Origin of the sequence: Mycobacterium sp. DBP42 (assembly GCF_005924235.1) — a bacterium.
Taxonomy (GTDB): domain Bacteria; phylum Actinomycetota; class Actinomycetes; order Mycobacteriales; family Mycobacteriaceae; genus Mycobacterium; species Mycobacterium syngnathidarum.
Map to the genome: position 1 here is coordinate 170,893 of NZ_VCMY01000004.1, position 57,671 is coordinate 228,563.

Here is a 57,671-nt window from a genome sequence, read left to right on the forward strand (position 1 = left end):
ACAAGCGAGAACTGGTCGCCCAGAAGCGCTACATGCGCGACGTGTACTGAGCTCCCGGTGGACTCACCGAGCCAGGTCGTTCCACACGATCTTGGCCAGCTCATCTCGGTCAGCCACGCCGAGCTTGATGCAGGCACGGTAGATGTGGCCCTCCACCGTGCGGACCGAGACCGTCAGCCGTTCGGCGATGTCGCGGTTCGACAATCCCTGGGCAACCAGGCCGGCTACTTCGCGTTCGCGTCCGGTCACCGGTAGCGGGCGAGCGGCCGACCGGATGGCCGGGGTGGCCGCACCGCCACACTTGGATGCCAATTGCAGTGCGTGCGCGGCGGATTCGGTGCTGTTGCGGCGGTGTCCGGCTTTGTCGTGCAGGGGCACGGCCTGGGCGGCGGAGTCGGCAGCCGACAACAGCAACCCGGCTTCCTCGAACGCGGCGGACACTTTGTCCAGCTCGGCCGCGTCGGCCGCGGCCACCGCGGCGGCATGCCGCGCGTACAGAGCGGGCAGCGGCCCGCCCACACGGTCGACCAGATCCTGCAGCCGGCGGGTCACACTGCGGTCACCGAAGCGGGCCGCGCTGTGCAGCGCCTCGGCCTCGACCGCATATTGGCCCGAAGAGTGTGCCGCATCGGCGGCGGCGCGGGCCAAATCGATCGCCGAGCGATGCCCGCCCTTGGCTGCGGCCAGCCAGGCCTTGGCGACCATTCGCAGCGGTTCGTGGAGCGCCATGAACTCGCCCGAGTGTTCCTTGGCGTCCTCCAGTACCCGTTCGGCGTCGGTGGGATTGCCCACCGCCGCGTAGGCGCGCGCCAGCAGCAGCCGGCCGGGCAGTTGCCAGGGCAGGGAGCTTTCCGCGTTGAGCGCGGCCAGGGCCTGCTCGATCGACCGGATGGCGTCCTGGAACCGGCCGCTGTGGGTGGCGGCCACGCCGTCCATGATCCTGGCGATGGCCCAGCCGGCGAACTGGCCGGCCGACGAGAACTCGGCGTATTCGGCGGCGCGCTGCCGAGCCAGTTCGAGCTGACCGGTGTAGGCCAGAGCCAGCACCTCGCCGTAGAACACCATGATCCGGATCATTCCGTCGGTGGTCTTGCGCTCGGCCCGGCACCGGGACGCGATCGACAGGAAGTCGTCGCCGCGGCCCACGAGCGGCATCGACAGTCCGGCGGCGAACGCCGCGAAATCCACCGCCTGCCGCGGAGCCTCGGGGTTGGCCAGCACCCGCTCGGCGATCTCCAGGCCTTCGGCAATCTTGTTCTGGTGCACCGCCATGCCGGCACCGGTCGCATCGACGACCAGCCTGAGGATGGGATGGGTGACCCGCTCCTGCAGGAGGGCGAGCACCTGACTGGCGCGCGTCACATCGCCCTGGGACCAGAACAGGTTGGACACCCGGGGAATGCCCCACTGCACGAGCTCCATCTCGTTGAGGTCGGCGGGTGCGAACTGCTCCAGGATGCTGTCAGCCTGGGCCGGATGCCCCTGCCACAACAACGCGCGTGACAGTAGCGCGGCCGCGCTGAGTCCGCCGCCGTGATCGAACGCCGCACGGGCCAGCTTCTCTCCGAGCGGCAGGTTGGACAGGAACACTGCGTCCTTTGCGGCGGTGATCAGCAGTTCGATGTCGGTGCCCTGGTCGCTCTCGATGGCCAACTCGGCCAACTTGATTCGGCTGGCGGGCGAGTCGAGGTTGCGCTCGTGCAGAATCTTGGCGATGCGGCCGCGCAGCTTGCGGGCCGACGCGGTGCCGACCCGACGGCGCACCGCCTCGCCGAACAGCGGGTGGCTGAAGCGGACGTTGACCTGACCGTCGTCGGCGACGATGCGGATCAGGCCGCGCATCTCGGCGCCGTCCACGGCCTCCTCGCCGGCCAGTTCGGCCAGCGCATCGATATCGAGTGGCTCGCACAGCGACAGGAGCTTCAGCGCGTGCAAGACGTCCTCGCCGGCGTGCGCCAGTCGTTCGTCGAGCAGTTCGATCAGCCCGGAGGGTATGACGGTGGGGCCGCGAAACTGCCAGACCCCGTTGACCTTCGTCAGCGTGCCGGCGTCGACGGCGCCCTCGACCATGTTGCGCAGGAACAGGGGGTTGCCACCGGAGGTCTGCCACATCACGTCGGCGCTGAGGCCCTCCAGCGTTCCACCCAGAACGGTTTCGATGAGCGCGATGCTCTGTTGTTTGGTGAACGGGTTGAGCTCGAAGCGCTCTAGATAGCCGTCTTTCCACAGCGAGGTGACGGCATCGGGAACCGGCTCGCCGCTGCGCACGGTGGCCACCACGTGGCCCGAGCGCTCGACGGCGATTTGGTGCAGCAGTGTCGCCGAGAGTTGGTCCAGCAAATGGGCGTCGTCGATCCCGACGATGGTGTCGCCGTCGGCCACAAGTGATTCGCGGGCCGACCCGATGAGGGCGATGGGATCGCGTGATCCCGACGACGACACCCAGTGGGCGAACGCGCCGAGGGGGATGCTGCGCGACGACTCGGTGCACGCGGTCCAGTGCACCTTGCGGCTCAACGATGCGGTCACGGTGCGCGCCAGGGTGGTCTTGCCGACTCCGGCCGCTCCGACGAGGACCACTCCGCAGCTGTCCGTCCCGCTGAGGGCGGCCCGTATGGCCTCGTGCTCGGCGGGCCGGTCCAAGAGCTGCCACTGACCAGGCATGAACCCTGAGTCTAGGGGCATGGGGCCGCCAACGCTGCCGAACAGGGGGTCAACGGAGCGGTGTTTGTCGGCGGTGGCAGCGAATGTTCTTCCCATTGCAAGCATTTCCTGTTCGCCGGCGTCAATCCGGAAGCTCGGAGATGTCGGCAGGCTCGTGCCGCTCGATGTGGTTCATCTGATGCCGGAAGTCGCTCGACGCTTCGTACACCTTGAGCTTCAGCCGGTTGATGGATCCCAGCGGCCGGTGGGCCTCCAGGCCGCGCCATGAGTTGAACGACAACACGTCGTCGCCGTACGCGCGGCGCAGTGCGCTGTACGGATTCTGGCGGGGAAAAACGACTTTGGCGACCGGCAGGTACGGGGATTTCCAGGGTTTCGTGGCATCCTCGATGGGCATCTCCTCCTCATCCAGGCACAGCTGCACGCTGAATGTGTATTCCGCGGAGTGCTTTTCGAAGAACTCCATGATCAGATCGCGGTGCTCGTCCTGTCCAGGGTTTCGCGGAAGGGTCTGCTCGGCAAGCGCTTTCGCCTCGGGTGAGGTGGGTTCGTATTTGAATCGGGCCACATGGTCGCCATAGCGAATCGGGGCGGAGGAGAAGAACGTCTCGCCCAGGATCGGGCGGTTGGGGGCGACGAACACGGCCAGATTCGGCGGTATCGGCAGGCCGATCTTCTTGAGCGCGCCGAGCAGCTCGCTGCCTGCCCACAGCGCGCCGTCGGACAACCGGGCCAGCAGGGTGGCGCTCAGCATGCCCAGGGTGCGGTAGGCGCGGGCGTCGGCGAACAGGAATTCCTCGTGGGTGACCAGGACGAAGTCCTGCGTCACGTTGGATTCGTCGCCAGGGTCCTTCATGGCCCGCGCCCCGTGCACGCCGATGGCCTTGATGCCGAGCCCGCGCACGCCGCGGTTCCGGTCGCTGCGCAGTACCCCCGAGGTGGTCGAGATGCGGGCGATCACCGGGTAGCTGCGCGCTTGCGCGAACATCCCTTGGGAGAGCGCTTCGGGCAGGTCCGGGTTGACGATGAGGTCGCCGCGCAGGATGGCATGGCTCTTGGCGTGGGCGTCACGTAGGCCGTGCTTGAACTTCTTGTAGGCGCGTTCGTTGTTCTTGCGAAGTGCCTTGACGATCTTTTCGATGTCTTTGGCTTCGCCTGCCTTCGGTCGCTCGAGGTCGTCGCGGTAGCGGACCGGGTTGAGGGTTTCGGCGATGCGACGGACGTCGGCGGAGGTCATGGCTGCGGTCATACGGATGCCTTTCTGGTGGCGGACACGGGGTTCCACGGGGCGAAGGGGTTGGCCACGCCGGTCAGGGCCGGGGACAGTTCGGGGAAGTGGCGCAACAACACCGAGCGCATGTCGTTGTCCCGCACCCAGGCCATTCCGGCCACGGTGTACGTCTCTTCACGGAAATCGGTGGTGAAAAAACGGTCGCTTTCCAGCCGGCGGGTGGCCATCAGGATGAAGACGCGGAATGCGGTGTCACTGAAGCCGAAACCGGGAGGTTTGGGTTCGGCGTACAGGCCGATCATCAGGTCGACGAGGTCCACGTCGTCGTAGACCTCGCGAAGCTCGGCCGCCAGCGCCGTCTCACCGGTCAGCTCTTCGAACGTCTTGACCGGCTTGAGCCGGAACAGCTCCCGGAACTGGTTGTAGCGCGGCACACCTCGCTCCCGGGCTCGGATCAGATCGATCGTCGCGAGGTCCAGCACAGTGCCGTCGACCCGGTGCATGTGCTGCAGATGCCGCGGGAAGTTGTGTAGCGACAACGCTCCGGGGTGGGCCCGACCGAAGGAGTAGAAGAGGTCGGCCATCGGGCTCTCCGCCAGCCGGGCGCGCACATTGGTCACCGACAGCTCGGGCAGCTCGTGCTGTGCGGTGACGCGGTCGTCGGCCAGCGAGCGGAAGGTGAACTCGTCGGGGATCAGCGGGTGCATCCGGTACACCGCGACGAACTCCTCGGTCAACGAATACGGCACGCCGTGGTGTGTGGTCGGGGAGCCGGGAATACCGTGGAGCAGGGGGCTGGTGCTGATCCGGCCGAAGCGCTGCCGAAACCGGGGACCCAACCGCTCACCGAGGAGCCCGAACCAGTTGACGCGCATGGCGGTCACCGTCGTCGGGTGCGCGATGATCGCCGGCGTCCAGTCCACGGTGTGGATCTTGGCCATCAGCGCGGAATTGACGAGGCGGGCCTTGTCATACAGCTGCTGGCCGGTCAGGTAGGGATATTTCCGGGCCAGGTGGTCGCAGATGGCGTTGTGCTCGCGCATGAACAGCGAGTGCAGCAGGGCCAGGCCCACCCAGAAGTTCCCCGCGGTACCGGTGAGGTCGGCGGTGGCCTCGACCTCGGGTGGTGGTAGGCCGGACACGTCGATGCGCAGCTTGCCGCCGTCGGGCGCGCGCAGGGCGCAGGCGAATGCCGGTGTGGTCCCGTAGATCTGGGAGGCGTCCCACCAGTGCGACTCCTGGGTGACGAAGGCGGGAGGCCCGACTGGGCTGGGGTGTGGATCGGGTGGGGTGCGCTCGACCCGCATGGGCCGCTCGGGCCACGGATCGTCGTCGAGCAGTGGCACCACCCAGGGCTGGGTGGGAACCGAACCGTGGGCGAACCAGTCGTGCACCTCGAACTGAATCCACGCCGCGGCCAGCAGATTCAGCGTGGTCGCCGGCTGGAAGTTGTCGCGGGTCAACAGCGCGCGGCTGATCAACCGCGGATTGGGATCGAGCAGCTGCTGGGCGGATTCGGGATACGAATGTTCGGGTGGCACGTTACGGCCGAACCGGCAACCCACCGCACCCATCCTCGGGTCGCTCAGGTCGTTGTAGGAACCGTCACGCGTGCGGGCGCCCAGATAGTTGCCGATACCGACCGGCCCGGTCGGGGGGACCGGGGCAGGTTCGGCGGCATACAGATTCGACGTCCGTAGCTGGTGTCGGAGTCCGACGAGCACGGCCAGGCCGATGACCTTGGGTAGACGTGGCCAGCCCACCGACTGGTCGACGTACTGAGCGACCCGGACCGCAACGTCGACCGTCACCGACCGGGCCCGGGACCAGACTGCGGCGATGAACGCTGGAGCCTGTCTCGCCGTGGTCACCATTCGTTGTTTCCCTCCGGGGAGAATGCGGTGCCGCCTATGGAGTTGATTGTTGTGCACCGGGGCGCAAATGACATGAGTAGTGCGCTACTCGATCGGAAATGTGCGGGCCCGGTGAGCTTCGAGTAGTCGAATACGCGTGTACGCCGGGCTCGGCTGAGCGACGATCAATCGACGCAGGAAAACCTGTGGTGGCGGAGTGTGCCGAGGAGCGCGGTGAGTTCAACTGGGGATGTCTGGGCAGATCGGGTGCTGGCGGCGCTGGGGGATCTGAAGGGCGGCACGACCGCTGACATGACGTCGTTGGCCGAGGCCGTCGCTGCCAGGTTCGCCTCGACATTCACCGAGCGCGACCGGCAGTACGAGAACGCCAATCCTTACTGGCACAACCGGGTTCACGATGCCGTCACGTTGCTGCGCAGACGCAAGCTGATCGCGCCGAAGGCGGCCAATAGCGACGCGGTGCGGTTGAGCGCGGCGGGCCGCGACGCCGTGGCGGGTGCCCGGGACCGAACCGAGGTGGCGGCTGCGCCGCGGGTGCGGGCCGTCGCTCCCTCGCCCGAGGGGGTACCGGCCACGGAGGTCGGGACTACCGAACCGCCCAAACGCGATCCGGTTCTCGCCAGCGTCGTGACACCGCCGTTGCGCACGACGATGGCACGGGAGAGCACCGACACCCCGATACCGATCATGATCGAACTCAACCTGACCTTTCAGCCGTCGGTTGCCGCCGCGATCGAGCGGGTCGTGCGGTTGTGGGAGCTGGTCGGAGGGGCGGGGACACCCGTGCCACTGGCCGACCAGTTCATGGCCGGTGAGCTCACGTCCGACCAGATCAAGTCGCTGGTTTCCGCGGACGCCGTCCCGCAGTCCTGGCCCGAGCGGGCGGTCTACCGGATCTGGCCGGACTTCGAGGTGCACCCGCAGATCGATGCCTCCTCCGCCACCATCAAGGCCGTCGCCGCACAGCGGTCATTCGCCAGCTTCGGCGAGGGAATCGTGTGGGCTGTAGTCGATTCCGGTATCGACGAGAAGCACGCGCACTTCGCGGCGCATCAGAACCTGAGTGATCCGGCGGTGGTCGATCTGCATCACGACTTCACCGGAGGCAATGCCCCGCTGACCGACACCGACGGGCACGGCACGCACGTGGCCGCGATCATCGCCGGCGGGTTGGTGGACCGCAAACCCGAAGATGTCGTGGTGGTCGAGAAGCGGCTCAATGACCCTGAGCACGGCGGCGATCCGATCACTGCGCCGCGCACCGTGGCCGACCCGTCGCGGCTGGCGGGCATGGCGCCGAAAGCCAAGTTGGTGAGCCTCAAGGTGCTCGGCCGCGGTGATGAGGCCTCCAGGGTGAGTCGGGTGATGCAGGCGTTGGCCTACGTTCGGAAACTCAACGCCGGCAGTGAGCGGGTGCCCCGGATTCACGGGGTGAACCTCAGCCTCGGCTACGAATTCGACGCCGAGTGGTACGCCTGCGGTCAGAGCCCGATGTGCATCGAGGTCGACAAGACGGTGCGCTCAGGCGTGGTGGTGGTCGTGGCCGCGGGAAATTCCGGTTACGTGTCACTGAATACCGCATTCAGCAAGGACTCGGTCAAGTTCACCGCCGACATGACGATCAACGACCCGGGCAACACGGAGAGCGCGATCACCGTCGGCTCCACCCACCGGAGTTCGCCGCACACCTTCGGTGTCTCGTATTTTTCGTCGCGCGGCCCCACCGGGGACGGTCGGCGGAAACCGGACCTGGTGGCACCCGGCGAACGCATCACCTCGGCAGCAGCCGGGAGCCGCCGGGAGAAGGTCACCAATCAGATCACTGTGGCCGATGACGTGCCGGTCTACGTCGAGGAAAGCGGAACCAGCATGGCGGCACCGCACGTATCTGGCGCGATCGCCGCGTTTCTCTCGGTTCAGCGCGAGTTCGTCAGCGAGCCGCAGGCGATCAAGCGCATCTTCGTCGAGTCGGCGACCTCGCTGAACCGGGACCCGGCATTCCAGGGCAGCGGCCTGCTGGATCTGATGCGTGCCCTGCAATCGGTGTGACCTGAAAGGGGATTCGATGACCGACAATGTGGCAGAACGGATCTGGCGCCTGGTGTTCGATGCCGACGGCGATCCCGACCCCGCCGTGCTGGCGGACCTCAAGCAGCGCATCGGTGCGGCGGGGTTGACCGATCTGATCATCTTTTCCCATGGCTGGAACAACGACGAGGCAGCCGCGGCGAGTTTGTACGACCGGTGGTTCGGGCTGCTGGCACCGCAACTCGACCCGGCCCGCAGGGTCGGCTTCGTCGGAGTGCGGTGGCCATCGCAGCTCTGGCGCGACGAGCCGATCCCGGATTTCTCCGCGCCGGCACACGACGGCGGCGGTGCGGCCGCACTGGGCGACGAGGCGGCCCCGGTGCCTGCCGGGCCGGCGACCATCGACCCGGCCCAACTCGCTGAGCTCAAGGACATGTTCCCGCACGGCAAGCAGCAGTTGGACAAGCTCGCCGCCCTGCTGGCTGCCCCGCCGGACACCGATCGCCTGCCGGAACTGCTCGACGCGATGCGGGAGTTCAGCGCGGCCACCCAGACCGGATTCGACGACGGCGAGGCCGACGAGCCGGACGCCGGGCCGGGGATGCTCGCACCCGACCAGGACCCGGAAAAGCTGTTCACCACCTTCGCCGATGAATTGGCCTCCGCTGGTGTGGAATTCGGCGATGACGGCGGGGGAGCGGCTGGACTGGGTGACATCGCGGGGCGGTTGTGGCACGGCGCCAAGGAGGCGTTGCGCCAACTGAGTTACTGGAAGATGAAGAACCGCGCCGGTGTGGTGGGACGGCAGGGGCTCGGACCGGTCATCGATCAGCTTCACGCGGAATTCCCCGAGCTGCGGATACACCTGGTCGGCCACAGCTTCGGCGCCCGGGTGGTGTCCTATGCCCTCGCGGGGATGAGTGATGTCCGACCCTCACCGGTGAAGGCGGTGACCCTGTTGCAGGGGGCGTACTCCCGGTTCACCTTCACCGAGCGGCTGCCGTTCCGGAGGGGCTCAGGTGAGCTGACGGGGCTGCTCAACCGCATCGACGGGCCCCTGACGGTCTGCTTCTCCAGCCATGACCGGGCCCTGGGGACGTTCTACCCACTGGCCTCGGCCGCGGCGGGCGAAGATGCGGCAGCGGTCGAAGATCCGTTGTTCCGCTGGCGGGCCATGGGTTCGCACGGGGCATACCAGTCACCAACCCAGAGCCTGGGTGCCGAGGGTGCGAGCTACCCGTTTCAGACGGGACAGATCCTGAACCTGAACTCGTCGGATGTGGTGGCCAAGGACGAGGGACCATCCGGCGCGCACAGCGACATCTTCCACGAAGAATTGACCTGGGTTGCCGCGGCTGCCGGGAAATTGAACCCGGTTTGAGTGTGTCCGAGGGGGGACTTGTCCGTCTACGACACGGGTCGTGGTCTGGCGATTGGGGCGCTGACCGCTTCGGTCAAGCACCGGTCCACGTTTTTGCTCAATCGCGACGCTGAGGAGCTCGCCCATCGGGCGGCCAGCCGTCGGTACCGGACTCAAGCGGAATATTCAGAGATCGAAGCAGGATCGAAAAGAGCCGCCAATTGGCGATTGCTCCGACAAGTTCGACCAAAACCGCGTGATCGCTATTGAATGCCTTCTGGCACCCAGCCCAGTTTTCCTCGGAGATGACCCCGTCGCGTACCACATCATCGGTCGCTGCGAGGACCGCACGCTCGACTGGCCCGAGGCTTTCGGAATTCTGCCAGTCGCGCACCGCGAGGAGATCAGGCTCAGGCACGCCGAGCAGTGTGGCGATTCGCCAATGTTGAGTCCATTCGTATTCGGAGCCAGTGATCCAGCCGATGCGCAAGATGACCAGCTCGCGTAGCCGCGCGTCAAGGGAACCGCGGAAGAGTAACGCGTCCAGCAGCCCATACAGCGCAACCGCCACACGCGGCTGATGAAGTGCCACGCGGAATACCGACAGTTCTGCCAACTCTTCGGGCAACCCACATTCGGCAGCTCGCAGCTGGGCCTGCTCACGGTCGAGCATCGGTACGCGTTCCGCCATGGTCACGGGTGGCCCTCTCTGTTGAACCTCTGCCCACGCCGTTCGGGCGTGGGCAAAAAGACGTTGTGCAGCGCCCCACTTGATCGGGCACTTTCATCTGCAAGCGAAGTGAGCAGCTGCGCGAGCCCAGCGAAGCCGGTTGATTCTCTGGTGATCCGGTCGAACGGCCAGCGGCCCATGGCGAGAATCTCGAGGGCTGCCCGGTAGGCGGGATACTCCACGCCGAGTGCGCCTACGACGTGTAATTCTTTATAGACCAACAAGTCTGGTTCAAACCGGGGCGCGCCGCCTCCTCCGCGGGTGCCGGCCACCACAATTGTGCCGCCGGGCCTGGCAAGGCCGACGGCATCGGCGAACGCGGAGGGTGCTTTAGCGGTGACGTCGACGACCACGTCGGCAAGCCGTCCGCCTGTCTCACGCTGGAGCGCGGTCGCTGCATCGTCCTGCGATACATCGATGGGCAGGTCGACACCGAATGATCTGGCTATGGCCAGTCGTTGTTCGTCGCGTGGGCCTACGCCGGTCATCGCGACGAACGCGGCTCCCGCCTCTTTGGCCGCCACCGCCGCACAGATTCCGCGGATGCCGGGCCCCAGGATCGCTACGACGTCCCCGGCCTTGGTGTCGGGAAGAGTCGCCCCCCATTGGATACCGGCCCCGAGAGGGTTGAACAACGTGGCGAGAACGGGGTCCATGTCTTCGGCAATCGGGAGCAGCATCGCGTCCCACGGAAGCTCCACATGGGTGGCGTATCCGCCCCATAAGCCCGCGCCGATCTCCACGTCGACGAACCCGAACATGGTGGCGATGCCGTTCACCGCGCACCGCCGGTATTCGCCGCGGCGGCACTCGGGGCAGTCTCGGCAGGACCGGAACACCTCAACGGCCACGCGCTGGCCGGCTTGTACACCCCAGCGTTGGCCGGCCGCAGCGCCGACATGTTCGACGATGCCGACGATTTCGTGCCCTGGAACGAATGAGAAGCCGGCAGGCAGGTGTCCGGTGAATTGTTCGTGATCTGTTCCGCACAGACCGCATGCTTCAACTCGCAGGATCGCACCCCGGTCGCCGACGTCGGGGATGGTCATCTGGCGCCGCTGCAGACTCCGCGGTCCGGTCAGCACCATCGCCTCGGCGATCATGGAAGCTCGAACCCGGTGAACGACCCTGTGTTTCGGAGGCACACCGTTTTACCTACGTACATTTCCGCGCCCATCGCCTCGGCGATCTGCGGATCGTCGCTGCGTGCGACGACTCTTTGCCCGTCGGACAGGTGCGCGATGATCGGAGTCCATCGAGGTTGGCCGTCTCGGTCGTAGACGACGGTGTATCCGTCGACTGTCGCGCAACCGGTCGCCTCGTCGGCGCCTGCGACGGCCAGCCGCGATGAATCGATTTGAGCTTGTTCGACCGCCGTGTCGAGCAGTCGCCACCCGGCTGGTGGCGGGGTGGCCGACCACACACCGACCGAATGCTTGGTCGAATACCACCCGAGGCCGGTGACGAGTCCGGCATCGGTTGGGTCGCGTCGGCACCGTCGGACCATCTCCACGATCGAGTGGCTGACGTAATTGTTTCCGGGACCGCCGTGATAAGGCAGGCCTCCGGTTACTGTGAGGCCTCTGTCGTCGAGGGGGTCCAAGTCGAGAGCCTCGGCAGCCATCTCAATTGCCGACGGGAAGCAGGAGTAGAGGTCGAACCACCGGATGTCGTCGGTGGTCAACCGGCCCGCATCGAGAGCCTTCCGTGCCGCTACCTCGATACCCGATGAGCGGCTGAGGTCCGGCCGTTCCACGGGGAAGTACACGTCGTTGCAAGTCGCTGCTGACCAGGGAAAGACCCAACGATCGCGCGCGACGCCTAATTCGTCCGCCACCTCGGCCGCCATGAGAATGAAGGCGGCAGCCATGTCGACGGACATGATGCTGTTGAGCAGCTTGGGATAGGGCAAGCAGACCATGCGGTTTTCCGCGGTGACTTCGCTGAGTTCGGTGGCACTTCGTGCGCGTGGGAACCAGGCCTGTTCCGGATGGCGTGCCGCCTCGGCTGTGAACGGGGCCATCAGCGTGCCCAGCCACTCCCGTTGAGCATCGAAGTCGCGGCCGTGGCGCGCGGCGATCGCGGACTCGAAGATGGGATACACCTCGTGCGGCCAACTCAGACCCACCGACAATTCGGCTTGACTCAGCCCGGGGCGGGCGTCGCCCAGGGATTCGTCGTCGGAGCGGGGTGGGGGCGGCGAGTCGAGAAGTTCCCCGCCCTGAAGCTTGCGTGCGGAATGCCCGCTCTCCGCCCCGACGACCAGGACGACATCTGCACGGCCTTCGCCTATTTCGCCACCCAACACTTCGACGAGATACTGCGGGGTGTTTCCGCCGACGGGACAGCTGATGCGGCGGGCGGGACTGATGTGCATCGCTTCGGCGATCCTGCTGGCGGGATTGTCGCGCGGTATGACCAGGATGCCCGGAGTCGCGACGGTGTCGATGCGCCGCTCGACCGGGCGACTTGCGTCTTTGACCGCGCGGCGTGCGGCTTCTACCGCCAAGTCGATCGGGTCCACGAAGTCGTTCCCGCGATGGGTAACTTCGCCCACGCCGACGACAACCGGGGTACGCGCTTCTACCAACATCGGCATCGGCATCCGCTCAGGGCCACGGGGCTGACTTGAGACATAACTGCGATGGTGTCATGTGCGTGGGCAAGTCACAATGGTGTGCGCTCGCGGCATACTAGCTGTGTGTCGACGAGGTTGTTGAGATGGGGCGCCGCCGCGCCGACAGATCGTGGGTCCGCTCGCGACCGGTTGCTCGATGCTGCCGAGCGGTGCCTCGAGAGTTGCGGTGTGGTGGGCACGACCATGGAGGACATCGGCAGAACAGCGGGTGTGTCCAGGGCAACGGTGTATCGCTACTTCCCCAGTCGGGAGGCGGTGATGTCGGGTGTCATCATTCGCGCCGCCGAGCGCTATCTCGACCGCATCAGCCCGCGGATCGCGGCGCACGCCGACCTGGGCTCCGCGCTCGTCGATTTCGTGGAATACACGGTTGAGGCCGCGCGCCGCGAAGAGATCATCGGATTGTTGTTCGGCAGCGACGAGGAACTCGCCGGCGTGGGTCTCGCGGCGGGGACCTCGACGTCCCTCTTCGAAATCGTCACCGAATTTCTGCGTCCCATCTTCACCAGACACTGGAGTTGCGTGGAACCGGGCGTCTCCGTCGACGACGCCGCCGAGTGGGTTGTCCGCACGATATTGAGCCTGCTGACTGTTCGAGGGCCGCGGGAGCGCAGTCGTGACGGACTCCGGGCGTTTCTGTCGAGGTTTCTCCTTCCGGCGATCCTGGCGGGTGACCACGCTCGACCGATGTGACATCTATGGCGTAATGTCTCGACGGCAGATGAGGTAGGAGGGCCTGTGCAATTCACCACGTTCAACGAACAGGTCGCTGAGCAACTAAAGAGCGCAGCAGAAACCACGGGCGGGTTGGCCGGTTACCTCGGCTTCCGTCACACCGAATTCACTGCGGGACGGCTCGTCGCGGAGATGGACGCACGCGACGACCTGAAGACGCCTTTCGGGAACCTGCATGGGGGCTGCTTATCGGCCATGGTCGACCACTGCCTCGGAGTGGTGTTTTATCCCGTGATTCCACTGGGATCTTGGGTCGCGACAACGGAGTTCAAACTGAATCTGCTTCGTCCGGTCTCTAGCGGCACCTGTGTAGCCACAGCCGAGATCATCTCGCTGGGCAGAACCAGCGGTGTGGCGCGTATCGACATCTGCAACGACGGCAGAGCGGTGTGTGCGGCCCAGGGAACCGTCACCGTCGTCGCACCGAAGACGAGCTCCTGATGTCGGCAAAGAGAACAGGCGATTCGTCGGCTCCTGTGGTCGAGCGCGTGCCCACGGCGGACGGGCTGACGCTGGCGGTCGACCTCTACCGCTGTGATGCGCCGCGGGCGGTCGTGTTGCTCCTTCACGGCGGAGGTCAAAGCCGACACGCCTGGGACGTCACCGCCCAACGCCTGCACCAGCGGGGCTACACGGTGGCCGCGTACGACACCAGGGGACACGGGGACAGCGACTGGGACCCCGACGGACGCTACGACGGGGACCGGCTTGGATCCGACCTATTGGCCGTGCGCTCATACGCCGATTCCGGCCGCCCCGTCGCCGCGATCGGCGCCTCTCTGGGCGGCTTGACCATTCTCGGAACACACTTGCTCGCCCCGCCGGACCTATGGCAGGCCGTCGTCCTGGTTGACGTCACTCCGCGAATGGAGATGGAAGGCGCCCGACGAGTCGTAGCGTTCATGTCGGCACACCCCGAAGGTTTCGACAGCCTAGAGTCGGCCGCTGACGTGATCGCCGCCTACAACCCGCACCGCCCTCGCCCCGAAAACCTCGACGGCCTCCGAAAAGTCCTCGCCCGTCGCGAAGACGGTCGCTGGGCCTGGCGATGGGATCCAGCTTTCGTGACGTCGAATTTCCAGTTCCTGCAGGGTGATCCAGACGAAGGCGCTAAAGACTTCGACATGATGAGCGCGTTCCTTCTTGATGGTGCGAGGCAGGTGTCCGCGCCAACGCTGCTGGTCCGGGGCCTACTATCTGACATGGTCTCCGAAGAGACAGTAAAGCATTTCCTGACCGTCGTTCCGCACGCGCAAACCGTTGACGTATCGGGCGCGGGACACATGATTGCCGGCGACAACAACGACGCATTCTCGACGGCGGTCGTCGAATTCCTCGACAGGACCACATGAACCCTGCTGTCGGTTGACTGCCCATGTAGGGCTGGCGCCTATCCTGCTCCTATGCCAACTGAACCAGCGCGGGTGTCTTTCCGCCGGCATGTGCGCGAAAAGGTTTTGAGGGCGACACGAGAACTCGCCATCGAGAAGGGCTGGGATCAGGTCCGGATGAGCGAGGTTGCCGAATCGGTCGGCGTCTCCCGCCCGACGTTGTACAAAGAGTTCGGCGACAAACAGGGGCTCGGCGACGCGCTTGTGGTGTCGGAGGGCCAGCGCTTTATGGAAGGCATTCTTGCCGTCCTTGCCGAACACGTGGGCGACGTGCGGGGCGGCATCACCGCAGCGGTGCAATTCACCCTCTGTGAAGCAGAAGACAGCCCGCTCCTCAAGGCAGTTCTGACGTCCAACCCTTCGGGGAATGATCGCGGTGGCTCGTCGTCTACTGGAGTCCTACCTCTTCTGCCGACGTCGGCTTCCCTGCTTCAGCTCTGCTCCGCGGCTCTGATCACGTGGTTTAACGACCACTTCGACGATCTCGATTCCGAAGACGTTGAGGAGGTCGCAGATGTTCTGGTGCGACTGACAGTGAGTCATGTTGTACTCCCAGCCGCGGACATCGCCACCACCGGTGAGCGGATCTCCCGCGTAGCACTCAGGTACCTGGGAGTTGTCCACAGTTTGTAACTAGCAAGCTCTCGTGTCAGATCGAGCCGGCGAGGAGCTCTGAGCGGTCAACTCGGAGCTGCTGGCTGATGGCCCGCTTACTGGACATGAAATCGCGAGGACGATTGACGCAGTCGGCGGCGATGAGTTCGCCCTCGCGGAAGTAGAAGCAGCTGAAGTCACGCTCACGCGACGGGTCACCACTGAGCAACACTTCGTCGTACCCGGCGTTGAGACCTGCAATCTGGAGTTTGAGATCGTACTGGTCGGACCAGAACCATGGAAGCGCAGCGATTGCGCTGTGTTTTCCGCAGATTGTCGCCGCAGCGATCTTGGCCTGCTCGCCGGCGCTCGATACGGATTCCAAACGAATACGCGAGCCGTATCGAGCCATGGTGTGGCTGGTGCAGTCGCCGGCGGCCACGATGTCGGGGTCGCTGGTGCGGGCCTGGTCGTCGATCACGATGCCGTTGTCGACGGATAATCCTGCGGCCGAGGCGAGCTCGGTGTTCGGCACCACACCGACGCCGACGATGACCAAGTCGGCGGGGATCGGTTCGCCGTCAGCCAGCACCACCTCCTGCACCCCACCGTTACCGAAGAAGGCTTCGACGAGAGCGTGTGTTCGGATCTCCACTCCCTCGCCGTTGTGGATTCGGGTGTAAAACGCGGAAACCTCCGGCGCGGTGACCCGTTCGAGTACACGCTCGGTTGCCTCGAGGACGGTGACGTTCATGCCGAGCGAACACAGCGAGGCCGCCGTTTCCAACCCGATGTAACCGCCGCCCACGATCACAACCCTCCGACCCGGTGTAGCGGCGGCACGGATCAACTCGACGTCTGCAGCGGTACGCAGGTAGTGAATTCCGGGAAGATCCACCCCTGGTGTGGGGAGTCGTCTGGCCCTTGCACCGGTGCACAACGCGAGCTTGGTGTACGTCAGCGTGTCGCCGGTGCTCAGAGACACACGCTTGGCACTCCGGTGGATCGCCTCCACGGTCGCATTCAAGAGTCGAATGTGCTGCTTTTCGTAGAAATCAGCGCCGCGAATCAGGAGGTCGTCGAGGCCGTTCTTGCCGGCCAGGTATCCCTTCGACAACGGAGGCCGGTGGTAGGGCAGTCCCCCCTCGTCGCCGATGAGCACGACCTCCCCAGACCACCCCTCCCTTCGAAGATTAGCTGCCAACTGCGCGCCGGCGTGGCTCGCGCCGACGATCACCGCTCGTTCGGGAGTCACGCACTTGGCCTGGGAGTGAGGCGAACCATCAGCTTGCTGATACCCCTGACGAAATTCGATTGCACATACTCGGGTTCGCCGACCACCTCGATGTTCTCAAAGCGAGGGAGCAATTCCTCCCACAGGATTCGAAGCTGCAACTCAGCAAGTCGGTTTCCCATGCACCTGTGCACGCCGAACCCGAACGAGATGTGATTGCGGGCGTTGCTCCTATCGATGATCAACTCATCGGCCCGCTCGAAGACACGCTCATCGCGGTTACCAGAGGCGTACCACATCACGACCTTGTCGCCCTTGCGGATGAATTGCCCGTTCAACATGATGTCTTTTTTCGCGACTCGGCGCATGTACGCCAACGGGGTCTGCCAGCGAATGATCTCGGATACCATGTTGGGAATCAGGTCAGGGTTCGCCTTCAACTTCTCGAACTGATCGGGGAACTGGTTCAAGGCGAGAACCCCTCCGCTCATCGAGTTGCGAGTCGTGTCGTTTCCCCCGACGATCAGCAGTACCAAATTGCCGAGGAATTCCATCGGGCGGTCGATGAGATCCTTAGTGTCCTCGTTGGCCTGCAGCATCGTGATCAGATCGAAGCCCGGTCGCTCCCCGTTGGCGGTACGGGCCGCCTTGTCATGCCAGAGAGCGCTGAGCCCCTTCGCCATGTCGACCATGCCACGAAACACTCTGTCGTTGTCGGAAGGACCACCATTGGCTTGCTCCATGGAGGTGGCGAGGTCCGACCATTCCACGAGCTTGTGCCGCTGCTCGTACGGGAAGTCCAGCAGGGTCGCGAGCATGCGCGCTGTCAGTTCGATGGAGACGTGGTGCACCCAATTGAACGGCTGATCCACCGGTAGATCGTCCAGCACTTCCTGGACACGCGAGCGGATCAGCCCCTCCATCTCGCGCAGGTTCTTCGGCGCGACAACCCCTTGGACGGAAGCGCGCTGCAAGTCGTGTTGTGGCGGATCCATCGCGATGAACATGGCGATGTCCATAAAGCGAGGCGGTCTCCCGATGATGATGAACGGCTCTGCGGAGAAAGCCTCGTGGTTCTTGTCGACGGCGATGATGTCCGCGTGGCGGGTCACCGACCAGAACGGGCCGAACGGACTGTGAGCCTGGTAGTGCACCGGCGCCTCGTTGCGCACGCGTTCGAAGTAGGACTTCCAGCGGCCTTGGCGGTAGAGGAACGGGTTGCTGAGATCGATGTCGGCGATATCGATGTCCTCGACCGGAGGAATGGGCGTCTCGGTGAAGATCTTCTTACCATTGGTTCCGGTTACCCACCGGCGTGTCTTGTCGTAGAGGTGTGCGCCGCGGATTTGCAGCTCCAGAGGCACGGCAGACTGGGCTTTGGCGGCCACTGCCGCGGGAATACTCATTATTGTTTCCTCCAAATCCATGGCGTTGTTTCAGAGCTGGAACTCAGGTAGCTCGACCGTCAAGCCATCCCATGCCTCGGAGGCGGCCATCTGGCAGGACAGCCTCGACGTCCGCTGACGCTCGGGGTTCATCGCGAGCATCTCCTCTTCGTTGGCGCCGCAGAGTCCCACCGTGTCCGACCACTCGGGAGCGACGATCACGTGGCACGTTCCGCATGCGGCTTCCCCTCCACAATCGCCGTCGATGCCGGGCACCGCGTTGTTGACCGCAATCTGCATCAAGGACTGCCCTTCGGCCAAGGGGGCTTCGTACTTCTCGCCGTCATGAGAGACGAAGGTGACGACTGCCATGATTAACTCTCCTCAATCTGGAACTTCTCTTTTTAGTGTTGTCGCGCGTGACCAGCGTCGCTAGGCTCGCAGGAGTCAAAGAGTTGTATTTTTAGCTCACGCGCAGGGAGGCACGTGAAACTCGACGACTCGGGTATGCCAGCGCTGGCTTTCCTGCAGATGCTGGACAGTGAGTCGCTGGGGCATGACGCCAGCATTGCGCTGCGCAGCATCATGGTTCGCGAGCACGTCACCGAGTCGATGTTGGTGGGCCGCGACGCGCAGGTCCCCTTACGGTGGTTCAGGGAGATATATTCCGATTTCGATTGTGATCAGGGAACCCGTCTGGGTTTCGCGTTCGCTGAACACGCCAAACTGACGTCCTTTGGGGCACTCAGTGTTCCCTTGGTCAGCGCGGGCTCGGTAGCCGAGGTTGTCGAGTTGCTTGCTTATCTGCCGGTGATCACCACAGCCCTCAGCCCGTCGTTCCATTCGACGGAACGCGGCCTCACGATCGGGCTCACCGGTCGCACCGGTGACGCGGGCCTGAACTGCCTGGCCGTCACCTACGGTGGGCTGGCGCTGTTGCGTCTGCTCGACATGCTCGCGGGTGCCGTACCGAATATTGAACTGCATCTGAGTCATTCAGCGCCGGAGTCGTGGGTTCTTCATGACGAAGTGTTGGCGGGTCGGATCTTCTTCGACGCCCCCAGCTCGTTCGTCCACGTTCCCGCGGCTACGCTGGAGGAGGTCTGTCGATTCTCCGATCCTGTGGCGTACCGGATTGCCGTCACCGATTTGCAGCGAACTCTCGATCAACGACGTGACACGTCGGTCTCCGAAAAAGTAAGGGACCTGCTCGAGAAAGATCCCGGAAAAACGAACATCAGCCGGACGGCGGGCGAGCTCTCGATATCCCCGAGCACGTTGAAGCGGCGCCTCAGCGAAGAGGGGACCACCTTTCGAGAATTACGTCAGTCGTTCTTGCAGGAGCGAGCAATTCTGCGACTTCTCGACAGATCGGTGTCTGTAAGCGAGATCGCGGCAGAACTCGGGTACGCGGACCTCACGAACTTCACACATGCCTTCAAACGGTGGACCGGTCGGTCACCGCGCCACTTCAGAAAAACGCGCGACTGAGCGCGCAAAGTTCCGCCCGGGCGCGTGCCGGGCGTCCACCGGAACCAGCGGGCTTCGCGATCGGCCTCATCTGTCACCTGGACATCGTCGAGAAACGACACGATCGGCGCGGGTTTCGGTCATCGCAGCACCCTCTTGGGAAGAGGCGCAACGACATCCAGAGAATCCATACCGCGCTGGCGGCGGGTGCGGGCCGGGGGTGACGCGGACCCCCTAGTCACGCTATGCTAACCGTCGTTCACGTCGGGACCGGCGTTGAACGCGTGGTCGGAAGGAGTCCGGATGCCACACGACCAGCCGGCCATCATCGGTGCCGCCGAACTCGCTCCAGGAAGAAACGTTCCGTACACCTCCACTGAATTGCATGTGCGCGCCGCGGTCGCGGCTCTCGCCGACGCAGGGGTGGTCCCAGACGAGGTCGACGGTCTCGTGTGCGCCGGGCCGATGACGAACGAGGGTTCGATCTTCCTGTCCGAGGACCTCATGGACTATCTCGGGCTGCACAATCTGAAACTTCAGATGACCTGTCAGCTTGGCGGCGGGACCCATCTCGCCATGACGCGCATGGCGAGTAACGTCATCGCCCGGGGCGAGGCCGAGACGGTGCTGGTCGTGTCGGCGGGCAAGTTTCCACCGATCCGCGATGGCGGGCGCGAACTGATGGCGCTGGTGTGTGACCACGCGTTCGAGATGCCCTATGGACCGTCCGTGCCGGCGCTCTACGGTTTGATCGCGCAGGCCTGGATGCACGAGACGGGACAGGGCAAGGCGGACATCGCCGAGGTCACCGTGTCGCAGGACCGTTGGGCCGCACTGAACCCCGCGGCTATCGCGCACGGCGCTCAACGCCTGACTGTGGAGGACGTGCTGGCGTCCCGGCCGATCGCCGGGCCGTTCCACTTCTACCACTGCTCGATTCCCTGCGAGGGCGGTGGCGCGCTGGTGCTGGGCTCGGCCCGCCGGGCTCGCGCGGGCAAGCACCGGCCGGTGCATTTGCTGGGCTTTGGAGAGGGTCACACCCACGGTTTTCTGACCTCGCTGGCCCGGCCGGGTCGTACCGGGGCCGCCCGTTCGGGTCCGATGGCCTTTGAGCGCTCCGGACGGGCGCCGGCCGACGTCGACATCGCTTTGCTCTACGACGCCTTCGCCTCCAACCCGGCGATGATCCTTGAGGAGGCGGGTTTCGTGAAGCCCGGTGGGGCAGGCGATTTCTACCGTGACGGCTGCGCCGATCCGGGGGGCGACCTTCCGGTGAACACCGACGGCGGCCTAATCCGGTTCGGGCACACCGGGACCTCCTCTGGCATTTCGCAGATCCTTGAGGGTTACTGGCAGTTGTCCGGTCGCGCCGAGGGCCGTCAGGTGCCCGGGGCGGATACCGCGTTCGTGCACAGCTACGGCTCGATGCTGTGCAGTCACGTCAGCATGGTGATGGAGGGAGCGTCATGACCGCAGCTTCGAGTTCTCTCGACGGTCTGCACGATCCTGAGGCGCTGCCGCCGCTGACCGATGTCAACCGTCCCTACTTCGCAGCAGCGGCCCGCGGTGTACTCGTCTTCCAGCGGTGCGCGAACGACCACCCTTTCCTCTACCCGCGGCTGGTGTGTCCCGTCTGCCATGACGGTGAGTTGGCCTGGGAGACCGCGGAGGGTACTGGTGAGATCGTCAGTTTCGCGCCGGTGTACCGCCCCCCGTGGGACTCGTTCCCGCGCAGCGAGCCGTACGTCGTCGTGCTCGTTCGTCTGGACGAGGGGCCGCAGTTGTTGGCCAGTCTCGAGGGCGTGGCCCCAGATGAAGTTGCGATCGGGGCGAGAGTGCGCGCAGTGTTCGAGCGGGTGAACGAGGACCTTGGGCTGGTCCGATTCAGGCTGGCGGCGTCGTGACCACGTACGGGGTCTCGGTGCTCGGCGCGGACTTGGCCACCCTTGTCGAGACCGCCGAGGCTACCGACCTCGCCGGCTTCGACGCCGCCTGGGCCTCGGAGTTCTACTCGCGCTCCGGCTCGATCTCGATGGCCGCGATGGCCGCGCGCACAAAGCGCTGCCGCATCGGGTCGTCGATCCTGTATGGCGTCGGGCGCAGCCCGCTCGTGCTCGCCACCGAGGCGCGTGACCTCGACGAGCTTTCAGGCGGGCGCGTCGTACTCGGGCTCGGCAACGGTACACGCCGCATGATGAGCGACTGGCACGGCGTGGAGGACACCTCCGCTCCCGCTCTGCGCATGGAGGAGCTGGTCCCGCTCGTGCGTCGGATCTGGAACCTGCACGAGGGCCCCGTGCGCCATGAGGGGCGCTTCTACCGGATGAATCTCGTCCCAACCGGCGACGTCGCGCCGCCGAAGCGAGCGATCCCGATCATCACCGCGGGCGTGCGTCCGCGGATGTGCGAGGTGGCAGGGCGCGTAGCCGACGGGTTGGCTGGTCATCCGCTGTTCACCACGACTTACGTCGAGGAGGTCGCCCGCCCAGCCGTCGTGCGCGGTGCGGAGCGGGCCGGACGCGATCCCGCCGACATTGAGATCGTCTCGATGGTCATCTGCGCGGTGCACGACGACCCACAGATCGCACGTCGTGAGGCCGCGCAGCAGATCGCGTTCTACTCCTCGGTGAAGACCTACGAGCACGTGCTCGACGTCAGCGGTTTCGCCAGGCAGGCAGCGGCCATCCGCGACGCGTTCGCACGGCGTGACCTGCCGGCCATGTTCGCCGCGGTCACCGACGACATGATCGACGCGATGGCGGTGGCCGGCACCGCCGCCGAGGTCCGAGAAGGGCTGCGCCGCTACGAGGGCGTGCTGGACCACATCGTTCTCTACTCACCCTCGATTGGTCTCGCGCCCGAGCGCATCGCCGAGAACCTCGGCAGCCTCATTCGCGATTGTGCGCCGGCCTTCGCCGGCGGGAAAGGTGACCAGAGTGGCTGACGCATCGCTCATCGGGACGCAACTCGGGAGGACCACGTTTCCCGTCGACCGGTCCAAAGTGCGCGAGTTCGCACTTTCGCTCGGCGACCGCGACCCGATCTACCAGGACGTCGCGGCCGCCCGCGCCGCCGGCTTCGGCGCGATCCCCGCTCCTCCGACCTTCGTCGTCTCCTCGGCTCACTGGCGCGCCGACGACGACATGTTCGGCGCCCTCGGGCTCGACCTGCGACGCGTACTGCACGGTGAGTGCGGCTGGGAGTATTTCGCGCCGGTGTTCGTCGGCGACGAGCTCACCGAGACTCGTCGGGTGTCGAACGTGACCAGCCGCGAGGGGAAGCGCGGCGGCATCATGACAATCGTGACGATCGAGACCGACTTCACCAACCAGCGCGACGAACTCGTCGTGCGCCAGACCGACGTCTTGATCGAAACCGGAGGCTCCACCCAATGACGACATCCCCCGCGCCGGTGGCGTTGGCCATCGGCGACGAGATGCCGACCTCACAGTTCGGCCCGCTGACGCGCTCGCACATCGTTCGCTACGCCGGCTCCGGCGGCGACTTCAACCCGATCCACCACGACGAAGAGTTCGCCCGCGCGGCCGGCATGCCCGGTGTGTTCGGCATGGGACTGCTGCACGGCGGTGTGCTCGCGCAGCGGCTGACCGCCTGGGTGGGGCTGGCCAACATCCGCTCGTTCCGCATCCGGTTCACCGGTCAGGTATGGCCCGGTGACCTGCTCAGCTTCGGCGGCAGGGTCACCGGCGTGCGCGAGGCCGGAGGGCAGCAGGTGGCAGACCTCGAACTCGTGGTCACGCGCCAGACCGGCGAACCCGCGATAAAGGGGAGCGCCGTCGTGCAGGTGACCCGGTGAGCGCGCCAACGAGCGACGTCACCGGCCTCGGGATGACGTTCGGGACCTTCGACGAAGGCCGGGCGTGGGTCGGTCATCGCTCCGAACCGCGGCATGCGTGGTTCCCGATCGACCGCTCGATGGTGTTGTACTACTGCTCGCTCGTCGAGGACGCGAACCCCCGTTACTGGGAGGGTGAGGACTGCCCGCCCGGGCTGCTGATGAGCCTCGGCTTCGCGCCGCAGTGGGTGCCCGGGTACCTAGCGCGTGCCGACATGATGTTCGCGCTCAGCGTCCCGTTGCCGGGCCACCACATCATCAACGCCTCGACGACGACGGAGTTCGAACGCCGGCCCCGGGTAGGCGATCACGTGTCGATCGTGGAGGAGATCGCCTCGATCTCCGAGCCCAAGACGACGCGGGTGGGCACCGGTGTGTTCATCACCACGGTGAGCACCTTCTCCGACCAGCACGGTGAGGTCATCGGCCGCAACACCAACGTGCTCTTCCGATACGACACCGCCGATAGTGAAGGCGCATCATGAACGACTCCACCGAGCGCAGCATGGTCCGCGTCCCCGTGCGGTTCGAGGACATCGCCGTCGGCGACACCCTGACGCCCGTCTCGATCGAGATCAGCTACAAGCGCATCTGCATGAACGCGGCTTCGACATGGGACTGGTTCCCCGGTCACCACGACCCCGACTACGCGCGCAGCCAGGGCCAGCGCACGATCTACCTGTCAACCCTCTTCTTCCATGGCTTCATCGACCGCGGCCTCAACGAATGGGCCGGACCCGACGCGCTCATCCGGCGCCGCAGAATCTCAATGATCCGGTCGATCTATCCGGGCCAGACCGCAACCCTGAGCGGCAAGGTCGTGGCCAAACGCGACGATGGCGGACGGCGCCTCGTCGACCTCGAGTTGCTCGTCTCGAGCGAAGATGGTCCGTGCGTGCCGAGTGAAGCCACCGTTGAGCTGGCCGACCCGTTTGTCGAGGTGCCGGGGTGAGCTGCCACTCACATGCGAGGCGACGGTGAGGGACGGAGGCTCGGTGGCCGAGCAACCGGTTCGCTACGAGGTCGTCGACAGCGTGGCCTGGCTGACGATCAACCGGCCCGAGGCGCGCAACGCGCTGAACAACGCTGTGCGCACGGGGCTTTTCGACGCGGTACGCCGCTTCAATGACGACGACGCGGCGAAGGTGCTCGTCCTCACCGGCGTGGGCGATAAGGCGTTCTGCGCCGGCGGGGACTTGAAGGAGATGGCGCAGAACGCGCTCAAGGTGCCCCCGAAGGACTTCGCTCCGCAGTTCGGCCGCAACATCGATGTCGCGAAGCCGACGATCGCGGCCGTCAACGGTGTCGCGTTCGCCGGGGGCTTCCTGCTCGCGCAGCAGTGCGACCTGGTCGTGGCTGCCGAACACGCGACCTTCGCCGTCAGCGAGGTCAAAGTCGGCCGCGGGTCGCCGTGGGCGGCACCGCTATCGTGGCTGGTGCCCCCACGCGTTGCCATGCAGATCCTGCTGACCGGCGACCCGATCACCGCCGAGCGCGCCCACCAGGTCGGCTTAGTCAATGAGGTGGTGCCGGCCGATCAGTTGCGCGAGCGTACCCGGCAGTTGGCGCTCAGCATCGCCGCGAACGCACCGCTATCGGTGCTTGCGTCCAAGCGCACCGTGTACCTCTCGGCACAGCACCACCTCGCCGCCGCCTACGACCTGGCCGACGAGATATGGGAGCCGGTCTATCTGAGCGACGACGCGCAGGAAGGCCCGACGGCGTTCCGCGAGAAGCGCGCACCACAGTGGAAGGGACGCTGACATGGCGGTGACCATGCAGTCGGTAATCGCCGACATCGAAGCCGAAACGGCCGCGTTGCGCGAACTCATCGCACCGCTGCCCGAAGGTCCGCGCGGCTGGGACGCGCCGACTCCGGCCGTGGGCTGGGCGATCCGCGACCAGATCAGCCATCTGGCGTTCTTCGACGACGTGGCGGTGCGCTCGGCCACCGACCCCGACGGTTTCAGCAGCGACTACCTGCCGATGATGGCCGACGGAAGCATCTCACCCGACGTCATCGCTGAGCGCTACCGTCAAATGCCGGCTGCCGACCTGCTCGCGTGGTTCGACACGTCGCGTGCAGCCCTCGTTGCGGCGTTCGCGGACATTGCCCCGGCGACCCGCCTGCCGTGGTTCGGGCCGACGATGAGCGCGGTCTCGTCGCTGACAGCGCGACTCATGGAGACCTGGGCGCACGGCCAGGACATCGTCGACGCGCTCGGCGCGACCCGCGAGGCCACGGCACGGCTGCGGCACGTGGCCCACATCGGGGTGGGTGCGCGCGCTTTCAGCTACCTGGCCAACGGTCTGGACCTCCCCGCGGACCCGGTACGCGTCGAGCTGACCGCTCCGGACGGCAGCGTCTGGACGTGGGGGCCAGCCGACGCCGCCAACCGCGTGAGCGGGCCGGCGCTGGACTTTTGCCTGTTGGTGACCCAACGCCGCCACCGCGACGACACCGCTTTGGTCGCCGACGGACCGCTGGCCGACCAGTGGCTCGCGATCGCCCAGGCCTTCGCGGGGCCCCCTGGCGGCGGGCGCGTGGCGGGCCAGTTCGCAGGGGGTCAGCGGTGAGCGTCCCGGTCCGCATCGGCAACTGCTCCGGCTTTTACGGCGACCGCATCGCCGCAGCCCGCGAGATGGTCGAGGGCGGACCGATCGACGTCCTGTGCGGTGACTATCTGGCCGAGCTGACCATGCTCATCCTGGCCAAGGCCCAGGCCAAAGACCCGTCCGGCGGGTACGCGCGGACTTTCCTCACCCAAATGGAACAGGTGCTGGGCACCTGTCTCGATCGTGGCATCAAGGTCGTCGCGAACGCGGGCGGGCTGAATCCCGCCGGCTTGGCCGCCGCGTTGCGCGAGCTGTCCGCACGTCTCGGCCTCACCGCGCGCGTCGCGCACGTCGAGGGCGACGACCTACGTGGCGACCTCCACGCAATCACGCCGCCCGTCGGCGACATCAAACCGGTGTCGGCCAACGCCTACCTCGGCGCCTGGGGCATCACCGAGGCGCTGCATTCGGGCGCCGACGTCGTCGTGACCGGCCGGGTCACCGACGCATCCCTCGTGGTCGGTCCCGCGGCCTGGTGGCACGCCTGGGCACGCGCCGACTGGGATCGGCTCGCGGGTGCGGTCGTCGCCGGGCACGTGATCGAGTGCGGCCCTCAGGCGACGGGCGGCAACTACGCGTTCCTCGACGAGATCACCGACCGCCGCTACCCGGGGTTTCCGATCGCCGAGGTCGCCGAGGACGGCTCTTCGGTGATCACGAAGCATCCCGGCACCGGGGGACTGGTCTCAGTCGGCACGGTCACCGCCCAGCTGCTCTACGAGATCGCTGAACCTGCCTACCTCGGCCCCGACGTCGTCGCCCACTTCGACACCATTCGCCTGGCTCAACAGGGTGAGCACCGTGTCGCGATCAGCGGTACGAAAGGCAGTCCGCCGCCGGACACGTTGAAGGTGGCGCTGAACGAGGTGGGCGGCTTCCGCAACACGATGACCATGGTGCTCACCGGCCTCGACATCGAGGCCAAGGCGGCCTTCGCCGAACAGCAGCTCTTCGACGTTCTCGGCGGACGCGACGCCTTCGACGAAGTCGACGTGCGACTGTTGCGTTTCGACGTCTCCGATGCGCCGACGAACGAGCAAGCCTGCGCGCACCTGCGTGTGACGGTGAAGGACGCCGACCCGCGAAAGGTGGGCCGAGCCTTCTCCGGCGGGGTCATGGAGATCGCCCTGGCTGGTTTCGCCGGCTTCCACACCACCACGCCACCGTCCTCGGAGACCGCGTTCGGCGTCTACCGGCCGGCCTACGTTCCGCGCTCGGCCCTCACGCACGTGCTCGTCGACGCCGACGGCAATCGGCACGTGATCCCTGACCCGCCGACCGGTGCGGTCCCGCCGGCTGGGATCGCCCCGCCCGCGAAGCTGCCGGCGCCATCCGGGCCGACGCGGCTCGCGCCGCTCGGGTCGGTACTCGGTGCGCGGTCCGGAGATAAGGGCGGCAACGCCAACCTCGGACTGTGGGCACGCGACGACCCCGGTTACGCGTGGGCGCGCGAGTACCTGAGCGTCGAGCGGCTGCGCACACTGCTCGGGCCGGAGACGGCGCACCTGCGCATCGAGCGCTTCGAACTGCCGAACCTGCGCGCGCTCAACGTGGTGGTGCACGGCTTGCTCGGTGACGGGGTGGCCTCCTCGACCCGGCCGGACGCGCAGGCCAAGGGGCTCGGGGAGTACGTGCGATCCCGAGTGGTGGACGTTCCCGAATCGCTGCTCGACACACACTAAATCCGGTGCGGGGCGCCGTCTACCTGCTGTGTAACCGCGCGGCTGAACAGCGCCGCAACGGCCGCGGCGGCCAGCATCGCCTCAATCGTCGCGTCGTCCAGCGACGCCGGCATGTACGCGGACGCGTTGAGCAATGACAGCACGGCGGCGACCAGGCCCTGTGCGCGCTCACGGTCCAGATCGCCCCGTGCTCGTACGAGCGCGTCGACCCAGAAGGACTCGTACCTGTGCTGTCGGCGTCGCAGGGCACGGGTCGCCAGCGGCGACAGCGAGCGGTGCTCGCGGGCGTAGACGGCCAACAGGCCGCGTCGTCGCGCGCCGAAGGCCGCGTGTAGGTCGACAAGGGCGTGCAGGACCTCCGTCGGTGTGCCGGCGTTGGTGGCGCGCCGGGCGCCGGCCAGCAGCTCAGTCATGGCGGCGTCGCATAACTCGCGCAGGATCGCGTCCTTGTTCTGAAAGTGCCGGTAGACGGCCGGCCCGCTCACCCCTGCTGCGGCACCGATGTCGTCGATGCCCACGGCGTGAAAGCCTTGCCGCGCGAACAGGTCGGCGGCGGCCTCGAGGAGCAGTTTGCGGCGCAAACCGGCCACTTTCAGGCCTCCTGTCGATTTGTGGTTACGTTGTTCGCCGTCCGATCCGCTGGGCCGGGCTGGGATCCTACCGGCGCTGGGGTTGCCTGCGTCGGCACCCGCCGCACCAAATCAAGGGAGGTGAACGAAACCGCTAGCCCCCGCCGATGCTGTCGCATCCTCTTCTCAGTTCATGATTTAGGGGCCCTGCTTCGAACCCGCGATGTGCAGCGGCACGACTCAGCGCAAAACGACTCCGCCCTCGATGCCCGTGAACTGCGCGCGCAGCTCGGTCTTGAGCAGCTTGCCGGTGGCATTGCGCGGCAGTTCGGCGACGAAGTGCACGTCACGCGGACACTTGAAGTGTGCCAGCCGCTCCCGGCACCACGCTACGATCTCCTCGGCGCTCGGCGCCTGTGTCGCCGGGTCGGCGACCACGACCGCGACGACGCGTTCGCCCCACTTCGCGTCCTTACCGCCGATCACGGCGGCGTCGAACACCGCCGGGTGGCGGAAGAGAACCTGCTCGACCTCGATCGGGTAGACGTTCTCGCCGCCGGAGATGATCATGTCCTTCTTGCGGTCGACGAGGGTGATGAAGCCCTCGGCGTCCATGCGCCCGAGGTCGCCCGTGTGGAACCAGCCCCCGCGTAACGCCTCGGCGCTCGCCTCGGCCTTCATCCAGTAGCCGGTGAACACATTCGGGCCGCGCACGATCAGTTCGCCCACGGTGTCGGTCGCGACGTCGCGGTCGTCGTCGTCGACGATGCGGGCGTCGACATGCATTGCGACGCGGCCGATCGACCCGGCCCGCGTGCTGACGTTCTCGGCGTCGAGGACGGTCACCAAGGGAGCGGTCTCGGTCATGCCGAAGCCCTCGGTGAAGGGCACGCCTCGCTCGCGCATGAAGTCGATGACCGTGAGGGGGACGGGCGACCCGCCGCCCATGGCGAAACGCAGCGCAGACAGGTTGAAGGAGTCGAAGTCGGGCACCTGTGTGAGTGCGGTCCACATGGCCGGCACCATGAACTGGACCGTGACGTGGTGGTCGGCCATCGCCTGTAACGTCGCTCGCGGCTCGAAGGACGGCATGATCACGCTGGTGCCGCCGACGTACAACAGCGGCAGGGTGTGTACTCCCAGCCCGCCGATGTGGAACATCGGCGCCACCGCGACGGTGACGTCCTCGCCCCGCAGGCCGATGTCGGTGCCGAGGACGTTGATCGCGTTCCATAGCAGGTTGTCGTGGGTGAGGATCGCGCCCTTGGGTCGGCCCGTCGTCCCCGACGTGTACATGATGAACGCGGGGTCGCGGCCGTCGACGTCACCGTTGAGCGGTTCGGGCGCGGCGCCCGAGACGACGTCTTCGTAGCCGAGCTCGCCCGGCGCCGGCACCCCACCGGCGCGCACGACATGGCGCACGCGGACTCCGGACTCGGTGACGGCGCTCCTGGCCTGCGCGGCGAACGGCTCGTGGAAGACCAGAACATCGGCGCCTGAGTCGGCCAGGATGTAGCCGATCTCGGGTCCGGCAAGGCGCACGTTGAGCGGAACTGCAAGTGCGCCGATTTTGGCGCAGCCCAGCAGCACCTCGATGAACTCGGTCGAATTGACCAGCAGCATCGCGACCCGATCGCCCTTGCGCACGCCGAGGGCGATGAGTGCGGCGGCGACCTGGTTGGTGCGCCGATCGAGGTCGGCGTAGGTGATGTGCGCGCCGTTGCTGATCAACGCGGTGCGCCCGCCGTTGAGGAAGGCGCGCCGGCTCACCCACTGACCGATGCCGAGTTGCATTCGATTCCCTTTCATTCCGCGGCGACTCAGTAGGACGCGGGCAGTTTCAGGCTGTGCTGCGCCACGAAGTTGAGGATCATTTCGCGGCTGATCGGCGCGGTGCGCATGAGCCGGGCCGGACCCCACAACGTGGCGAGGCCGTACTCGGTGGCCATGCCGTTGCCGCCGTGGGTTTGAATCGCCTGGTCGAGCGCCAGGATGCCCGCCTCGGCTGCGGCATATTTCGCCATGTTCGACGCCTCACCCGACCCCGGATCGCCGGCGTCGTGCAGGGAGGCGGCACGCTGAGTCATCAACCGGGCCAGCTCAACCTGGATCTTGGCGTGGGCGAGCGGGTGCGATACGCCTTGGTGCGAGCCGATCGGCGTTCCCCACACGTGGCGGTTGCGGGCGTAATCGGCGGCTTTATCCAGCGCGTAGCGACCGATGCCGTTGCCGAGCGCCGCCCCCATGATTCGCTCCGGGTTCAGGCCCATGAAGACCTGGCGCAGGCCCTCGTTCTCCGCGCCGATAAGGTTGGCGGCCGGCACGCGGACGTCATCGAAGAATAGAGTGAACTGCTTCTCTGGAGTGACCGCCTGCACCGGGATGAGTGACTTGGTGAGCCCGGGGACATCGGTGGGCACGACGAGCAAGCTGAGTAGTCCGCGACCACTGTCGTTGGTAGACGTTCGGGTGACGACCAGGATCGCTTCGGCTTCGTCGACACCAGAAATGTAGTACTTGGTGCCGTTGATGACCCAGTCGTCGCCGTCGCGTTTCGCGGTCGTGGAGATGTTGTGCGAGTTCGAGCCCGCGTCCGGCTCGGTGATCGCGAATGCCATGATCGTCTCGCCGCTGGCGATGCCCGGCAGCCACTGCTGCTTGAGTTCCTCACTGCCGAATGCCTGGATGATCGTGCCGCAGATGGTCGGCGAGACGACGGTCATCAGCAGCGGGCAGCCCGCCGCGGCGAGCTCCTCACCGACGATCTGCATGTCGTAGATGCCGCCGCCGCCGCCGCCGTACTGCTCGGAAAGGTTCACCCCGAGGAAGCCCTGTTTGCCCACGGCCTGCCACAGCTCGGTGCTCTTCCCGCCGGCCAGCGACTTTTCCAGGTAGTACTCGTGTCCGAAGTCCTTGGCGATCTCGGCGACCGCCTTGCGCAGGTCCTGACGTTCCTCTGTCTCGTGCAATTCCATGACACTCCTCACATCGGTATCGACGCGCCACCGATCGGGAGCGCGCCGGCTTCATTAGAGCTCCGTGGCGTCCGACGCCACTTCACCGCCGTCCACCGCCTCGACCACGGCGAGGACGTCACCGCTCGAGACCTGATGGCCGACCTGGACCGGCAGGGCGCTCAGCACCCCGTCGATCGGGCTCGCGACGGTGTGCTCCATCTTCATCGCCTCCAGGACGACGAGCGTTTGACCGGCTGACACCGTCTCGCCCTCGGCGACCGGTAGTCGGATCACCGAGCCCGGCATCGGCGCGGTGAGCGACCCGGGCGGGTTCAGAGTGCTCGGGTCGACGAAGCGTGGCGCCAGCCGCAGGGCGGAGTAGCCGGCGACCGAGTCGAGGTGGGCAACATCGCCGTCGAGGACGACATCATAAGTGCGGCGCACCCCGTCGACGCGCAGCACCACCCGCTCGCTACTGCCCTCGACAACCTCGACGTCGGCCAACGGCTCGTCGTCGACCTGCAGGCAGGTCCCTGTCGAACCTAACGTGTACCCGACGCGCACTTCGCGCCCGCCCTGGGTCTGCCAGGTTGTGGTCTGCGGCTGCGAAGGGTTGTTGCGCCAGCCGGCGGGCAACGTGGCCTGCAGAGTTGCGACGGCACGCCGCGCGGCCACCCCGGCCACGGTCGCCGCGACGGCGTGCAGGCGCTCGGACTGCGTGTCTGGGAGGGCAGCGCCGAGTTGGGCGACGTCGTGTCGGTCAAGGAACCCAGTGTCGGTGCCCCGCCCGGCGAACTCGTCATGGCGCAGGACGCGAACAAGCAGGTTGCGATTGGTGGTCACGCCGTGAATACGGGCGCCGGCCAGCGCCGCCGAGAGGCTGGCAAGTGCCTCGTCGCGCGTTGGTGCCCACGCGATGACCTTGGCCAGCAGCGAATCGTAGTAATGACTGATGACCGAACCGGCACGAAAACCCGAGTCAACCCGCACGCCGGCAAGCGCCGGGACATCCAAGGTGCGCAGGGTGCCGGTACAGGGCCGGTAGTCATCGGCCGGATCCTCGGCGCACAGCCGGGCCTCGACCGCGTGACCGCGAATTCGCGGGTTGTGCATCTCCTCAGGCAGCGGGCGGCCCATGGCTACGAGCAGCTGGGCACGCACCAGGTCGAGGCCGGTGATCAGCTCGGTAACCGGGTGCTCGACCTGCAGCCGGGTGTTCATCTCTAGGAAGGCGAAGGAGTCGGCTTTGCCATCCTGAGCGGCGTCGTAGACGAACTCGACCGTCCCGGCGCCTACGTAGCCGACGGCGCGCGCGGCGGCGATGGCGGCCTCGCTCATCCGAGCGCGCAACGCGTCGTCGACGACCGGTGACGGCGCCTCCTCGATCACCTTCTGGTGTCGACGCTGCACGGAGCACTCGCGCTCGAACAGAGAGACGACGTTTCCGTGCGTGTCGGCCATGATCTGGATCTCGACGTGGCGTGGGCGCTGGACGTAACGCTCGAGGAAGACGGTGCCGTCGGCGAACGCGGCGGCGGCCTCACGCGAAGCGGAGGTGACCGCTTCGTCGAGCTCGTCCGGCGACGCGACAATGCGCATGCCTCGGCCACCGCCGCCGGCGCTGGCCTTGACCAGCACGGGGTAGCCGACGTCGGCGGCCAGCTTCGCCAGCTGCTCGGCCGATAGCCCCGTCGTGTCGCCACCGGGCAGCACAGGCACCCCCGCGTCGGACATCGTCTTCTTGGCCTGCAGCTTCGAGCCCATCGCGTCGATCGCCCCGGGCGGCGGACCGATGAAGACGAGGTCGGCGGCGGCACAGGCGCGCGCGAACCCGGCGTTTTCCGAAAGGAAGCCGTAGCCGGGGTGTACTGCGTCCGCGCCGGTGAGCGAGGCAGCGGCGATGATCCGGTGGATGTCGAGGTAGGTCTCGGCGGCAGACGAGCCGGGAAGGTGCACGGCCTCGTCGGCGTCGGCGACGTGCCACGCGTCGGCGTCGGCGTCGGAATAGACCGCGACGGTGGCGATCCCGAGATCGCGGCAAGTGCGGAACACCCGCCGCGCGATCTCGCCACGGTTGGCGACCAGGACCTTGCGGATCTTGGGCATCGCCATCACATCCGGAACACGCCGTAGCCACGCTGGCCACGGACCTCGCCGTTGTGGATCACCGACAGGCAGAACCCGAGAACGGTCCGCGTATCGCGGGGATCGATGATCCCGTCGTCGTAAAGTCGGCCGCTGTTGGCCAGTGCGACGGATTCGCGCTCGATCTGTTCCTCGACGGCGGCGCGCATCTGGGCGTCGGCCTGCTCGTCGAAGGGCAGCCCGCGGTCGGCGGCGGACTCGCGCGCCACGATGGACAGCACTCCGGCCAGTTGCGCCGGACCCATCACGGCCGACTTCGAGTTAGGCCAAGCGAATAGGAAACGCGGTGAGTACGATCGCCCGCACATGCCGTAGTTCCCGGCACCGTAGGACGCACCCATGGTGATGGTCACGTGGGGGACCGTGCTGTTTGATACGGCGTTGATCATCTTGGCGCCGTCCTTGATGATGCCGCCCTGTTCGTACTCGGCACCGACCATGAAACCGGTGGTGTTCTGCAGGAAGATGAGGGGGGTGTCGATCTGATTTGCCAGTTGGATGAACTGCGAACCTTTCTCGGCCTCCTCACTGAACAGGATGCCCCGTGCGTTTGCGAGGATGCCGACCGGGAAGCCGTGGATCGAGGCCCAGCCGGTGACGAGTGACGTGCCGTAGAGAGGTTTGAACTCGTCGAAGGCCGAGCCGTCGACCACTCGGGCGATGACGTCGCGGGGGTCGAAGGGCACCTTCGGATCGACCGACGCGATGCCGAGCAGCTGATCGGGGTCGTGCACCGGTGGGTGCGGCGGCGTGGTGGGTCCGGGGCCGTTCTTCCGCCAGTTGAGCCGCGCCATGATGCGACGGCCGATGCGGATCGCATCCTGCTCGTCCTCGGCCATGTAATCGGCCAGCCCCGAGGTGCGGGCGTGCATGTCGGCGCCGCCGAGCGACTCGTCATCGGAGACCTCGCCCGTGGCCATCTTGACCAGCGGCGGACCGCCGAGGAACACCTTGGAACGGTTGCGCACCATCACGACGTAGTCGCACATGCCCGGGACGTACGCACCTCCCGCGGTCGAGTTGCCGAAGACCAGGGCCAGTGTCGGCAGCCCCGCTGCGCTGTGCTGGGTCAAGTCGTGGAACAGCTGTCCGCCGGGCACGAAGATCTCTGCCTGTGTGGGCAGGTCGGCGCCGCCAGATTCGACGATGTTGATGATGGGCAGTCGGTTCTCCCGCGCGATGGCCATGCCGCGGAACACCTTGCGGAAGGTATAAGGGTTCGATGCGCCGCCGCGGACGGTGGGGTCGTGGGCGATGATCATCGACTCGATGCCCTCGACCACGCCGATGCCTACCACCACGCTACCGCCGACGGGGAACTTACTGCCCCAGGCGGCGAAGGGGCATAGTTCGAGGAACGCCGTGTCGGGGTCGAGCATCAGCTCGATGCGCTCGCGGACAAGCAGCTTGCCCCGCTTACGGTGGCGCGCAACGTATTTCGCGCCGCCGCCGCCGTTGACCAGCGCCAGTTGCTCCGCGATGGTGTCGAGTTGCGCGCTCAGTCCTTCGCGGTTCTTGAGATAGCCGGGCGCGGTGTCGTCGACCCGATCGGGCAGGACCTGTACCAAAGTTTTCCTTCCGGGCGAGCATCGACGTCGATCTACTAGGCGCTGATGTTAGCCGCAATTAACATCAGGTGACAACGGCGCAGGCGGGCGTCGGATTTGTTCCGCGCCGTGGTTCCGTCGAATGGCGAGGATCGAAGCGGTGCGTTCGCTGCAGATCGAGCGATCGAAGGAATTGACTGGGGAGGGACGGCACACAGGGCCCGTGCGAGGTCGTATCGAGTTCCTCGTCCGGCGCGCGTGGAGTCTACGGTTCGCGATCTCGGGTGAACACCCGCAGCGATTGTCAGTGTCGCGCCATGCCCTTCAGCCAACCGAGTAGTGCATAACGCCGGTCGGCCAGAATCTATCGGGTCTCCTCGGCTTTGGCCAGCGGCGGAGCGGCCTGATCAGGCGCCTGTCCGAGGGTATACAGGCCGAGAATGCCGAGAAAACCCGCACAGTGCTCGATGAGCATTTCAGTCGAGAGGTTCAGTTGTCCATCTATCCAGCGACGGAGTATCTCGAACAGGCCCCCGACACCGTAGGTAGCGGCGAGATCTGCGACTTGGAGCACATCGCTGGGTATATCGAGGTGCAAGCGGGCCTCTCTGAGCACCAGCTCCGCAAAATCGGTCATCAGATCGCTTCGCAGCTGCCGAAGGAGGGGTTCTGCGCCCGACTCGACAAACAGTATGCGGGCCATGCGGGGATCGTTCTCGATCACCTGAACCAGGGCCTTGATCGGAGCGTAAGCCAGTTCTTGAGGAGCAACCGTGTCGTCCGGAATGGCGCTGGTTATCACCGCTTGGAAGGTAGTGGAGATCTTGGCAAATACCGCACGCAAGAGCGCGTCTCGATCGCGAAACTGTTGGTAGAAGTACCGGCTCGTCACTCCTGATTTCGCACACACGGCGGTCACGGTGCACGCGGTAGCTCCGTGGGTGCCCATGATTGAGACCGCGGCATCAATCAACATCACGCGACGCTGTGCATCGCGTTGAGTTGCGGACAGCCCGCCATAGACACGTGCTGGACTCATGTCCTACAGTCTGGCAGTCTTATCTGACAAGGCATAAAGTCAGATCCAAACTTCGAGGAAGGACCTCAAATGTCGGACGATCAAGCCCCGACCCCGACCCGGGTGCTGCCAAAACCCAGGCGCGTTCGGTTTCCGATGCCGACCTCCACGAAGCGGCAACATTTTGTCGATGGCGACCTGGTGATGAGCCATTTCATCTCGGTGCTTTCTGCGACGTTCCCGGAAGGCGAGGATTTCTTCATCCGCTCGGTCAGGAACTTCCAGAGTTCCATCGACGATCCCCAACTAGAGACAGCGGTCAAGGGTTTCATCGGACAAGAGGCCACACATCGACACCAGCATCGTCTCCTAAACGAGCGACTCCAGGTCATGGGTTATCCGACCGCGCGAATCGACCGTCATGTCGGACGCTTGATCAAGCGATTGGAACGGCGCTTTTCGCCGGAAATGCGGCTGTCCATGACCTCCGCGTTGGAGCACTACACCGCTACGCTGGCAGAAATCATTCTTACCAGCGAAGACGCCCAGAAGCTCATCGGCCAGACAGAGGTTCGACCGATTCTGCTGTGGCATGCCTTCGAGGAGTCGGAGCACAAAGCGGTTGCCTTTGATGTCTATCGGCTGGTGGGAGCAACCGAGCGCACCCGTGTACGGGGCATGCGGATCGCTTCAGTAATTCTGTTCGGCGAGCTCATTCTGCAGACTGCCTTGTCTATGGCCGCTGATAGAGCCTCATATAACCCGGTCACCCTGGTGCGCAGTCTGTACCGCTTTAGTCGCACCCCGATGTTCACCGCCGATGCGCTGCGGCGTTTCCGTTCCTACAATCGCCCGGGTTTCCATCCTGATGATTGGGACAGCGCCGCGGTCCTGGAGCATTGGAGCAAAGAACTGTTCGACCAAGACGGTTCACAGCGAGTTATCGCTTCGTCGGGATAGCAAAGATGCGGAAGTGCGGCGACGCAGGAGCACCGTTCCTGCGTCGCTCCTTCCGAACAGGGTGCGACGCGTCGGTGACTCACGGATTCGGTGCTCGGTGGCCGGTGAAGGTGGCGGTCGGACCCGCAAATGCGGTTCGCAGCGATCGCCACGGGGCTGGCTGGCCTGTTGTGAGCCTCGATCAGTCGCTGATGACATAGCGTTGAGCCAGGGTTTCAGCAAGTCTGCTGGTGTGCGCGACCACTTCTTTCTCGGTCACCGCAAGCAAACCGGAGTGCCAGGCGGTGATGACTTCGACGAATCCCCCGACAGCGATCAGGGTGTCCATGCGAAGGGCTATCTCGTCGGCATCTTGTCGGAGGTGTGGCCGGCTTGCCTCAACGACCAACTGCGTTGCTTCCTGTAGCGCCACGGCGCGGCGGTCTTGTAGCGGTGAGCTACCGACATGCTGAGCGAGGAGGATGCGTGCCCGGCCGGGATCGCGTGCGATCCGGTCGACCACGATGGTGATCGCCGCGGTGATGGTTTCGATCGGCGGCCGATTCGCACGCTCGTTGAAGAGCGCGGCGACCTCGCCGAGCATGTCATTGCGGACGCCATCCCACGCAGCAACGAGCAGCTCATCGCGCGTCTTGAAGCCCTCGTAGAAGTATCGATCGTTCAGCCCTGTGCGGGCGCATACGCCGCGCATAGTGACCGCGGCCCAACCGCTCTCACTCCAAATCTCGGTTGCGGCCTCGATCAATTGCTGCCGTCGCTCGGCACGACGCTCGGCCCCGGTCCGACCACCCCAGCGCTTGTTTCTCGACCGCACCTCTCCATCTTGACAAGGTGCTCGTTCCACCACCAAACTGGTGGCATGCGACACCAATGGTGGCTGGTGCCCCCAGATGAGAGTTTCCCCACAGCAGACGTCCATGTCGCGACCCGAAAGGCAGACGGATGAGATTGCTGCCCTTCGGCGGCGCACCAGGCAGAACGCACCGCGCCGATGCAGTCGTCACGGGCGCAGGAAGCGGTATCGGCCGCGCATTCGCCGTGGAGCTTGCGCGCCGAGGTGGACGCGTGGTGTGCGCCGACAAAGATCCCGTCACTGCAAAAGAGTCGGCAGAGTTGGTGAGGCAGGCTGGCGGCGAGGGCTTCGACATCGAATGCGATGTCACCGATCTTGAGCAGGTCCGCAACCTCGCTGATGTGAGCGAAGACTGGTTCGAGAAGGCTGCGAGCCTCGTCATCAACAACGCCGGAATCGGTGCGGGCGGCAACCGCATCGGCGCGACGTCGATCGAGGACTGGAACGCGGCGATTTCTGTCAACCTCTGGGGCGTTATCTACGGCTGCGAGACTTTTGTGCCTCGGCTCCGCAGCAATGGGCATGGCGGAGTCATCAATGTGGCGTCGGCAGCGAGCTTTGGCTCGGCCCCTCGGATGGCGGCTTACAACGTGAGCAAGGCCGGGGTGCTCGCTCTGTCGGAGACATTGGCGGCCGAACTGAGCGGTACTGACATCAACGTCACAGTGCTTTGCCCCACCTTCGTGAAGACGAACATCGTCAACAATCCTCAAATCGACGAGGCGGCTGCAAGACTCGCGGCCAACCTGATGAAATGGACCGGCATTTCGCCACAGCACGTTGCTCGAACGACGTTGAACGCGCACGATCGCGGACAAATTTATGTAGTACCCCAACTCGATGCCAAAGTCTTGTGGCAACTCAAGAGAGCCCTACCCGGCCCCTTTACTCGCACGCTGGGCCTCGTGGAGCGCATGGCCTCATGGAACGATTCAGCCGAGTAGAGGAGCAGGGAAAATGGCTTTCGCATACAGTGACATGCTCGAGACAATCAAAAACAAGCAATGGGCTCTTGCCGATATCGATTGGAACGCCCCTGGCGCGGAACTGATCACCGATGAACAGCGTCCCAAACTCAAGCAATTCATGTCCGACGTGGTGTGGATTGAGCATGTTGGAGCACGTGCCTTCGCCGCGATGGCTCCAAAGGCGCCATTCGAAGCGCTCGGAGACATTTACCGTTACTTTCACGCCGAGGAGCAGCGTCACGCCAATGCCGAACTTGCCTTGATGCGTCGCTGGGGCATGCTCGAGGAAGGCGAGAAACCGGTCCCGAACAAGAATATTCGGCTGGTCATCGAATGGCTGGACCGTTATGCGGAAGCCCTGCCCCTGACCGTCATCGGGGCCGCGATTCCGGCACTGGAGACTGCGCTCGATGGAGCGCTGCTGAAGTTTCTCCTCGATGAGGTTGACGACCCTGTGTGCGGGGAGGTGTTCAACAAGGTCAACAGCGACGAATCAAGGCATCTCGCGGTTGGCTTCCAGGTCTTGAATGACCTGGGCGCCAGCCCGATGCGAATCCACGCCATTCAAACTGCGGGTGCTCTTGTCGACCCGCGCATTCTCACCGGCGCGTTGCTGTATATCCCGCTCCTGACGCGCATGTTGATGAATCTCAACGCTATGGGTCTGTCCGAGGAGAAGTTATACAACGCAGTGACGCGGTATGCCAATGTCGGCGATCGCAGTGAGCATACGCGGAGGGTGCCCGGCTATCACATCTTGAAGGCGCACATGTCGTCGTCCATCAAGCGGTCCCAGCCTCTGCACTTCGTGTCTCAGCGCCTTGGCAATGCGATCGATGTTTTCCCTGTTCAGATTTTCGGTCGGCCGCCATCCTGGACGGACGAACTGACCTACGAACCGGTTGCCAAATGACAGGCACCACGACGACGTTGATCGTCGGCGCCGGGTTCGCAGGTATCGGTGCGGCGATCAGACTGCTTCAAGAGGGCACGGATGACTTCGTCATCCTGGAACGGTCAGATCGCGTCGGAGGCACCTGGCGAGACAATACTTATCCCGGTGCGGCCTGCGATATTCCCTCGCTTCTCTACTCCTACTCGTTCGAGCCGAATCCGGGCTGGACTCGTACCTACTCGGGGAGCGCTGAGATCCTCGAATATATCGACGATATGGTCGACAAGTACGATCTTGCCCGGTTCATCCAGTTTGATACCGACGTGACTGCCTTGGAATTCGATGAGAGTGCCGGCATCTGGATGGCCGACACGGCAGATGGAAAGCGGTATCACACCCGGTCAGTTGTGATGGCCAGTGGACCACTTGCCAACGCCAGCTTTCCCGATATTCGGGGTATTGACTCGTACGGTGGAAAAAAGATCCACAGCGCTCGATGGGACCATGGCTACGATCTCGGCGGTAAGAGGGTTGCAGTCATCGGGACAGGCGCGAGCGCGGTTCAGATCATTCCCGAGCTCGTAAAGTCGGCTGCCTCGGTCAAAGTCTTCCAGAGAACGCCCGGCTGGGTGTTGCCCAGGGTGAACTTCAGGCATCCGGCCTGGGCGCGTTCGACCTTCACACACCTGCCGGTGAGCGAACAAGCGCTCCGCGACGCGTGGTTTTGGGCCCACGAAGTGATGGCAGTGGGTATGGTCTGGAACACCGCCGCGACGTCCGCGATACAGCTGGCGGCCAAGGCTCATCTCCGTCGGCAGGTGAAAGACTCCTGGTTGAGACGTCAGTTGACGCCCCATTTCAGGCCTGGATGCAAGCGCATGCTCATGACCAGTGATTATTACCCTGCGCTACAGGCGGATAACTGCAAGCTGATCAGCTGGCCGATCGCCACATTGTCACCCAACGGTGTTCGGACCGCCGACGGTGTCGAGCACGAAGTGGACTGTATCGTATTTGCCACTGGCTTCGATGTGGCCAAACGTGGCACCCCGTTCCCGATTAGCGGCCTCGGCGGTCGGAAGCTCGGCGATGAATGGTCTCAGGGGACATTTGCCTTCAAGAGCGTGAGCGTGGCCGGGTATCCGAACTTATTCTTCACTTTCGGACCGAATTCCGGGCCAGGCCACAACTCGGCGCTCGTATATATGGAGGCTGCAATTGACTATATAGTCAAGGCGATCAAGCTCCTTCAGCAAAATGACATCGGCACTTTGGATGTGAGGGAGGATCGTCAGGACCGCTATCACTCCGAAATTCAGCGCCGCCTTCGACGAACGACTTGGAATTCGGGGTGCAGCAGTTGGTATTTGACCGAGGACGGCTACAACGGCACGATGTACCCAGGTTTCGCGACCCAGTTTATGAGAGAACTATCCCGCTTGGATCCTCATGATTACGTGATAACCCGGCGCGACGATACACACGTCGAGCTGACGCAATCACTCTGAATACAAGTTTGCAAGGCTGACCGTCAGAACGGTGAAATACAGGAATGGATCGCAAGTCCGACCGTAATTACGAGATAATTATCATAGGAGCTGGATTTTCCGGCATCGGGTCTGGCATTAGCTTGATGAAGGCGGGATTTACCGACTTCTTGATGGTTGATGACGCCGATGGCGTAGGTGGTACGTGGCACTGGAACACCTACCCGGGTATCGCTGTCGATATACCGTCGTTCAGTTATCAATTCTCATACGAAATGCGGCCCTCTTGGTCGCGCACGTACGCCCACGGCAATGAGCTCAAAGCCTATGCCGAGCGATGTGTTGAAAAGTATCGGCTCTGGGACCATATTCGTTTCAACACAACCATTACCGAGGCTTGTTTCGACGAGAACGCAACACGGTGGCATTTGACCAGTGCCAATGGTGAGGAGTTCACGGCACGCTTCGTGATAAATTGCTCCGGCGTTCTCAGTCGGCCAAAGTGGCCTGAAATCAAGGGGGTGCGAGATTTCGCCGGCGTTACGCTCCACACGGCTAGATGGGACAATGCCAAAGATCTCAGCGGGAAGAGGGTTGCAGTAATCGGTACCGGTGCATCGGCGGTGCAACTGATACCCGAAGTCGCAAAGAAAGCAGAGAGTCTGACGGTATTTCAGCGAACTCCAATTTATTGTCTGCCGAAGCCAGACTTCCCCATACCGACGTGGGGTGGAAGGCTTCTACATTTCCTGCCGGGGGCACAATTGGCGACCCGGACCGCCAGCCAGGCGTTCGTGGAAATCACTTTCCCAATCGCCGCTCACTTTCATACGGTGATACCGTTCGCCGATGTCATGGAGAGCGCCGCAAAGCGGTACATGCGGCGTGAGGTCCATGACCCGACGACGAGAGAACAACTCATTCCGCGCTACTCGTTGGGCTGTAAACGACCCAGCTTCCACAATTCCTATCTCGCAACGTACAACCGGTCCAACGTTTCGCTCGAGACGAGCGGCATAACCCATATCGACCATGCATCCGTCCATACTCGAGACGGCAAAGCTCATCCCATTGACGTCTTGATCCTGGCCACCGGCTTCAAAGTGATGGAGTCGGGCAACATGCCAACTTACGTATTGAAGGGACGCGGCGGGCTGGAGCAGGCTACATGGTGGGACGAGCATCGACTGCAGGCCTTCGAAGGGGTGAGCGTCCCGGGATTTCCGAATCATTTCAACATCTTCGGCCCGTACGGCTACAACGGTTCCTCGTACTTCACGCTCATCGAGGCGCAGAGTCGGCACATCGTCCGGTGTCTTCGTCGCGCGCGGGCGCTGGGTGCTAACTGCGTGGAGGTCAAGAAGGAGGCGAACGACCGTTATTTCGCCGAAGTGCTAAGGCGGCGTCACAGACAGGTTTTCTGGCAGCCGAGCTGTTCCAATGCCAACAGCTACTACTTCGACAGGCACGGTGACGTTCCACTCCGTCCATCAACGACTCTGGAGACCTATTGGCGGAGCCGCACCTTTCGCCTCTCGGACTACCGATTCGAGAATCGGCCCGAAGAGGTGTGTCCCCGGTGACCAGAATGGATGCCCCTGACTGGCAGCCCAGTCTTGCCAGTCATCTCGTCGCGATGTCCTCGCGAACCACGCTGCGGCCACTGGCGCAGCTGATGCCATCAAACGCCTACGGACTTGCGGTGATGGATCGCGTGCTTCGAACAGCGCTCGTAGCCTCACGGCCTCGGCGCGGCGTCACAGTGCGCAAGGTTGACACTGTATTCGCCGGAGGCCCGGTTCGTGGGGACTGGATCACCACGCCTGCCATTAATCCGCATGCCAACCCTTTGCTGTACATCCACGGCGGCGCCTATTCTATGTGCTCGCCGGAGACGCACCGCGGTCTTCTTGGTGAACTCGCCTCGGCGAGCGGGCGCCCCATCTTCGCAGTGAAGTATCGTCTTGCCCCGCGGTATCCCTATCCCGCAGCCGCGGACGATGCGCTGAATGCGTATCGCTGGCTTACCAGCGGAGGGTCCCCGGGTTCTTGTCAGCGCACCGTCGCGGTTGCCGGCGATTCAGCGGGCGGTCAGCTCACGATGGCCACGGCCTTGGGCGCACGTGCAGTTGGATTGCCGCTCCCTGATGCGATGCTGCTGATGTCTCCCGTCCTGGATCTCAGGTGCGAACTTGCCAGAGCGCGTGAAATTCGCCGCCGGGATCCTTTTGCCTCCGCTCAATCAGCGGCGCGCGCTCTTGACCTCTACGTAGGTGGCGCAGATCGCGGAGATCCGCGCCTCAGCGTGCTTGACGCGGACCTCACCTCGATGCCGCCGATCCTCATTCAGGTGGGCGGGAGAGAAATGTTGATCGATGACTCGCGCCGTCTCGCCGAGCGACTTCAATCAGCTGGATCCCACGTCGAGATCCAGGTATACCGGGGACAGATCCATGTATTCCAGGCTATGTTCCGGATTCTTCCCGAAGCCCGAGACGCGATTCATCGAGCGGGACGCTTCCTTGAAGCCTCGGAAGTCAGGTGAAAGTGTCCGAACAGGCAATGCTCCTACACCTACACCACCTCGACCGCCGCAGCGTGAAGTCAGTCGTCTCTGCCTCATGAGCAGCAACTTCGCGACGGCCTGTCGCGCATACGATCCGTCGATCGTGATCATCGGGGCCGGCTTCGCCGGGGTTGCGATGGCCCACCGGCTGAAGAAGGACGGGTTCACGAACTTCACGATCCTGGAAAAGGCTGCAGACATCGGGGGTGTTTGGCGTGACAACACCTATCCGGGAGCGGCCTGCGACGTGCCGTCAGCGTTGTACTCACTCTCGTACAAGCCCAATCCTCGTTGGTCACGGCGATATGCCGAGCAACCCGAGATACTCAAGTACCTCCAACAACTCGTGGAGAGTGGCGGACTGGCCGCGCATCTGCGTACCCAGACCGAAGTTGTCGCAATGACCTTCGATGACCAGCTAGGGCGTTGGACCCTGGTTACGAACTCGAACGAGACAATAACCTGCGATGTCGTCGTCTCGGCCGTGGGTCAGCTCTCCTTGCCCCACGTACCCGTTATCGCCGACGCAGACACCTTCCAGGGGCCGCGCTTTCATTCGGCGCGTTGGGACCGATCGGTTTCGCTTCGCGGCAAGCAAGTAGCCGTCATCGGCACAGGAGCTAGTGCCATCCAATTCGTGCCACACATCGCCCAGGAGGCGGAGCATGTCACGCTATATCAGCGCACGGCTCCGTGGATCTTGCCGAAGTGGGACAGCAGGTATGGAGTCCTTCACGACAGGGTGAGCGAGTTATTGCCGATGGCGCTGCGCCTCGAGCGTTTCGCGGTATGGCTAATTTTCGAGTTGCTCGCTGTGACGCTAGTCGACGCGAAGCCCCTCTCACGCGTCCTCGGTGCGATCGCGCGCCGCCACCTACATCGGCAGGTTGCTAGCCCATCTTTGCGCGAGCAATTGATGCCTTCGGACGCGCCAGGGTGCAAGCGAGTGCTGTTCTCGAATGATTACTATCCAGCAATCGCGAGTGATCGCGTGTCGTTGGTGCCGAAGGCTATCGCAGAGCTCTGCGACAACGGTGTCAAGACCGTGGATGGAGAGTTTCGTCCTGCAGATGTCGTGATCTACGGAACCGGGTTTCGCGCCACCGATTTTCTCGCCCCGATGTCCGTGCGCGGCTCTCGCGGAGTCTCCTTGGCCGAGGTGTGGAAGACCCAGGCGTACGCATATCTGGGCATCACTGTCCCCATGTTCCCGAACCTGTTCCTGCTTTATGGTCCCAACACGAATGTGGGCTCGGGGTCGATCCTCTACATGATCGAGTCACAAGTCCGTCACATCGCAACGCTCATCAAAGCCGTGGCTGCTCATCCGGGTCATGCGATCGATGTCAGGACGGAGAGCGCGCAACGCTACAACACGCGCTTGAGAAGGCGACTACGGAGGTCGGTGTGGGCGCTGTGTGCGAGCTGGTATCGAACCTCGAGCGGGGAAATCCCGACGAACTGGCCGGGGCCTACCTTGGTTTATCGACTCCTTACCCGGAAGCCGCACAGCGGCGATTACGTCTTGAGAAACGTCGGGCGTCTAAAGGTCGGAGACCCTGCAGAACCGAGCCTGGCCGACTAAGGGCACGAGACGCGCACTTAACCGCTAGGCCAATAATGTCTAGATATTGACATCAATGGCATCTTTGTAAAGACTGGTGGACGCCGTCAAAGCGGCCCAGCGTCCAGGAGGAACCATGACGAATCACCTTCTCGCACCTGCGCACCACGTGAAGGAGCGGTTGTCCTCTGTGATCATGGTCCCCGCGCCTCACGCCGTCGACGACAGATGGCGTCGATGGAGCCGGGACTGGCCGGTTCGTGAACTGGCACCGGCACCCGCGGGCAGTGGATTGAAAGCCGTCCGGGGGGATGCCGGACTGCCCTTCGTAGGTCACACGCTCGACTACATCCGATTCGGCTCGGATTTCAGTCGAGAGCGCTACGACCGTCTGGGTTCGGTGTCGTGGATGGGCGCGTTCGGCACCAAGATGGTGGTCATCGCCGGCCCTGACGCCACTCGAGAGGCGTTCACGAGCGAAGCGAAAGCATTCTCTCAGGATGGCTGGTCCTTCCTGATCGACGCCTTCTTCCATCGCGGTTTGATGCTCATGAGCTTCGACGAGCACTTGATGCACCGGCGCATCATGCAGGAGGCGTTTACGCGTCCGCGCCTGACCGGATACGTCGAACAGGTAACGCCATGCGTTCGCTCGGCAGTGCCTGCGTGGCCGGTGGGCCCGTCGGTTCGAATCTACCCACTGTTGAAGGAACTCACCCTCGACATCGCTACCGACGTCTTCATGGGCGGCCGCGGCAAGGACGAGAGCGATGCTGTCAACAAGGCGTTCGTCGCTACGGTCCGGGCGGCGAGTTCCCTTGTGCGTGCTCCGCTTCCGGGAACCAGATTCCGCGCTGGTGTGCAAGGGCGGCGCGTTTTGGAGGACTACTTCTTCCGGCATCTGCCGGCCGCGCGAGCCGGTGAAACGGAGGATCTGTTCGCTGCTCTCTGTCAAGCCACGACCGAAGACGGGGAGCGGTTTTCCGACGAGGATGTGGTGAATCACATGATCTTCTTGATGATGGCGGCCCACGACACCTCGACGATCACCACCACAGCGGTCACCTATTTCCTTGCCAAGTATCCGCAGTGGCAGGAGGCTGCGGCTGCGGAAGCCGCGGCCATCGGTGACGGGTTGCCGGACATCGAGGCCCTGGAGAAGATGACGGTCATCGACCTCGTGATCAAGGAAGCGCTCAGACTGCTTGCACCTGTTCCGCTGGTGATGCGCAAGACGGTTCGAGATGTCGCCATCGATGGATATCACATCCCCTCGAACACGTTATGCGCTATAACGCCTGCCGTGAATCACTTCGATCGAACGATCTGGAGTGATCCGGAGCGGTTCGATCCCTCACGTTTCGACGAGCCTCGGCGCGAAGACCAACACCACCGATTCGCCTGGGTTCCGTTCGGAGGTGGAGCGCACAAGTGCATCGGCATGCAATTCGGGACGCTCGAAGTCAAAGCAATCCTGCACAGGATGCTGCGTTCGTTCACTTGGAAGGTTCCGGAGAACTATCACGTCCGATGGGACAACACCTCGCTGCCCATTCCGGTGGACGGACTTCCGTTGGAGATGAAGCGCCGATGACCGTCGACCACAGCCCCTACCTCGAACCCACGGAGTTTCTTGACTGGCAACAAGATTCGGTACGTGACTTCGTGTCATCGGCGATCCGTGGTGCCTGCGGCGACACCGAGAAGGCCATCGCCATCTTCACCGCGGTCCGTGACTCCATTTGGTACGACCCCTACACGGTGACCGACAACCCGCACGCGTATCGCGCCAGCACCGTCGCGACCGCAGAACGGGCCTACTGCGTCCCGAAGGCCGTGCTCTTGACTGCAGCGTGCCGAGCGGCGGGAATCCCGGCGCGGCTGGGGTTCGCCGACGTCCGAAACCACCTCCAGACCAAGGCATTGCGCGAGCGGATGGGTGGTAGCGACGTTTTCGTCTACCACGGCTACAGTCTCATGTTCCTCAACGGTGCGTGGGTAAAGGCCACCCCGGCGTTCAATCGCGAGCTGTGCGCACGCTTCGGTGTCTCGCCGATCGAATTCGACGGCCGTAGCGACGCGCTACTCCATGGTTTCACCGCTGACGGCACCCAGCACATGGAGTATCTGCGCGACCGGGGAGCCTACGACGATCTACCCCTAGCAGACATCCTGCAAGCACTGAGAACGCATTACGGCACATTCATCGATCAGCCGAACAGCCGTCCCGACCTCTTCGCCTGAAAGGGCACTACACGATGCAAAGCACAATGCAAAATGTTCCGCTCACGGTGTCGGCGATCGTCCAGCATGCGGCAGCCATACACGGTGACAGCGAGGTCGTCACTCCGACCGGAAATGGATATCGGAGAACGCCTTACCGCATTGTGCTGGCGCGAGTGGCTCGCCTTGCCAATGCGCTGCGCAGTCTTGGCGTCACGGCAGACCAACGCGTGGCCACCTTCCAGTGGAGCAACCAGGAACATCTGGAGGCCTACTGTGCGATTCCCTCCATGGGCGCGGTCCTGCACACGCTCAACATTCGTTTGGCCCCAGAGCAACTGGCGTACATCGCCAATCACGCGAGCGATCAGATCGTCCTAGTCGACGCTTCGGTTGCCCCGTTGTTGGCGCGCGCGCTCCCAGCGATGGCGTCGGTGCACACCGTCATCGTCACCGGAGAGGGCGACCTTGCCCCGCTCCAGGGATGCGGGAAGACCGTTCTGCGTTACGAGGAAGTGCTTGCCGGCCAAGAAGAATCATTTGACTGGCCTGAGCTCGACGAGCTGTCCGCCGCGGCCATGTGTTATACGAGCGGTACCACCGGAGATCCCAAAGGCGTCGTCTACAGCCACCGTTCGACGTACCTTCACTCCCTGACCGCCTGCACAGCTAACGCTTTGTCAGTCAGCGAGGCCGACCGTGTGCTGGCCATCGTCCCAATGTTTCACGCCAATGCGTGGGGGCTTATTTACGCAGCGTTGATGTCCGGTGCGGATCTGGTACTGCCTGACCGGTATCTCCAAGCCGAACCGTTGGTGTCGATCATCGAAGACACCAGACCGACCTTGGCCGGTGCAGTGCCGACGATCTGGAACGATGTCGACCGATATCTGGATTCGCACCCTGAGCGGGACATTTCTTCGTTACGGCTGGTCGCGTGCGGGGGGTCTGCTGTTCCGCTTTCGTTGATGCGGGCATTCGAAGAGAAGTACGACGTGCCCATTGTGCAGGCCTGGGGTATGACCGAAACCTCTCCGTTGGCGACCGTTGCACGTCCGGCTCACAGAGCCGACGCGACGCGGCGCTGGGAGCTGCGCGCATCCCAGGGCCGACCGATCTGCGGTGTCGAAATCCGGTTGCGGGACGACGACGGGAAAGACGTGCCGTGGGACGGGCAATCAGTTGGGGAGATCCAGGCGCGCGGTCCCTGGATCACCGGGTCCTATTTCGGAAACAACGATACGGAGAAGTTCGACGAAGGATGGCTGCGTACCGGTGATGTGGGCAAGATCGACGCCGAGGGCTATCTGACACTGACCGACCGCTCGAAAGACGTCATCAAGTCAGGTGGCGAATGGATCTCCTCGGTGGAGCTGGAAAACACGCTGATCGGCCACCCTGCCGTGTACGAAGCGGCGGTAGTCGGCGTCGCGGACGATAAATGGCAGGAAAGGCCGTTGGCGCTTGTCGTCGTCCACCCCGGAACCGACGTTGACATTGACCAACTCCGATCGTTCCTTGCGGACAAAGTCGCCAAATGGTGGATTCCCGAGCGATGGAGCTTCGTGTCCGATATTCCGAGGACGAGCGTCGGAAAGTACGACAAAAAGGTCATCCGTGCGCGCCACTCTGCCGGCGAATACCTCATCGAAATCGAAACGTCATAACGTCAAATCCCTGGAATTCCAACAGTCGGAAGGTAATCATGTCCTCACCAATCTCTCCCTGGATGAATGCCGAATTACTCGAGCTTCGTGACCTCGCTGCGAAGTTCTTCTCGGCCGAATTGGCGCCGCATGCGAACCGCTTTGCAGACCAGCACCACGTCGACCGAGAACTGTGGAACCGAGCAGGCGAGCTGGGCCTGCTCTGCATGTCTATACCTGAGGAATACGGCGGAGGCGGTGGCACTTTCGCGCACGAAGCGGTCGTGCTTGAAGAGCAGGCCCGCATAGGTGACAGCTCATGGGGCGCGGGACTGCACAGCGGAATCGTCGCCCACTACATCCTGCAGTACGCGACTGAAGAGCTGCGCGCGCAGTGGCTTCCCAAGATGGCGTCCGGTGAAATGATCGGGGCGATCGCCATGACAGAACCGGGGACCGGGTCCGATCTGCAGAGCGTCAAGACAAAAGCCCTCCTGGACGGTGACGAGTACGTGATCACCGGCTCCAAGACTTTCATCACCAACGGCCAACAGGCCGACCTCATCATCGTTGTTGCCAAGACAGATCCGAGCCAGGGCGCTGCGGGCATCTCTTTGATCGTTGTCGAGGCTGACCGGGCGGGATTCCGGCGCGGCAAGGTTCTCGACAAAATCGGCCAGCGCGGCCAGGACACCTCCGAGTTGTTCTTCGATGAAGTGAGAGTTCCGCGCTCGCATCTACTGGGCCAGTCTGAGGGACAGGGCTTCATTCAGCTGATGACGCAGCTGCCACAAGAGCGACTCATCGTCGCGGTGGGGGCTGTCGCAGCGATGGAACTTGCCCTGGAGCAGACGCTCAAGTACACGCGTGAGCGGGAGGCGTTCGGTCGGCCTGTCTTTGGCTTTCAGAACACCAAGTTCACGCTGGCTGAAGCCGCGACAGAAACGCGCATCGCACGAGTGTTCCTCGACTACTGCATCGACCTGCACCTTGCGGGTCAACTCGACGTGCAGACCGTCGCCATGGCGAAGTGGTGGACCACTGAGCGAGCGATGAAGGTACTCGATGACTGTATGCAGCTTCACGGCGGATATGGCTACATGACCGAGTACCCCATCTCGAGGTTGTGGGTGGATCAGCGCGTGCAAAAAATCTATGCCGGCACGAACGAGGTGATGAAGGAAATCATCTCGCGTTCCCTATGACTCAGAGGAGTTGCCGCCCGCACGTTAGTCATCTAGAGGAGGAGGACTGATGGCATCGATGGTGGTGCCGTATCGCCACGACATGGGCGGCCACTGCGGATCGGGGGCTCTTCGGGATTTGACCGAATGGGCCGGGATCCGTTGGGGTGATGACACCCCGGACGAAGGCATCGTGTTTGCTCTCGGCGGGGCCCTCGACTTCTCGTATGTTCGCTCGGCCCACCTACGTCCACCGATCTACCTCGTTGGACGCAGCGCGGACCTCGAAGACGAATACTTGACCCGGTTGGGCGCGCGCTTCGAGTGTCGTTCGACAGACGACCCCGATCTCGGGTGGAAATGGGTGACCGAACAGATCGATGCCGGTACGCCGGTCATGGTGTGGACTGACATCGCCGAATTGCCCTATCTGAGAACGCGTCTGAGTATGAGCCGGCACGATGTCGTGATCGTAGGGTACGACGACGACGAGGAACTCGCCTTCGTGGTCGATAACGATCGCGATACACCTCAAGCCGTGCCTTACGAGAATCTACGGAAGGCGCGGGCATCGACGGGATTTCCCGTCCCCACGCGGCACACCACCTACGTAGTCGAGTGGCCCGGCGCGGCACCAGATCTCGGCAATGCTGCCCGGTCGGCCTTCCGTAGGTCCGCGGACGCGATGCAGGGTTCGTGTGTGAGCGCGCCGATCACCGAGGACTCCGATTGTGAAATTCAGGTGCGTGGGCTACCAGGGGTATCGACTTTTGTGGAGGATCTCAAGCGGTGGCCGAAGATCTTTGACGACGACACCCTCGACGGAGCCTTGTTTGCGCTGAGCGCCTTCATCGAAAAAGCCGGAACCGGAGGCGGTCTGTTCCGAGATCTGCAAGCACGTGGATGTCGGCGCGTCGCTGAAGAGTTGAGTTTCGAACCTGCGTTTAAAGCAGCGGAGGCTGCAAAGACCGCATCTGAGTTGTGGACCGCGGTTGCGCACGCCGCTTATGACCGCGGTGCAGATCCGCACCGAAGAGCGAGCGGCGCCGCGTCCGTGGCTGCGCAATTGCCGACAGCCGAACGTCGACTCGCGGAGGCGCTGAGGGAGGCAGGAGATCTACTCCTATGAGTTCTGATTGCTTCGGAGCAAGCCGAACTGGTTGCGACCCAGCAGATTTATTTGAGCGCTTTGAATTGTGTCATAGGAAGGGAGAATCACGATGGCTGTCTTCGCTGATGCGGAAGAGGTTTACCGCTACCTCGCCGGCATCTTTCGACGAGGTTTGGAGAACGAAGACCTTGCGAACAGACTTGCCGGGTCCGGGGTGGTGTTACGGATCCACTACACCGATCCGGATGCGGTAGTAACCGTGGATATGCCGGAGAAGGTCGTAGAGACCGGCGCGGACAGTGGCGTTACACCGAATGTCGAATTGTTCATGTCCGCGGATACCGGCAACAGGTTCTGGTTGGGGAAGGTGAACTTGACCATGGCGATGGCGAAAGGAACTGTACGAGCGAAAGGTCCTGTCACCAAACTGATCAAGCTCATACCGCAGGCAAAGAACCTCTTTCCGGAATACCGGGCAATCCTTGAGGCCGACAAGCGTCACGACCTGCTCAATGTGTGATGTCGGTGCGGTACCGCGCCCGGGCCCGGGTGAGCGGCGCGGGCCTCTGGGCGATGTGCCCGGAGATCATCCAGGACAGTTCGCGCGACCACCGTGCGCGGTCGGGATAACTACTCGAGAAGCGTAATTCGATAGAAGGGACTTCAACATGAAGACACGTGCGGCTGTTTTGTGGGGCTTGGAGCAGAAGTGGGAGGTCGAAGAAGTCGATTTGGATCCGCCAGGTCCCGGGGAGGTCCTCGTGCGGCTGGCGGCCACCGGCTTGTGCCATTCCGACGAACATCTGGTGACCGGCGACCTCCCGATCCCATTGCCGGTAGTGGGGGGTCATGAGGGTGCTGGCACAGTCGTGGAGTGCGGCGAAGGGGTTGAGGAACTGTCCGAAGGTGATTCTGTCATCTTGACCTTCCTTCCCTCGTGTGGGCGCTGCTCGTACTGCGCGCGCGGCATGGGCAATCTCTGTGAGTTGGGAGCGGCGCTCATGATGGGACCGCAGATCGACGGCACCTATCGCTTTCACGCACGAGGCGAGGACGTCGGGCAGATGTGTTTGCTCGGGACGTTTTCCGAGTACACAGTGGTGCCGCAGGCGTCCGTGGTCAAGATTGACGGCGGAATCCCCCTGGATCGGGCAGCCTTGATCGGTTGCGGCGTCACGACCGGTTACGGATCTGCGGTGCGGACTGGGGAGGTGCGCGCCGGGGACACCGTCGTGGTAGTGGGAGCGGGCGGAATCGGAATGAATGCGATTCAGGGCGCGCGAATCGCGGGAGCGCTGGCGATTGTGGCGGTCGATCCGGTGAAGTTCAAGCGAGAGCAAGCGAGCGGGTTCGGTGCGACGCACACCGCGGCCTCGATGGATGAAGCTTGGTCGCTGGTCAGCGATATGACGCTGGGCAAGCTGGCTGATGTCTGCATCCTCACCACCGATGTGGCTGAGGCCTCCTACACCGCGGAAGCGCTGGCCTTGGTCGGAAAGCGCGGGCGCGTCGTGGTCACGGCCATCGGGCACCCCGACGACTCATCGATCTCAGGATCACTGCTTGAAATGACGCTTTACGAGAAGCAGATTCGTGGCGCTTTGTATGGCTCATCCAATGCGCCGCACGATATTCCGCGACTGGTCGAGCTGTACTCCGCTGGGTTGTTGAAGCTCGATGAGTTGGTCACCCGCGAATACTCCCTCGACCAAATTAATGAGGGCTACCAGGATATGCGTTCAGGAAAAAATATCCGAGGGCTGGTCCGGTTCTGAAGAGCATCATGCCCACTGCTGGTCTCCATGTCCTTGCGTTGCTGCAGATCATGCGGCCGGGCCCCTTGGGTGGTTGGCGTCGGGTCCTTCTTTCCCGTCGTGAGGACGGCAAGCATCAGACACCTCATCGATCATCTATCACATTCTCTGGGAGGCTGAGATGACGGACGCTGGCACGACCACGGCAAGCAGGGATGGGGCTGCTCGTTTCGCTATCGCCCCGGAGGTGTGGACCACGCCGGAGCGACGAGCGCTGAGCCAAATGGCGCGGTCTTTCTCGGAACGTGAAATCGCGCCGAAGCTAGCGGAATGGGAGCACGTGGGTGAGATTCCGCGCGACCTGCATCTCAATGCTGCCGAGGTGGGGCTTCTCAGAATCGGGTTCCCGGAAGAAGTCGGCGGCAGCGGCGGCAATGCGATTGACTCTGCACTGGTCACTGAGGCCATCCTGGCCGCAGGCGGGTCCACTGGCGTCTGCGCCGCCTTGTTCACCCATGGCATTGCCCTTCCCCACATTGCCGCCAATGGCTCCGACGCCCTGATTCAACGATATGTCCGTCCTACGCTCGCAGGAAAGATGATCGGCTCGCTGGGCGTTACCGAGCCTGGGGCAGGCTCAGATGTCGCGAATCTGCGCACACGCGCGGTGCGCGAGGGGGACACCTACGTGGTCAACGGAGCAAAGACGTTCATCACCAGCGGAGTTCGAGCGGACTTCGTTACTACGGCGGTACGCACCGGCGGACCGGGTTACGGTGGAGTTTCATTGCTTGTGATCGACAAGAATTCGCCTGGATTCGAAGTGTCCCGCCGGTTAGACAAGATGGGGTGGCGATGTAGCGACACCGCCGAGTTGTCTTTCGTCGACGTTCGCGTACCGGCTGACAACCTGGTGGGGGCAGAGAACAGTGGGTTTTTGCAGATCATGCAGCAATTTCAGGCTGAACGGCTCGGCATCGCCGTCCAGGCGTACGCGACGGCGGGTCGGGCTCTCGACCTTGCCAAGAGTTGGGCGCGGGAACGTGAAACGTTCGGTAGACCCTTGACGGGGCGCCAGATCATTCGCCATAAGCTTGCGGAGATGGCTCGACAGGTCGACGTGGCGTGCACCTACACCCGTGCGGTCATGCAGAGGTGGCTAGCGGGGGAGGATGTCGTTGCCGAGGTGTCGATGGCCAAGAACACCGCTGTGTATGCGTGCGACTACGTGGTCAATGAGGCGGTTCAGATCTTCGGTGGGATGGGCTACATGCGTGAGTCTGAGATCGAGAGACACTATCGAGATTGCCGAATTCTCGGAATAGGCGGCGGCACCAACGAAATCATGAACGAGGTCATCGCCAAACGTATCGGACTCTAGCTACTTGATTGAATCGCCCTGACTTTCCCGGAGGCTCGGGTTATTGGATTCCGGCCAGGGGTTGGTCGGTCCCATGTGCATCGTGGAACGCGGCTTCGAACTCGGTGGGTGGGATGTCATTAAGGTAGCTGTGTAAGCGGCTGGTGTTGTGCCAGTACACCCAGCTCAGGGTCGCGAGTTCGACGTCCTCGACGGTCTTCCACGGCCTGGTGCGGACTGGCCCGTAGATCAGCTCCGCCTTGTAGTAGCCGTTCACCGTCTCCAGGGCATTATCGTAGCTGTCTCCGATCGTGCCGATCGAGCGGACCGCTCCGATCTCGGCGAGCCGTTCGCCATAGCGGATAGAGGTGAATTGCGATCCGGCATCGGAGTGACATGTCAAGCCCGGCAATGTGTTTCCGCGTGACCAACGAGCCATCTCCAACGCATCCAGCACCATGGTGGTACGCATGTGCGACGCTACCCGCCAGCCCACGATCATCGGGTCTGCTGCACCAATAGGTGACATCTGAGTTGGCTTGCCCAAAGCGGGCGGGCTGGAAGGATGTCAGTGTGCCTAGGCCCTACCCCCGTGAATTTCGCGACGACGTCGTCCGCGTTGCCCGTAACCGCGACGACGGGGTGACGATCGAGCAGATCGCCACCGATTTCGGCGTGCACCCGATGACGTTGACCAAGTGGATGCGCCAAGCCGACGTCGACGAGGGCGCCAAGCCAGGTAAGAGCACCAATGACTCCGCTGATCTGCGCGAGCTACGACGCCGAAATCGGTTGTTGGAACAAGAGAATGAAGTCTTACGGCGGGCAGCGGCGTACTTGTCGCAGGCCAATCTGCCGGGAAAAGGGTCTACCCGCTCGTAAGTGAGCTCGCCGCCGACGGGATTCCCGTCGCGGTGACGCGCCGGGTACTCAAGCTCGCCCGCCAGCCCTACTACCGCTGGCGGGCAAATCCCATCACCAATGCCGAACTCGTCGAGGCATACCGCGCCAACGCCCTGTTCGACGCGCACGGCGAGGACCCCGAGTTCGGCTACCGCTACCTCGTCGAGGAGGCCCGTGAGGCCGGCGAGCCGATGGCCGAGCGCACCGCCTGGCGCATCTGCTCACAGCAGCAGTTGTGGAGCGTGTTCGGCAAGAAGCGCGGCAAGAACGGCAAACCAGGACCGCCGGTGCACGACGATCTGGTCCAGCGCGACTTCACCGCTGAAACGCCAAACATGTTGTGGCTCAGCGACATAACTGAGCATTATACCGGCGAGGGCAAGCTCTACCTCTGCGCGATCAAGGATGCATTCTCCAACCGCATCGTGGGTTATTCGATCGACTCCCGAATGAAGTCACGCCTGGCGACCGCCGCGCTGCGCAACGCGGTCGGCCGCCGTGGGGTGGTCGCCGGCTGCGTGGTTCACACGGACAGAGGGTCGCAGTTTCGAAGTCGAAAGTTCGTCCAGGCCCTGCACCATCACGGCATGGTCGGCTCAATGGGACGTGTCGGCGCGGCCGGCGACAACGCGGCGATGGAGAGCTTCTTCAGCCTGCTGCAGAAGAACGTCCTCGACCGCCGCCGCTGGGCCACCCGAGAGGAGCTGCGGATCGCCATCGTCACTTGGATCGAACGCACCTACCACCGACGTCGCCGCCAAGGCGCCCTCGGCCGGTTGACCCCCGTCGAATACGAAGCCATCATGACCACGACGGCCAGTCAGGCCGCGTGACCGAAATTGTCACCTGATCGTGCAGCAGACCCACTTCCTGATAGAGCTTGGCACAGGCCTCTTTGGTAGGTGCACCGTCCTCGCGTGAGTCAGATGCATCGGGGTCGGGAGGCATATTAGACACGGCACGACCTTAGGACGGCGGTCTCACATGTCACGCCGACGCGCCGTTTGCTGTGGTGGGTCTGCTTCCGCAGCGCGGGGACAATATGGAGACCTTTCGGTCACATCGGTCACATCTGTCACAGGCAGCAAACACTCCGAAACGACAACAACCCTGCCTGAGCATTGCGTTTGCATGGTGCGCCGTCAGGGTTTCGAACCCCAGACCCGCTGATTAAGAGTCAGCGGCTGTCAGCGATGCCTGGGCTACCGGCGTCGCCGCGAAAACGTCAGAGTAGCTCTATCTGCTCAGGTTCCTCGACGCTAGGCCCGTTAAACTCCACCAGCGTATGACGGATCAATGGACGGTTTGTACGCCACTGGTTGGTCGAAGTCAAACAACCAGAACGCTATTTATCGACAATAGGTTGTTTGACAAGTAGTCACTGAGTAGAGTAACAGACGTGCTCTCTGCTTCGATTCCTGCCCGCTTGGTCGACGCAGGCGTGCGGATGGTGACTGGTGATGCACACAGCATCACATACCGAATCGATGGCCGCGCCGTAGTAGCGGACCTGGTTCTGGCAGAACGTGTGCCATCTCCGGCCGCAGTCCTTAGTCGTGTGCGCCGCCATCCAGGCCGCCGCGTATTCGTGGTGTGCGAGACCATCTCAGATGAGGCACGTTCAGCGCTCCTGGCTCAGGCTGACGTGGATCTCAGCGTCGGCAGCACCGGCGAACTGGTGCTCTCCGGGCGAACCTACCGAACGCCAACACCAGGACGGCCGCCCCGCGCCGCCAGCGAGCGCAGCTGGCGGCGGCGGGCGGCTGAACGGGTCTGTGTGCTTACGCGCGGTCACCTCCGCCAACGCGACATTGCCGCGGCCATCGGAGTTAGCCAGCAGGCGGTGTCCAAAATGACCGAGAAGGATCCGCTGCCGGACACGCCGATGACCGAGGCTGCGCGCCGGGAGCTCCTGGTGAAACTGGCATTGGTACCTGCGGACAGCGGACTTGTCGAAACGTACTGGTATGGAATGGATCCGGTAGTGGAGCAGGTGCGCAGTGCGACCCGACTCGGCGCCGAGCTCACCGTGCCGATCCTTGCTGGCGGCGAGGTCGCCGCCGACGTCCTGCGACCGTGGCAGGTACCAACCAGAGGTCTGGTCTATGCCAAAGAACTGGTCGACCTCTCCGAGTTCGGTTTGGTGGAGGCCACCGCCGAGGAAGCGACCTTGACTGTGCGGGTTCCCGCCGACCCGACCGTCTGGACGACCGCGGCCTGGTGGCGGCGGGTTCGTGATACGCAGCGTTCCGACATCATCACTGTGGATCCAGTGATTGCGCTTCAGGACCTCAGCGGCGGTGCCGATCTTGGCGACGGTGCACCGCAGCATCTCAGCGACTGGATCGTGCACCGGTGACCGGAACAGCATCGGTGCAAATCGCCTGCACTGCGGTGGCCGACGACAACGGAATGCGTGCACTGCGTGACGTGGCCGCAGTCACTGCCGACATCGAGTACCGCGTCATCGGCG

Annotated in this window: 52 protein-coding genes and 1 pseudogene (2 of these 53 only partly in view); 36 read left to right on the forward strand and 17 right to left on the reverse strand. The window is 63.8% G+C overall.

Translation table 11 applies throughout. From position 1 onward, the window contains the following. Positions 1 to 50: the 3' portion of a bifunctional nitrate reductase/sulfite reductase flavoprotein subunit alpha gene (locus E0T84_RS06795; protein WP_138744089.1), read on the forward strand. The gene continues 4,012 nt to the left of window position 1, outside the view; only the last 50 of its 4,062 coding nucleotides appear in the window; its start codon lies off the left edge, out of view; the stop codon is at positions 48 to 50. A 13-nt stretch (positions 51 to 63) separates the two neighbouring features. Here the strand turns inward: E0T84_RS06795 and E0T84_RS06800 are convergent, their stop codons facing one another. The 3 genes from E0T84_RS06800 to E0T84_RS06810 form a co-directional block, all read right to left on the reverse strand. Further along, positions 64 to 2,664 (reverse strand): LuxR C-terminal-related transcriptional regulator, encoded by a 2,601-nt coding sequence (locus E0T84_RS06800; protein ID WP_138744090.1) that lies wholly within the window; start codon positions 2,662 to 2,664, stop codon positions 64 to 66. A gap of 121 nt (positions 2,665 to 2,785) precedes the next feature. Continuing rightward, positions 2,786 to 3,901 carry a catalase family protein gene (locus E0T84_RS06805; protein ID WP_070943538.1) on the reverse strand — a complete coding sequence of 372 codons (1,116 nt, stop codon included), beginning with the start codon at positions 3,899 to 3,901 and terminating at the stop codon, positions 2,786 to 2,788. 8 nt (positions 3,902 to 3,909) lie between these two features. Beyond that, complete coding sequence (locus E0T84_RS06810; protein WP_138744091.1) at positions 3,910 to 5,769, reverse strand: peroxidase family protein; 1,860 nt, start codon at positions 5,767 to 5,769, stop codon at positions 3,910 to 3,912. 213 nt (positions 5,770 to 5,982) lie between these two features. Between E0T84_RS06810 and E0T84_RS06815 the strand changes: the two genes are divergently transcribed. Next, positions 5,983 to 7,818: a S8 family peptidase gene (locus E0T84_RS06815; protein WP_371725698.1), complete on the forward strand. Its 1,836-nt coding sequence runs from the start codon at positions 5,983 to 5,985 to the stop codon at positions 7,816 to 7,818. Positions 7,819 to 7,834: 16 nt separating this feature from the next. Further along, positions 7,835 to 9,178, forward strand: a complete 1,344-nt coding sequence (locus E0T84_RS06820) for a lipase family protein (RefSeq protein WP_138744092.1) — start codon at positions 7,835 to 7,837, stop codon at positions 9,176 to 9,178. Positions 9,179 to 9,275: 97 nt separating this feature from the next. Here the strand turns inward: E0T84_RS06820 and E0T84_RS06825 are convergent, their stop codons facing one another. Genes E0T84_RS06825 through E0T84_RS06835 form a run of 3 tightly spaced genes read right to left on the reverse strand, consistent with a single transcriptional unit; the run spans position 9,276 to position 12,480 of the window. Then, positions 9,276 to 9,854 (reverse strand): carboxymuconolactone decarboxylase family protein, encoded by a 579-nt coding sequence (locus tag E0T84_RS06825; protein WP_025239359.1) that lies wholly within the window; start codon positions 9,852 to 9,854, stop codon positions 9,276 to 9,278. Continuing rightward, a complete protein-coding gene (locus E0T84_RS06830) occupies positions 9,851 to 10,990 on the reverse strand; it encodes a zinc-binding dehydrogenase (RefSeq protein ID WP_051464906.1) in 1,140 nt (379 codons plus the stop codon). Before E0T84_RS06830 ends, E0T84_RS06825 begins: the two co-directional genes overlap by 4 nt. Continuing rightward, a complete protein-coding gene (locus E0T84_RS06835; RefSeq protein ID WP_025239360.1) occupies positions 10,987 to 12,480 on the reverse strand; it encodes an acetyl-CoA acetyltransferase in 1,494 nt (497 codons plus the stop codon). The genes E0T84_RS06830 and E0T84_RS06835 overlap by 4 nt, the downstream gene beginning before the upstream one ends. Before the next feature lie 84 nt (positions 12,481 to 12,564). On the opposite strand from E0T84_RS06835, the gene E0T84_RS06840 reads away from it, so the two are divergent. The 4 genes from E0T84_RS06840 (at position 12,565) to E0T84_RS06855 (ending at position 15,284) form a co-directional block, all read left to right on the forward strand. After that, positions 12,565 to 13,218, forward strand: coding sequence for a TetR/AcrR family transcriptional regulator (locus E0T84_RS06840; RefSeq protein WP_371725699.1), 654 nt, complete (start codon positions 12,565 to 12,567; stop codon positions 13,216 to 13,218). 45 nt (positions 13,219 to 13,263) lie between these two features. Beyond that, the gene (locus E0T84_RS06845) at positions 13,264 to 13,701 is read left to right on the forward strand and encodes a PaaI family thioesterase (protein WP_011560605.1); all 438 of its coding nucleotides are present in this window, start codon (positions 13,264 to 13,266) and stop codon (positions 13,699 to 13,701) included. Beyond that, positions 13,701 to 14,612 (forward strand): alpha/beta fold hydrolase, encoded by a 912-nt coding sequence (locus E0T84_RS06850; protein WP_011560604.1) that lies wholly within the window; start codon positions 13,701 to 13,703, stop codon positions 14,610 to 14,612. Before E0T84_RS06845 ends, E0T84_RS06850 begins: the two co-directional genes overlap by 1 nt. 90 nt (positions 14,613 to 14,702) lie before the next feature. Further along, the gene (locus tag E0T84_RS06855; RefSeq protein WP_025239361.1) at positions 14,703 to 15,284 is read left to right on the forward strand and encodes a TetR/AcrR family transcriptional regulator; all 582 of its coding nucleotides are present in this window, start codon (positions 14,703 to 14,705) and stop codon (positions 15,282 to 15,284) included. A 16-nt stretch (positions 15,285 to 15,300) separates the two neighbouring features. Here E0T84_RS06855 and E0T84_RS06860 read toward each other — a convergent pair whose 3' ends face one another. The 3 genes from E0T84_RS06860 to E0T84_RS06870 are packed head-to-tail and all read right to left on the reverse strand — an operon-like array spanning position 15,301 to position 18,236. After that, positions 15,301 to 16,500: an NAD(P)/FAD-dependent oxidoreductase gene (locus E0T84_RS06860; protein ID WP_029644203.1), complete on the reverse strand. Its 1,200-nt coding sequence runs from the start codon at positions 16,498 to 16,500 to the stop codon at positions 15,301 to 15,303. Further along, positions 16,497 to 17,885: a cytochrome P450 gene (locus tag E0T84_RS06865; RefSeq protein WP_025239363.1), complete on the reverse strand. Its 1,389-nt coding sequence runs from the start codon at positions 17,883 to 17,885 to the stop codon at positions 16,497 to 16,499. Before E0T84_RS06865 ends, E0T84_RS06860 begins: the two co-directional genes overlap by 4 nt. Before the next feature lie 30 nt (positions 17,886 to 17,915). Continuing rightward, a complete protein-coding gene (locus E0T84_RS06870) occupies positions 17,916 to 18,236 on the reverse strand; it encodes a 2Fe-2S iron-sulfur cluster-binding protein (protein ID WP_005086615.1) in 321 nt (106 codons plus the stop codon). A 114-nt stretch (positions 18,237 to 18,350) separates the two neighbouring features. Here E0T84_RS06870 and E0T84_RS06875 point away from each other — a divergent pair, with 114 nt between their 5' ends. The 11 genes from E0T84_RS06875 to E0T84_RS06930 all read left to right on the forward strand — a co-directional run bounded on the left by E0T84_RS06875 (position 18,351) and on the right by E0T84_RS06930 (position 27,488). Beyond that, the gene (locus E0T84_RS06875) at positions 18,351 to 19,355 is read left to right on the forward strand and encodes an AraC family transcriptional regulator (RefSeq protein WP_025239364.1); all 1,005 of its coding nucleotides are present in this window, start codon (positions 18,351 to 18,353) and stop codon (positions 19,353 to 19,355) included. Between the two features lie 282 nt (positions 19,356 to 19,637). Then, complete coding sequence (locus E0T84_RS06885) at positions 19,638 to 20,804, forward strand: thiolase family protein (protein WP_011560598.1); 1,167 nt, start codon at positions 19,638 to 19,640, stop codon at positions 20,802 to 20,804. Next, the gene (locus E0T84_RS06890) at positions 20,801 to 21,238 is read left to right on the forward strand and encodes a Zn-ribbon domain-containing OB-fold protein (protein ID WP_138744093.1); all 438 of its coding nucleotides are present in this window, start codon (positions 20,801 to 20,803) and stop codon (positions 21,236 to 21,238) included. The genes E0T84_RS06885 and E0T84_RS06890 overlap by 4 nt, the downstream gene beginning before the upstream one ends. Further along, on the forward strand, positions 21,235 to 22,278 hold the full coding sequence (locus E0T84_RS06895) for an LLM class flavin-dependent oxidoreductase (protein WP_014382413.1): 1,044 nt from the start codon (positions 21,235 to 21,237) through the stop codon (positions 22,276 to 22,278). The genes E0T84_RS06890 and E0T84_RS06895 overlap by 4 nt, the downstream gene beginning before the upstream one ends. Beyond that, positions 22,271 to 22,729, forward strand: a complete 459-nt coding sequence (locus E0T84_RS06900; RefSeq protein WP_011560595.1) for a MaoC family dehydratase N-terminal domain-containing protein — start codon at positions 22,271 to 22,273, stop codon at positions 22,727 to 22,729. Before E0T84_RS06895 ends, E0T84_RS06900 begins: the two co-directional genes overlap by 8 nt. After that, positions 22,726 to 23,151 (forward strand): dihydroxy-acid dehydratase, encoded by a 426-nt coding sequence (locus tag E0T84_RS06905; RefSeq protein ID WP_011560594.1) that lies wholly within the window; start codon positions 22,726 to 22,728, stop codon positions 23,149 to 23,151. Before E0T84_RS06900 ends, E0T84_RS06905 begins: the two co-directional genes overlap by 4 nt. Before the next feature lie 32 nt (positions 23,152 to 23,183). After that, the gene (locus tag E0T84_RS06910) at positions 23,184 to 23,675 is read left to right on the forward strand and encodes a MaoC family dehydratase N-terminal domain-containing protein (RefSeq protein ID WP_017205330.1); all 492 of its coding nucleotides are present in this window, start codon (positions 23,184 to 23,186) and stop codon (positions 23,673 to 23,675) included. After that, the gene (locus E0T84_RS06915) at positions 23,672 to 24,142 is read left to right on the forward strand and encodes a MaoC/PaaZ C-terminal domain-containing protein (protein ID WP_011560592.1); all 471 of its coding nucleotides are present in this window, start codon (positions 23,672 to 23,674) and stop codon (positions 24,140 to 24,142) included. Before E0T84_RS06910 ends, E0T84_RS06915 begins: the two co-directional genes overlap by 4 nt. 43 nt (positions 24,143 to 24,185) lie before the next feature. Then, a complete protein-coding gene (locus E0T84_RS06920) occupies positions 24,186 to 24,953 on the forward strand; it encodes an enoyl-CoA hydratase/isomerase family protein (RefSeq protein WP_011560591.1) in 768 nt (255 codons plus the stop codon). Position 24,954: 1 nt separating this feature from the next. After that, positions 24,955 to 25,767: a TIGR03084 family metal-binding protein gene (locus E0T84_RS06925; RefSeq protein ID WP_011560590.1), complete on the forward strand. Its 813-nt coding sequence runs from the start codon at positions 24,955 to 24,957 to the stop codon at positions 25,765 to 25,767. Further along, the gene (locus E0T84_RS06930) at positions 25,764 to 27,488 is read left to right on the forward strand and encodes an acyclic terpene utilization AtuA family protein (protein ID WP_011560589.1); all 1,725 of its coding nucleotides are present in this window, start codon (positions 25,764 to 25,766) and stop codon (positions 27,486 to 27,488) included. Before E0T84_RS06925 ends, E0T84_RS06930 begins: the two co-directional genes overlap by 4 nt. On the opposite strand, the gene E0T84_RS06935 is transcribed toward E0T84_RS06930, so the two are convergent. From E0T84_RS06935 to E0T84_RS06960, 6 genes are all read right to left on the reverse strand, one after another. Further along, positions 27,485 to 28,078: a TetR/AcrR family transcriptional regulator gene (locus E0T84_RS06935; protein ID WP_011560588.1), complete on the reverse strand. Its 594-nt coding sequence runs from the start codon at positions 28,076 to 28,078 to the stop codon at positions 27,485 to 27,487. The two genes, E0T84_RS06930 and E0T84_RS06935, sit on opposite strands and share 4 nt — an antisense overlap. Before the next feature lie 219 nt (positions 28,079 to 28,297). Beyond that, on the reverse strand, positions 28,298 to 29,851 hold the full coding sequence (locus E0T84_RS06940; RefSeq protein WP_011560587.1) for a long-chain fatty acid--CoA ligase: 1,554 nt from the start codon (positions 29,849 to 29,851) through the stop codon (positions 28,298 to 28,300). 26 nt (positions 29,852 to 29,877) lie between these two features. Further along, positions 29,878 to 31,032: an acyl-CoA dehydrogenase family protein gene (locus E0T84_RS06945; RefSeq protein ID WP_011560586.1), complete on the reverse strand. Its 1,155-nt coding sequence runs from the start codon at positions 31,030 to 31,032 to the stop codon at positions 29,878 to 29,880. 54 nt (positions 31,033 to 31,086) lie between these two features. Next, entirely contained in the window at positions 31,087 to 33,120 is a 2,034-nt protein-coding gene (locus E0T84_RS06950) for a biotin carboxylase N-terminal domain-containing protein (RefSeq protein WP_005116476.1), read from the reverse strand. A 5-nt stretch (positions 33,121 to 33,125) separates the two neighbouring features. Further along, the gene (locus E0T84_RS06955) at positions 33,126 to 34,727 is read right to left on the reverse strand and encodes an acyl-CoA carboxylase subunit beta (RefSeq protein ID WP_011560585.1); all 1,602 of its coding nucleotides are present in this window, start codon (positions 34,725 to 34,727) and stop codon (positions 33,126 to 33,128) included. Between the two features lie 343 nt (positions 34,728 to 35,070). Beyond that, a complete protein-coding gene (locus tag E0T84_RS06960; RefSeq protein ID WP_011560584.1) occupies positions 35,071 to 35,745 on the reverse strand; it encodes a TetR/AcrR family transcriptional regulator in 675 nt (224 codons plus the stop codon). A 69-nt stretch (positions 35,746 to 35,814) separates the two neighbouring features. On the opposite strand from E0T84_RS06960, the gene E0T84_RS06965 reads away from it, so the two are divergent. Next, positions 35,815 to 36,684: a metal-dependent hydrolase gene (locus E0T84_RS06965; protein ID WP_011560583.1), complete on the forward strand. Its 870-nt coding sequence runs from the start codon at positions 35,815 to 35,817 to the stop codon at positions 36,682 to 36,684. A gap of 181 nt (positions 36,685 to 36,865) precedes the next feature. Here E0T84_RS06965 and E0T84_RS06970 read toward each other — a convergent pair whose 3' ends face one another. Further along, positions 36,866 to 37,429: a TetR/AcrR family transcriptional regulator gene (locus tag E0T84_RS06970; RefSeq protein WP_005131302.1), complete on the reverse strand. Its 564-nt coding sequence runs from the start codon at positions 37,427 to 37,429 to the stop codon at positions 36,866 to 36,868. Between the two features lie 197 nt (positions 37,430 to 37,626). On the opposite strand from E0T84_RS06970, the gene E0T84_RS06975 reads away from it, so the two are divergent. From E0T84_RS06975 to E0T84_RS07040, 14 genes are all read left to right on the forward strand, one after another. After that, the gene (locus E0T84_RS06975; RefSeq protein WP_011560581.1) at positions 37,627 to 38,481 is read left to right on the forward strand and encodes an SDR family NAD(P)-dependent oxidoreductase; all 855 of its coding nucleotides are present in this window, start codon (positions 37,627 to 37,629) and stop codon (positions 38,479 to 38,481) included. A gap of 13 nt (positions 38,482 to 38,494) precedes the next feature. Further along, positions 38,495 to 39,418 (forward strand): hypothetical protein, encoded by a 924-nt coding sequence (locus tag E0T84_RS06980; RefSeq protein WP_005086594.1) that lies wholly within the window; start codon positions 38,495 to 38,497, stop codon positions 39,416 to 39,418. After that, on the forward strand, positions 39,415 to 40,908 hold the full coding sequence (locus E0T84_RS06985) for an NAD(P)/FAD-dependent oxidoreductase (RefSeq protein ID WP_011560580.1): 1,494 nt from the start codon (positions 39,415 to 39,417) through the stop codon (positions 40,906 to 40,908). Before E0T84_RS06980 ends, E0T84_RS06985 begins: the two co-directional genes overlap by 4 nt. Before the next feature lie 44 nt (positions 40,909 to 40,952). Continuing rightward, positions 40,953 to 42,470, forward strand: a complete 1,518-nt coding sequence (locus tag E0T84_RS06990; RefSeq protein ID WP_011560579.1) for an NAD(P)/FAD-dependent oxidoreductase — start codon at positions 40,953 to 40,955, stop codon at positions 42,468 to 42,470. Continuing rightward, the gene (locus E0T84_RS06995; RefSeq protein ID WP_012296509.1) at positions 42,467 to 43,432 is read left to right on the forward strand and encodes an alpha/beta hydrolase; all 966 of its coding nucleotides are present in this window, start codon (positions 42,467 to 42,469) and stop codon (positions 43,430 to 43,432) included. The genes E0T84_RS06990 and E0T84_RS06995 overlap by 4 nt, the downstream gene beginning before the upstream one ends. Positions 43,433 to 43,508: 76 nt before the next feature. Then, the gene (locus tag E0T84_RS07000) at positions 43,509 to 45,038 is read left to right on the forward strand and encodes an NAD(P)/FAD-dependent oxidoreductase (protein WP_011856019.1); all 1,530 of its coding nucleotides are present in this window, start codon (positions 43,509 to 43,511) and stop codon (positions 45,036 to 45,038) included. Positions 45,039 to 45,153: 115 nt separating this feature from the next. Next, entirely contained in the window at positions 45,154 to 46,611 is a 1,458-nt protein-coding gene (locus tag E0T84_RS07005) for a cytochrome P450 (RefSeq protein ID WP_011560575.1), read from the forward strand. Next, positions 46,608 to 47,261, forward strand: a complete 654-nt coding sequence (locus E0T84_RS07010; protein ID WP_011560574.1) for a transglutaminase family protein — start codon at positions 46,608 to 46,610, stop codon at positions 47,259 to 47,261. The genes E0T84_RS07005 and E0T84_RS07010 overlap by 4 nt, the downstream gene beginning before the upstream one ends. Positions 47,262 to 47,287: 26 nt before the next feature. Beyond that, a complete protein-coding gene (locus tag E0T84_RS07015) occupies positions 47,288 to 48,907 on the forward strand; it encodes a fatty acid--CoA ligase (protein ID WP_017205326.1) in 1,620 nt (539 codons plus the stop codon). 38 nt (positions 48,908 to 48,945) lie between these two features. After that, positions 48,946 to 50,091, forward strand: coding sequence for an acyl-CoA dehydrogenase family protein (locus E0T84_RS07020; RefSeq protein WP_005086582.1), 1,146 nt, complete (start codon positions 48,946 to 48,948; stop codon positions 50,089 to 50,091). Positions 50,092 to 50,140: 49 nt separating this feature from the next. Then, positions 50,141 to 51,199: a BtrH N-terminal domain-containing protein gene (locus tag E0T84_RS07025; RefSeq protein WP_005086581.1), complete on the forward strand. Its 1,059-nt coding sequence runs from the start codon at positions 50,141 to 50,143 to the stop codon at positions 51,197 to 51,199. A 91-nt stretch (positions 51,200 to 51,290) separates the two neighbouring features. Further along, entirely contained in the window at positions 51,291 to 51,701 is a 411-nt protein-coding gene (locus E0T84_RS07030; protein ID WP_005110592.1) for an SCP2 sterol-binding domain-containing protein, read from the forward strand. 148 nt (positions 51,702 to 51,849) lie between these two features. Beyond that, the gene (locus E0T84_RS07035; RefSeq protein WP_011560572.1) at positions 51,850 to 52,956 is read left to right on the forward strand and encodes an NDMA-dependent alcohol dehydrogenase; all 1,107 of its coding nucleotides are present in this window, start codon (positions 51,850 to 51,852) and stop codon (positions 52,954 to 52,956) included. 160 nt (positions 52,957 to 53,116) lie between these two features. Continuing rightward, entirely contained in the window at positions 53,117 to 54,316 is a 1,200-nt protein-coding gene (locus E0T84_RS07040) for an acyl-CoA dehydrogenase family protein (RefSeq protein WP_011856018.1), read from the forward strand. Between the two features lie 40 nt (positions 54,317 to 54,356). Here the strand turns inward: E0T84_RS07040 and E0T84_RS07045 are convergent. Beyond that, positions 54,357 to 54,800, reverse strand: a pseudogene (locus E0T84_RS07045) (DDE-type integrase/transposase/recombinase); the annotation flags it as partial. A gap of 68 nt (positions 54,801 to 54,868) precedes the next feature. Here E0T84_RS07045 and E0T84_RS07050 point away from each other — a divergent pair. From E0T84_RS07050 to E0T84_RS07065, 3 genes are all read left to right on the forward strand, one after another. Continuing rightward, positions 54,869 to 56,031 (forward strand): IS3 family transposase gene (locus tag E0T84_RS07050; RefSeq protein WP_225323256.1). Its coding sequence is split into 2 segments (ribosomal slippage): positions 54,869 to 55,153 and positions 55,156 to 56,031, totalling 1,161 coding nucleotides; the frame shifts between segments, so codons are not numbered across the junction. A 614-nt stretch (positions 56,032 to 56,645) separates the two neighbouring features. Next, positions 56,646 to 57,557 carry a hypothetical protein gene (locus E0T84_RS32675; protein ID WP_017205323.1) on the forward strand — a complete coding sequence of 304 codons (912 nt, stop codon included), beginning with the start codon at positions 56,646 to 56,648 and terminating at the stop codon, positions 57,555 to 57,557. Then, positions 57,554 to 57,671, forward strand: the beginning of a protein-coding gene (locus tag E0T84_RS07065) for a nucleotidyl transferase AbiEii/AbiGii toxin family protein (protein ID WP_011560566.1). 626 nt of this gene lie beyond the right edge of the window; the window shows 118 of its 744 coding nt (coding positions 1-118); it begins with the start codon at positions 57,554 to 57,556; its stop codon lies off the right edge, out of view. The genes E0T84_RS32675 and E0T84_RS07065 overlap by 4 nt, the downstream gene beginning before the upstream one ends.

Coding starts and splice junctions, on each gene's coding strand:
- E0T84_RS06810 (WP_138744091.1), bottom strand. CDS start 5,769: ATGGTGACCACGGCGAGACAGGCTCCAGCGTTCATCGCCGCAGTCTGG.
- E0T84_RS06820 (WP_138744092.1), top strand. CDS start 7,835: ATGACCGACAATGTGGCAGAACGGATCTGGCGCCTGGTGTTCGATGCC.
- E0T84_RS07030 (WP_005110592.1), top strand. CDS start 51,291: ATGGCTGTCTTCGCTGATGCGGAAGAGGTTTACCGCTACCTCGCCGGC.
- E0T84_RS06965 (WP_011560583.1), top strand. CDS start 35,815: ATGTCGGACGATCAAGCCCCGACCCCGACCCGGGTGCTGCCAAAACCC.
- E0T84_RS06915 (WP_011560592.1), top strand. CDS start 23,672: ATGAACGACTCCACCGAGCGCAGCATGGTCCGCGTCCCCGTGCGGTTC.
- E0T84_RS32675 (WP_017205323.1), top strand. CDS start 56,646: ATGGTGACTGGTGATGCACACAGCATCACATACCGAATCGATGGCCGC.
- E0T84_RS06950 (WP_005116476.1), bottom strand. CDS start 33,120: ATGCCCAAGATCCGCAAGGTCCTGGTCGCCAACCGTGGCGAGATCGCG.
- E0T84_RS06885 (WP_011560598.1), top strand. CDS start 19,638: ATGCCACACGACCAGCCGGCCATCATCGGTGCCGCCGAACTCGCTCCA.
- E0T84_RS07035 (WP_011560572.1), top strand. CDS start 51,850: ATGAAGACACGTGCGGCTGTTTTGTGGGGCTTGGAGCAGAAGTGGGAG.
- E0T84_RS06980 (WP_005086594.1), top strand. CDS start 38,495: ATGGCTTTCGCATACAGTGACATGCTCGAGACAATCAAAAACAAGCAA.
- E0T84_RS06870 (WP_005086615.1), bottom strand. CDS start 18,236: ATGGCAGTCGTCACCTTCGTCTCTCATGACGGCGAGAAGTACGAAGCC.
- E0T84_RS07010 (WP_011560574.1), top strand. CDS start 46,608: ATGACCGTCGACCACAGCCCCTACCTCGAACCCACGGAGTTTCTTGAC.
- E0T84_RS07000 (WP_011856019.1), top strand. CDS start 43,509: ATGAGCAGCAACTTCGCGACGGCCTGTCGCGCATACGATCCGTCGATC.
- E0T84_RS06850 (WP_011560604.1), top strand. CDS start 13,701: ATGTCGGCAAAGAGAACAGGCGATTCGTCGGCTCCTGTGGTCGAGCGC.
- E0T84_RS06865 (WP_025239363.1), bottom strand. CDS start 17,885: ATGAGTATTCCCGCGGCAGTGGCCGCCAAAGCCCAGTCTGCCGTGCCT.
- E0T84_RS06940 (WP_011560587.1), bottom strand. CDS start 29,851: ATGCAACTCGGCATCGGTCAGTGGGTGAGCCGGCGCGCCTTCCTCAAC.
- E0T84_RS07025 (WP_005086581.1), top strand. CDS start 50,141: ATGGCATCGATGGTGGTGCCGTATCGCCACGACATGGGCGGCCACTGC.
- E0T84_RS07020 (WP_005086582.1), top strand. CDS start 48,946: ATGTCCTCACCAATCTCTCCCTGGATGAATGCCGAATTACTCGAGCTT.
- E0T84_RS06890 (WP_138744093.1), top strand. CDS start 20,801: ATGACCGCAGCTTCGAGTTCTCTCGACGGTCTGCACGATCCTGAGGCG.
- E0T84_RS07005 (WP_011560575.1), top strand. CDS start 45,154: ATGACGAATCACCTTCTCGCACCTGCGCACCACGTGAAGGAGCGGTTG.
- E0T84_RS06945 (WP_011560586.1), bottom strand. CDS start 31,032: ATGGAATTGCACGAGACAGAGGAACGTCAGGACCTGCGCAAGGCGGTC.
- E0T84_RS06990 (WP_011560579.1), top strand. CDS start 40,953: ATGGATCGCAAGTCCGACCGTAATTACGAGATAATTATCATAGGAGCT.
- E0T84_RS06905 (WP_011560594.1), top strand. CDS start 22,726: ATGACGACATCCCCCGCGCCGGTGGCGTTGGCCATCGGCGACGAGATG.
- E0T84_RS07040 (WP_011856018.1), top strand. CDS start 53,117: ATGACGGACGCTGGCACGACCACGGCAAGCAGGGATGGGGCTGCTCGT.
- E0T84_RS06835 (WP_025239360.1), bottom strand. CDS start 12,480: ATGTTGGTAGAAGCGCGTACCCCGGTTGTCGTCGGCGTGGGCGAAGTT.
- E0T84_RS06925 (WP_011560590.1), top strand. CDS start 24,955: ATGGCGGTGACCATGCAGTCGGTAATCGCCGACATCGAAGCCGAAACG.
- E0T84_RS06975 (WP_011560581.1), top strand. CDS start 37,627: ATGAGATTGCTGCCCTTCGGCGGCGCACCAGGCAGAACGCACCGCGCC.
- E0T84_RS06830 (WP_051464906.1), bottom strand. CDS start 10,990: ATGATCGCCGAGGCGATGGTGCTGACCGGACCGCGGAGTCTGCAGCGG.
- E0T84_RS07015 (WP_017205326.1), top strand. CDS start 47,288: ATGCAAAATGTTCCGCTCACGGTGTCGGCGATCGTCCAGCATGCGGCA.
- E0T84_RS06800 (WP_138744090.1), bottom strand. CDS start 2,664: ATGCCTGGTCAGTGGCAGCTCTTGGACCGGCCCGCCGAGCACGAGGCC.
- E0T84_RS06805 (WP_070943538.1), bottom strand. CDS start 3,901: ATGACCTCCGCCGACGTCCGTCGCATCGCCGAAACCCTCAACCCGGTC.
- E0T84_RS06910 (WP_017205330.1), top strand. CDS start 23,184: ATGACGTTCGGGACCTTCGACGAAGGCCGGGCGTGGGTCGGTCATCGC.
- E0T84_RS06985 (WP_011560580.1), top strand. CDS start 39,415: ATGACAGGCACCACGACGACGTTGATCGTCGGCGCCGGGTTCGCAGGT.
- E0T84_RS06960 (WP_011560584.1), bottom strand. CDS start 35,745: ATGAGTCCAGCACGTGTCTATGGCGGGCTGTCCGCAACTCAACGCGAT.